The following is a 56,901-nucleotide window of genomic DNA, read 5'->3' as shown; positions in this document are numbered from 1 at the left end:
AGTGTGACCCGGCCCCCGTTCCCGCACCCTGAAGGCGCACCCCGGTGCCCGGTGTGGCGGTGGCCAGCAGATAGGCCACCATATCGTCGGGGGCGACCAGATGGGCCGCCACATTGGTTTGTGGGTCGCTCATATTGCCTCTCCGAACCGGCTGATGGATTCATTGCCTTCGCCCATGATTTCGCCAAAGGTCAGTTGGCCCGAGGCGGTTGCGATGATTTGGGCAAGCAACTCTGCGGCCAGGTCTGCCATTGTCCGACCAGCCAGCGCATCCGAGGCGTCAAAGTCGATCTGGCGGTTCAGAGTTTGCACCGTTGCCGCGTTCGCGCTCAGCTTCAGGGTCGGGGCGAGCGCGCTGCAATAGCTGTTGCCCAGCCCGGTGGTAAACAGGATCATTTGCGCCCCCGAGGCGACGAATCCGGTCAGGGATTCCGGCGAATAGCTTGGCGCGTCCATGAAATGAAGCCCGGGTGTGGCGGGGGCCTCGGCATAGGCCAGAACCGATTGGATTGGCCGCGTCCCGGCCTTGAGCACCGCACCGCTGGCCTTTTCTTCGATGGTGCTTAGCCCGGCCTTGATATTGGCGGCGTTGGGATTGGTGCCCAGCAGATCCAGCCCCGCCACCTGCGCAAGGTCCAGCCGTCGCGTCACGGCGCGTTTAAGCGCCTGACCCACCTCTGGCGTTGCCGCCCGGCGCGCCAGTTCATCCTCGGTTCCCAGCCATTCGATGCTTTCGCCCAGCACCACGCTGCCGCCTGCATCCACCAGCCAATCCGCGATATGGCCCAGCAACGGGTTGGTCGCCAGCCCTGACGACGGGTCTGACAATCCGCATTCAAGCCCCAGAAACAGGCTCGCTTATCGGGCAGTCCCGGGGCCGTTGGGCCGACAGATCCCGCAAAAGCCTTGCGGCCTCGCAGATCCCACGCTGGCTGAGCAAATGCGCGTCGTGGCCAGTGTCGTCAAAGCCGAGCGCCGCAAAAGGGCGCCCCGTGGGTTTCAGCGCCGCGATCATCTGATCCAGGCGTGTGCGGTCTGCTCCGATCAACAACACTGCGCCGCAATTGGGGTGCGTCGCCAGCCCGGACAACGCAGCCAGGTGAAACGCGGCGTCCCGTCCGACCATACCCATGCCATACATCGTTCCGGCAAAAACCGCGCCCGGAACAGCCGCTGCCACCCGACGCGCGGCGGCGTCGGTCAGGCCGGTGGTGTTCAGAACAAGCAGATGGTTGCGAACCCCCGGCCGCCCATGGGGCCGGGGATAGCCCAGAAAGGTTTGGGGAGAGGTTGTCGTGGACATGATCAGAAGAACACCTGTTCTGTGGCATCCGCCAGGCTCTCGGCCAATGCATTCGCCGATTGGCCTTTGGGCATCGGATCGCCCCACCAGGAATGGCAATGGCCATCAATGCGTTGCTGCACCGTCAAACGGCGGGTCAGTCCTGTCAGCGGTGACACCCCTAGGGTAGAACCCGACAAGGTCTTGAAATTACGTTGCAATATGTGACCCTCCCAGCCGCATAAGACGACGCTGTTATTGGGAGCCTTGCTAAGCTCTCAGAAAAGATTTGACAGAGAAGCCCCCCAAGTCAATTATCTTTTTGCAGCCACAAAGGGGGCCTCTGCCTATGTCCGCGCCCAATATTCCTTTCGTTTTGTCCGATCACCATGCCCGGAGAAAAGCGTGGCAGGCCGCCTTTGATGATCGCCGGCCCCTGTCTTTGCCGATCAGCGATGGTTACTCTCTGGTGCCTGTTTCGAACGAAACCACCAACCTGGGAGGCAGGCGGGAACAGGCCTCGGTTGAAAAGGCACTCTGCTTGCGCGTAGTAAAGAGCTGGGACGTCGGGACTATTGCGCAAATCATGGATCGGCGGGCACCAAGAAAGCGAATTTTGATGGATTGGGCCCGCGCGACAAGACCAACAAACAGCCACGTCTGGAATTGCGACCCCGACGAAAACATTTTGCAGGAAATCATTTTGGAGACTGAACGTGCGCAGTGAAGTCAACGCCCCGACCGAAGAACCATCAACCCAGACGGCGCCGGTCCAGCGCTCGGGCGCCTATGAGCGGTTCCTGAAGTGCCTGATGCAGGGCACATTCCGCCCCGGGCGGTTGGTCACGCAGCGCGAGATATGCGACGCCACCGGATCGACCATTACCGCAGTGCGCGAGGCATTGAAACGGCTGGAAGCCGAAGGAATCGTCGAACTGATTGCCAAGAAGGGCGTGGTTCTGCATGAAATAGATGCTGACGAGGTGCGTGAGATCTATCAGTTGCGTCGATTGGTCGAGATCCCGGCAGTCCGCGCATACGCGCTTAACCATGATCCAGCGGAGGTTGAGGCGCTGCGCCGCAAGACATTGGATATCATGGCAGCCTCGACCGAAACGGTCGAACAACGCCAGGCCCTCGTGCGCCGTCGGACCACATTGGATTGGGACATGCACCAGGCCTTTCTGCACGCATTGGGCAGCTCTCTGATCGACGAGGTGTTCAGGAATCTCAAGACCAAACAAATGCTGGTGCGTCTGCAACTGCCTCCGAGATACCTCAGCCTCGGAGAAGCCTTTGCCGAACATCTGGAAATCCTGAATGCGATCCGGGATAAAAACCCGGAAGCGGCGTCGCAACTTCTCGAAGAGCATCTCAATACCGCGCAACAAAGATTTCTTGACGCGATCGAATATTAAGGGCCGCTTTGTGGCAGGGCGGGCGAAACCGCCAAGCCTGGAAACCGGATCAGCCAACCAGTCATCGCGACCTATGTCATATGTGGACGCAGCGGCGGCAGGGGCCTTTTGAACCCTGTTCAGCCCATTTCGTAACTCCAGCGCGCCCTATGCTGCCAAGCCGGCCGTTGTCTGACCCGATCGGGCTGAAATCATTGCCTCTGCGCAAGATGTCTTTCATACTTCAACAAATACACCGAAGGACCGTGACTTGAAATCAGCTCCAAAAGGCCGGAAAACCAACCGATCGCGCAGAGCTACCTCTTATGACGTTGCCAAGGCGGCGGGGGTTGCACAATCCACCGTATCGCGATGCTTTCAGCGTGATAATGCAATATCGTCGGAAACGCGCGAACGGGTTCTGAAAATTGCGGCCGATCTTGGCTATAGCACGAATGCCCTGGCGCGCTCTCTTATCACGCAACGCTCCAATATGATTGGTGTGATCGTTACGAAGTTTACCGTCCGCAATAACCCGGAACTGGTTTACGAGCTGGGGAATGCCCTTCAGGCGGCAGGAAATCAGTTGCTTTTGATGGTGATCGATCACGACGCTGCAATCGGGCCAACGCTCCAGACTGCGCTGGAATATCCGCTGGATGGGTTGATCTGCTGCGCCATGATGCCCGCGCAGGATATGGGGCGGTTTCATCAGCGCGGCGTGCCTGTCGTCTTTTTCAACCGCGAGGTAACCTTCGAGGGTGCCGACAGTATAGCAACCGATCATGCAGACGCGGGGCGCAAGATTGCCAGTGGCCTGTTCGCGGCTGGCCATCGCAGGTTGATTTGCATTCAGGGGCCCAAGACCGCCACGGTCAGCCGTTTGCGTGTCGAAGCATTTGTAAGCCGGTGCGCCGAACTCGGGGTGTCGCATGTTCCGCGCTGCTGGACCGACTTTTCCTATAATGGCGGGCGCGCGGCGTTTGTGACGCTGATGGAAACCGAGGGCGTGCCTGACGCGGTTTTCTGTGCGAATGATCAGCTTGCACTTGGGGCAATGGATGCCTGCCGCTTTGATCTGGGCCTTTCAGTTCCAAAAGACATCTCGATCATCGGTTTTGATGATGTCGCAGAAGCGGCGCGGCCCAGCTATGAACTGACCACCATACATCAACCGATCGTGGAAATGGCGCTGCAAGCGCTCCGTTTGCTGGCCGAGCGAATGGATGACCCCCAGCTTGCGACGCGAACCATCCGAATTCCGGGCCAATTCATCTTGCGAAAATCGGCCCGGATCGACATGACCGAACGTGATTAGAGACGCGCGCCGCTTTTCTCGTCAAACAGATGAACGAAATCGAGATCAAGATCGAAGCCGACGGTCTCTTTGTGTTTGAACCGAAGGTGCCGGTCCGCCCGGGCACATACGCGCGCCGGTCCAAAATCGGCCGTCACCAGAACAGCATCCCCCGTCATTTCAGAGTTATAGACGCGCCCACGGATCATTGCCGCATCGGCAGGTTTCACCGTGATATCTTCTGGCCGTATTCCCAATACAACATTTTCACGGGTTTCCGTTGTCCGTGATGTCAGGGATACCGACACTTCAGGCGCCTCGAATACGCCATCACGCAGCGACCCGTGGATCAGGTTCATCGCCGGAGAGCCGATAAAGCTGGCCACAAACAGATTGGCGGGCGTGTTATAGATTTCCTCAGGGGTGCCAAGTTGCTGAATCACGCCTTTTTGCATGATGACGATGCGATCAGCGAGTGTCAGTGCTTCAATCTGGTCGTGTGTCACATAAACGGTTGTGATGCCCATTTCCTGTTGAAGGTGTTTGATTTCAGCGCGCATCGAAACGCGCAGTTGTGCGTCCAGATTGGAAAGCGGTTCATCCATCAGGAACACCTTGGGTCGGCGAACAATCGCACGGGCCAAGGCGACGCGCTGTCGCTGACCACCTGAAAGGGCGCTTGGGCGGCGGTCAAGCAATTGGGTCAATTCGACCCTCTCGGCCACGTCCCTGATCTGTTTTTTCCGTTCCGCTTTGGCGATCCCGCGCACCTTGAGCGGATACGCGATGTTGTCGGCCACCGTCATATGCGGGTAAAGCCCGTAATTCTGAAACACCATTGCGATATCGCGGTCTTTCGGCGGTTCATAGGTGACGTCGGCCCCGTCAATCAGGATCCGGCCTTCGCTTGGTTCCAGCAGACCTGCGATCATCCGCATGGTTGTGGTTTTACCGCAGCCCGACGGACCAAGGAACACCATGAATTCACCATCAGAGATCGACAGGGATTGCGTGGCCACCCCAACGACGCGGCCCCAGGTTTTACCAATGTTTTCGAGTTCTACAGATGCCATTATTTCACTGCCCCAGCTGTCAGACCTTTAAGGAAATGCCGTTGAACCACCCTTGAGATGAGCATCATCGGCACCATGATTGTGAGGCCGATCACGGCCATGATTTCCCAGGCGTCGCCCTTGTCTGTGCGTGCGCTCATCAATGCGACGGGCAGCGTGACAGATTCGTCGCGGCTCAGGATCAATGCGAAGAAAAATTCGTTCCACGTCACGACAAAGCAGAAAATCGTCGCTGTCATGATCCCCGGCATTGCAACCGGCACGACCACATCGATCAGGGCGCGAAACCGCGAGGCCCCGTCGATCATCGCCGCTTCTTCCATATCCATCGGCAGCGCGTCGATGAAGCCTTTGATCATCCAGATGGCATAGGGAATGACAATGGACAGGTTGACCACGATCAGGGCGATGCGCGTATCCAGCAAACCAAGTGATCGGAAGAAGATAAACAACGGGATGATGATCATGACGGCGGGCACGAATTGTGTGGCCAACAAACCGACAGGCCAAACCGCCCCACCCGGATAGCGGAACCTTGAGAACGCATAGGCCGCCGCTGTCGAGGTGGGAATGGCAATCAGCAGAGTGAAAACCGTGACAATCGTGCTGTTGAGAATTCGGTCGCCCAGTTCATAAAGCGGCCCGAAAGCCGTAACAAAATTCTCAAGCGTCGGCGTGAACAGGATATTCAGCGACAAGACCTCGCTCGGGGCCTTGAAGGCCGTCGCCGAAATCCAGAGCACTGGCAAAAGCCAAAGCGCCGCGATGACGCAAATGGCAGCCAGTTTGCCCCAATAGAGCAGTTTGCGGTTGCGCCGTGTCCGAAGCTCCGCCTTGGTCGGGGTGCGGGGTATCGTCATTTTTGACCTCCGAACAGCATCCATGAATAGATCATCGCGAGAATAAGCATCGCAAACGCAAGGAAATAGGCCATGGCAGCGGCATAGCCGAAGTCATAGAATTTGAACGCTGTCTCATAGACCTGATATGGCACCGTTGCGGTTTCAGTGCCTGGCCCGCCCTTGGTCATTGTAATGACCTGTTCCAGCATCTTGATCGAAAAGATCGTCTTGAGCAGGATGGCAATCGCGAGAACACCCTTGAGCTGTGGCAGGGTGATCGTGAAGAAAATGCGCAGCGGCCCCGCGCCATCGATTTTGCCCGCCTCGATCGTTTCCTGGGGCAGTGACGCCAGCGCCCCGATGAAGGTCAGCATGAAATAGGGCGCCCAGTGCCACATATCGACAAGGACAAGCGCCGCCATGGCCGTGTTTGAGTTGGCAAGGATGGCCACATCGGCAAATTGTGGAAACAGCCACCCAATCAACGCATCGGCCGCGCCGAATTCCGGGCTGAGAAGAAACCGCCATGAAATACCGACAAGGGCCGGTGACATCGCAAAGGCAAGCACCAGAATGGAACGCACGTTCACCTCTAGCGGGCGATCCCCCTGCAACAAAAGGGCCATGGCCATTGCCGCGATAATCGTAACCACCACCGAGAAAAAGGAGAAAACGCAAGACACCCACACACTATCCCAAAAGCGCGGATCGTCGGTAAACAACCGGATATAGTTGTCGATGCCGATAAACGGCCCGAGTTTCGGGCTGATTGTCAGGTTCCAGTCATGCAGTGAATACCAGAACGATTGCACGATCGGGTAAAACAGCATGGCGATGCTGATGAGAAGGGCGGGGGCCAGAAGCCCCCACTTGAGTGCAGTATCGCGCATCGGATTACTCCGGGTTGCGATCGACGGCGCGCTGAACTTCCACAGCAGCGGCGTCAAGTTTCGCTTTTATATCACCACCATTGGCCGCAATATCCGAAATCATTGCTTCCAAAACGGACGCAACCTGTGGCCATGTTTTCAACATCGGCATGGCCCGTGCATTTTTCAGGCTTTCATAGCCCACTTCCTGCACGCCAAAGTTGGCTGCATTCACGTCCTTGTTCAGCAAACTGGACGTATGCACGACGATGATCTCATTGGTGTCGGGATCGCTCTTGTCGGTGGTGATGTCCACCTCAAGGGACGGTGCCGCCATCCACTTCAGAACTTCCCAGGCGGCTTCTTTGTTCTTGGACAGGTTGAAGATGCCAAAGGGCATGCACTGACCAATGCCCGACTTGGTGTCATTGCCAAACCCGGGAACCGCTACAAAACCGACCTGATCAGAGTTCAGTTTGGAGTTTTCGCCGGTAAAGCGGGCATAGCCCCACCACCAGGCGCTTACCATTGCCGAATTGCCTTCGGCAAAGGACGATACCTTGTCGCCTTCAACGAATTGAACCGAACCGGGGTTTGCGACACCAGCTTCCAGCAGCGGCGCCAGATAATCGCGGGTTGCCTCGACACCGGCGTCGCTGTTGAAGGCAACTTTGCCATCTGCATCAAGCAGCTCGGCCCCATGGCCGCGCATGTAGTTCATCCAGGAAAACAGGTTCTGAAATCCGTTGCCCTTGCCGTAATCCATCGCAATGCCGGCAACGCCAGTGGCATCCTGCACCTTTTTCGCGGCAACAACCAGTTCATCCATTGTCGTTGGTGGGACAACACCTGCCTTTTCGAACAGATCCTTGCGATAGAACAAGAGCTGTGCCTGTCCCCGAACGGGAAGCCCGTAAAGCGTGCCTTTGTAGGATGAACAATCCACGAATACAGGCGGATAGTCGGTCATATCAAAGCCATCAGCGGCAACAAGATCATCCAGCGGAACAAGATATGGCGTCAGCGACGGCCCCCAGGAATCCTGATAGGTCACAAGATCATAAGCGTCGTTGCCTGCAATCGCCTCGGCTGTGATCTTGTCCAGCAACTGACCGTAGGGAACGTAAGAGTGGACTACGTCGATACCGGTCAGTTCTTTCAACTGATCAAGGCGTTTGGCCTGTGCGCGGTATTGCCCGGCGTTCGGCAGCATGATGTTGACCGTTGTCCCTGCATAAGGCTTGCCCGGTTTCAGCGAAAACGCTTCTGCGGTGTCTTGTGCCCAGGCTGTGCTGGTGCCGGTCAACAGGGCCGCGGCGGCTGCCGATCCCAAAAACATACGTCTGTTGATAACCATGTTGTCTCTCCCTCTGTTAAGCTTGAATTGGGTTTTCACCCAATGATCTGTCGTTTTCATGTGGCCGCATTCGAATGCTTACGCAAATGCAATCCGATTGGTATTTGTTTGATGGCTAGGCCTTTTCCCGCCTGAGGGGCTTTTCATCCCGGCTCTTCTCACCTGCCGTCACCTTGGTGATCCAACTGCCCAGAATGCCCGATAAGTCCTTCGGCTGATCAAATGCAATCATATGTCCGGCGTTTTCGATAACGGCCCGGGTCGCGTTCTCGAACCGCCCGACGATAACCTCGTGTCGCGACGGCGGGCAGAGTTTGTCATTGGCACCTGACACCAACAGGACAGGCACCGTGATTTGCGCGGCCCTCGGGGTGCTGTCACGCCGCGAAATCGCCAGATCGTTCTGGGTGCGATACAGATCAGGCCCCACAGTTTCTGCCATTGCGGTGTAAGTGGCCAGATCCGCATCGTTCCGAGTGTTGAAGCGCGGCCAAAGATCCGCACGCGCATGGGTGGCTATTCCTTTGGCTGCTCCGCGTGCCTCATCAGAACGCCGTGCTGCGGCCCCTTGTTCTGTTTCCGCCCCCAATCCGGCACAGACAAGGGCAAGGCCCGCGACGCGCTCGGGGTGCTGGGCGATGATTTCAAGTGCAATTAGGCCCCCCAGGGAAAACCCGGCCAGGATGAATTTGTCAGGCAGACTTGCCTCAAGCTGTTTCACATAGGCCGTCATATTGGCGCAATCTGTGGGTTTGCCGTTAACCTGCCCCGCGATGATGACGGTTGCGCCAGCATCCATTTCACCCAAAATCGGGGTCCATATACGCCGGTCACACAAGGTGCCACCAATCGCAACAAGAGGCAGGTCTTTGCTCAAAGCTCTTCCCCGGCAAGTTGGCGCGCCTGCATGATCTGTGTCAGGACGGCAATCTCATCGTAGATGCGCCATTCGCGTAAAATCTTGCCGTCGCGCAGTTCGAAATGGGTGATCCCCATAATGCGGACAGGTGTGCGTGTTGGGGCGCCGTACAGCGGCACGCCCGAATAGGTCGCGTGCATGGTCCAGACTGCCGCGACCCGCAGGCCAAGATCGGCACTTTCGTTCACCACCAGATCGCGCAATTCGATCCGCCCATCCGGGAAGGCGGCCAGCAAATCAATGACTTGCTGTTGATATCCCTGAATGCCCTGCGCCCGGCGCATCCGAACCGAATGGCAAACCACCTTGTCATTGCAATAGGTGCTGACCTTGTTGAACAGGCGGCGGTTCCACACATCCTCGAACATGTTTTCGATCATGTCGCATTCGGCGCGAAAACGGTCAGGGCGTTTGCCGGAAACACCTTCGATCGCGGGCTCATTATAAGTGCCGCCAAAGGCCTGGGAATTCAGAACATCCAACCTTTCGCCGGTGACGGGCGACGCCTTTGCCAGATCCCACGCGATCTTCTCAGGCTCCAGCCCCAGCGATTGCAGCACTGCATATTCATCGCGCACCAACCATTCCTCGACCACCTTGCCGTTCTGCACGGTGCAATGTGCGATGGTGCGCGATACCCAGTCTTTGCCCGTTGGCGGACCATAGGTCCAATATCCGGTATGGGTGCCGGTTTTGAAAACACGGTGCGAAGAAATAAAGCCCGTGCTGCCCCGTTCTTCCCAAACCACATCCTCGCCGCTGCCACCGCCGCCATTTGGAAACGCGCTCATCTTCTGGACAGAGTTCATCATAACATGGTCAAAATCATAGGTTTCGCCATAGGCGGTGTGAACCTTGATCGTCTGGTCATAATGTTCGCCCAAACGGCCCAACCCCATGTCGATCCAGATTTCATCAGTCCAGGACAGGATGTAATCGCGCGGATCGCGGTACGGTGCATAGGTTTGCGGATCGATGTTTGAAAGCTGGTCGGGGAGTGTCATTGTAGTCCTGTGATCATGATGTGGTGACGTGGGGCGGCGCCCCTGGTTCACTTTCCGCAACGCTATCCGCAATGCTGCAATTGCCAAAGGCGGAACTCGGTGTAGTAATGACATTACTTGACTTCATTAACGGAAATTCAGCGATGCACAGCAGGGTTGATCTGAATACGTTGGAAACTGCTGTTGTGGCAATTTCCGAGGGCAGCATGAGCCTGGCGGCGGCGCGATTGAGCTTGACTCAATCCGCAGTGTCGCAGGCGCTCAAGCGGGCCGAGGCATGGTTCGGCGTTGATCTGATCTATCGCGATACCCGTCCGTTCATTCCGACAAAAGCGGGGCAAATCTTGTTGGAGCAAATGCCGCAGATCCAGAACAGCGTGGATCAGATGATCGAAAGCGTGCGTGCCGCCGCCGCAGCCCCCGAGCGGTTCAACCTGCGCCTTGGGATGATTGACACATTCGCGTCTACTGTCGGGCCGCTGTTGTTGCGTGAATTGATTGACGGCGCCCTGGCGTTGCAGCTTTCGGCGCTGTCCGGGCTTGCGCCGGCACAATCCGATGCGATGAAACAGCACGCGATCGACGCTGCAATCACCTCGGAGGATTTGACAGGGTCAGGGGATATCGACGAATTTCCCCTGTTCCGCGAACCTTTCGTTCTTGTCTGTGCGGCGCATAAGGCCCCGGAACTTCGAAATCTCCCGCTTGGGGATGTATTGAAATCGAACCGGTTGATTCACTACAGCGCGCGATCTCATATGGGGCGCCAGGTGGACCGGCATCTGCGGCGGGTCGGGCTGGAACAGGCGCGCGTTTTGGCATTCGACAGTTCTGATTCTCTGCTCGCCATGGTGACGCGTGATGTCGGCGTTGCCATCTCTACGCCCCTGTGCATGTTGCAGGGCGGCGTGCATCAGCCGGGATTGTCCGTCCTGCCGTTGTCGGGGCCGGGGTTTTCACGCAAGGTGTCGCTTTTCGTGCGCCGGGGGGAATTGACGACGTTGGGGCCGAAGATTGCCAGCATTTCACGCAATCTGATCCGCACCGAAATTCTGCCCCAGTTCATCAGTCAGATCCCATGGCTTGCAAGCCAGACAGACGAGATGATTCTGGAATGACGGGGAATCACGCCTGGGCGAAAGCCTGCGCGATACGGTCTGGCCCATCCTTGCGTGCAAGGCAAAGTCCGAGAAGGATTCGCGCTTTTTCCGCCGAAAGAAGCCCGGCCGAAATTATCCCGCGGCGGCGATTATCGGCGCCATCCACCACACGTCCGGCCAGTCCTTTTGTTGCCTGAACCACCGTCACCCCTTGCCGGACCGCTGCCGTCAGCGCCTCGGCCTCGGCGGGTGTGGACATGCCGGGGCCAAAGCCCGCGCTGATAATTCCCCCTGCTTTGGCGTTAACAAAACTGCGGATCGCAACCCCGTCCGCTCCGATGTGGGAATGACAGATATCGACACGCGGCATGTTTTGCAGATGCGCCACCTCAAAGTGAAAAATCTCTGACAGGTCAGACAGGGGCCGGTCAATTCTGACATCGGCGCCACTGACGTGACCGATTGGCCCGAATCCATCGGAGCGGAATGCGTTCACCAGCGCCGTATCGGTTTTGCGAACATCGCGGGGCGCATGGATTTCGTCATTCAAAACCACCCAAACGCCGCCCGTTTTCACAGATTGGGCAACCCTGAACGCCGCCGCCAGATTGGCGTTGGCGTCCGACGACACCCCATTACAGGGCCGCATTGCCCCGGTCAGCACCACAGGGATCGGCAAGCGCAACAGCAGCGACAAACACCATGCGGTTTCTTCCAGGCTTGCCGTTCCATGGCCGATCACAATTCCGCCGATTGTCGGATCATCCGCAAGGGCGGTGCATGTTTGGACCAGATCGACCCAATCATTCAGGGTCATTGCGGTGCTGTCGATTCTGCGGAATTCCACGGTGCGGATGTTCGCGATGACGCCATCCAGACCGGATTGGGCGATCAGTTCTGCCGCATCGAGCCATTGCCCGGTCGCTGCATAATCCAGCACATCAAAGCGATCACTCCCAAGGGACGCGATCGTCCCGCCCGTTCCGATAAAAGCTGTTTCACGCACGATGGTTCTCTTTTCTGACGTCAACGGTCACGATGCTGTGCCGGTCTTTTCGGCCAACTGCAAATCAAACGGGTTTACCAGCAACAGTATGACCCATGCTTCTGATAGTTGTAAATCTGGCTAATTGTTGGCGATTTACCCTGCCGCTGATGAAAATTTTGCGCAACCATTCTGACAACCCGCAACCTCTTTTCGTGTTGGATCGTATCGCAAATGCCAAATATTCGAACTGAAACGGACAGTCTCGGCGAACGTGAACTGCCCGCCACTTGCCTTTATGGCGTTTCAACACTTCGCGCGATCGAGAATTTCACGATTTCTTCGCGCGTGATTGGTGATGAGCCGGAATTCATCCGCGCGTTGGCGCAAATCAAATCGGCGGCGGCAAACGCCAATCGGGATCTGGGCGTATATGATCGCCGGATCGCAGTCGCCGTCATTGCAGCCGCAGATGAGGTCATTGCAGGTCGTCACGCCGATGCCTTTCCCGTTGATATGATGGAGGGGTCGGGTGGCACCTCGATCAACATGAATATCAACGAGGTGCTGGCAAACCGTGCCCTTGACCTGTTGGGAAATGCGCGGGGGCAGTACGATATCGTCAGCCCGAACGATCATGTGAATTCGGGGCAATCGACCAATGACGTTGTGCCCTCTGCCGTCAAGCTGGCGGTGCATCAAAAGGCGGTAACTTTGCTGGACGCGTTGGGCGAACTGGCAGCGCACCTACAGGAAAAGGCCGAAGAATTCGACGATGTGCTGAAGATCGGGCGCACCTGTATGCAAGCGGCGCAGCCGATGCGGCTTGGGCAGGCGTTTGGCGGCTATGCCGCGGCGATCCGCCGGTTGCGGGGCAAGCTGGCCGATGATTGTGACGATCTGTTGGTCTTGCCACTGGGCGGCACCGCAATCGGCACCGGTCTTGGGGCGGCACCCGGTTATCGTCCGGCGCTTTATACGCATTTGCAGCGGATCACGGGCAAACCCGTCACGCCCCCCGATGACATGTTCGACGCAATGCAGAACGCCGATGCGTTCGCGCGTGTTTCCTCTGAAATCCGCATCGCAGCCGAGGTGATCGGCAAGATCGCGGCAGATCTCATTCTGTTGTCGTCGGGGGCCAATAGCGCGGTGGGTGAAATCCAACTGCCCGCTGTGCAGCCCGGATCATCAATCATGCCGGGCAAGATCAACCCGGTCATTCCGATGCTGATGCAGCAGGTCGCCTTTGCCGTTGTCGGCAATGACACGGGTGTGTCGCTGGCGGCGCTGAATGGCCAGCTTGAGATCAACCATTTCGAACCGATCATCGCATCGCGGATGTTCGATTCCATTGATCTTTTGGCAAAATCTACACGGATTTTCACCAAAAGCTGTGTTTCAGGGATCAAGGCCAATCGTGAACATTCCTTGCGGAATCTGATGGATTCCTCTGCCATGGCCACGGTTTTTGTCCCTCAGCTTGGCTATGCCAAAACCTCGGAACTGGTGAAGCTGTCGATCAAGGAACAGCGTCCCTTTGTGCAGCTCGTGATCGAACGCGGATTGCTCAGCAAAGATCAGGTTCTTTCCACGCTTCAGGATTCGACAATCCGCAAGGACAGCGTTGCATGAGCCGCTATTCCGCCCTGTCGATCCTGCGCCATGGCCTGACGGGGAATAAACGCTGGTCGCACGCCTGGCGTGACCCGACCCCAAAGCCTAAATATGATATTGTGATCATCGGTGGCGGCGGGCATGGCCTGGCCACCGCCTATTATCTGGCCAAGGAACACGGGCTGCGCAACATTGCCGTTGTCGAAAAAGGTTGGCTGGGCGGGGGCAATACCGGACGCAACACCACCATTGTCCGTTCCAACTATATGATGCCCGGCAATACGATGTTTTACGAACGCTCCATGCGTTTGTGGGAAAACCTTAGCCGCGATCTGAATTTCAACGTCATGTTTTCCCAGCGTGGGCAATATAACCTGTGTCACTCGCCGGCGCAGATGGATGCCGCCCGCAGGCGCGGCAATATTCTGATGGCGAACGGAATTGAAGCCTCGTTGTTTGACCGTGCCGAGGTGCGGCGCCGCTTGCCCTATCTCGACTGGTCGGACAGGGCGCGTTTTCCCATTCAGGGTGCGATCTATCAGCAGCGTTCCGGCACCGCGCGGCATGATGCGGTGGCATGGGGCTATGCCCGGGGGGCCAGCGATCTGGGTGTCGATATCATTCAGCAATGCGAAGTGACGGGGTATCTCTGGGACGGCAACGTCATCAAGGGTGTCAAAACCACGCGCGGGCCGATCAAGGCAGGCAAGGTTGCCCTTGCCGTTGCGGGCCACACCGGGCATCTGGCCGCAAAGGCGGGGTTGCGCCTGCCGATCGAAACCCACGCCTTGCAGGCCTTTGTGACCGAACCTCTCAAGCCGTTGGTGGACACGGTCATTTCCTTCGGCGCGGCGCATTTCTATATCAGTCAGTCGGACAAGGGCGGCCTTGTGCTGGGTGGCGATCTGGACGGGTACAACTCCTATGCCCAGCGAGGCGGATTGCCCTTGGTGGAACACACCCTTCAGTCGGCCAAGGCGCTGATGCCTTGCCTGTCGCGTCTGCGCCTTTTGCGCCATTGGGCTGGCGTGATGGATATGTCGATGGATGGTTCTCCGATCATCGACAGGACGCCGATTGACGGGCTCTGGCTCAACGGGGGCTGGTGTTATGGTGGGTTCAAGGCCACGCCGGCTTCGGGCTTTTGTTATGCCTGGACCCTGGCCAAGGGCGAACCCCACCCCGACACCGCAGAGTTCCGGCTGGATCGCTTCGCGCGGGGATACCAGATCGACGAAAAAGGCGTGGGCCCCACCCCCAACGCGCATTGAGGTAGAACATGCTCCGACTTTCCTGCCCCGTCTGCGGGCTTCGCGATGAAACCGAATTCACCTATGGCGGGGATGCCACGCTCAGGCGCCCGGCGCCAGAGAATACCGATATGACAGCATGGCATGATTACGTGTTTGTCCGCGACAACCCCCGTGGTGCGCATCGCGAATACTGGCATCATGTGCAGGGGTGTCGGCAATGGCTGGTGGTAGAGCGGGACACGCTGACGCACCACATCAGCGGCGCGGTTCTGGCACGCGAGGCAGACCTATGACCGCAAGAAGACTGGCATCTGGCGGCCGCATCGACCGCAGCAAAGCAATGACATTGAGCTTTGAGGGCAGGGCGATTGCCGCCTTTGAGGGCGACACGTTTGCCTCTGCTCTTTTGGCGGCGGATCAGATGCTGATCGGGCGCAGCTTCAAATACCACCGCCCGCGCGGGATCATGTCGGCAGGGGTTGAAGAAACCAACGCATTGGTCGAACTCGGGGTGGGGCCGCGACGCGACCCCAACACCCCCGTTACAACTGTCGAAGCCGCGCCAAACCTGACCGCCACGGCACAGAATGCCTGGCCGACGCTGCGTTGGGATATTGGTGCGCTCAACGGTGCCATGTCACGGTTTCTCGGCGCCGGGTTCTATTACAAAACCTTTATTGGACCATTCAAAGGCACAGGGTTCTGGATGCTGTGCGAACGCTTTATCCGCCGCGCGGCAGGTATGGGGCGGGCGACAACAGACCCTGACCCCGACCAATATGAAAAGATCAACGCCTATTGTGACCGGCTGATCGTGGGCGCCGGGCCTGCGGGGCTTGCGGCGGCCCTGGCGGCGGGAAAGGCGGGGGACAATGTTATCCTTGTCGAGCAGGATTTTGCGGTGGGTGGGGGGCTTTTGTCCGATCCGGCCACCGGTAAATCCGCTGATTGGCTGCGTGAAACCGAAGCCCACCTGACAAGGCTTCCCAACGTCCGCATCCTGCGCCGCACCACGGCTTTCGGGGCCTATGATGGCAATGTCTGGGGTCTGGTGGAACGCTTGCCGCCATCGTCGGCCCCGGCCTTGCCACGCCAACGTAACTGGCTGGTCCGCGCCAAGGCCGCAGTGCTGGCCACGGGCGCGATAGAGCGGCCCCTTGTCTTTGCCGGAAATGACCGGCCCGGCGTGATGATGGCGGGGGCGGTTCGGCAATATCTGAACCGCTATGCCGTGATCTGCGGCCAACAGATCGTGATCTGTACCAACAATGACAGCGCCCACAGCACCGCCCGTGATCTGGCCCGGGCGGGGGCATCGGTTTTACTGTGCGATATGCGCCAGAATCTGCCTGACGACATATCGCGCCCGACGGTCGAGGCGGGTGTGACGCTGCGGGTCGGCTATGGCGTGATGTGTGCAAAAGGCGCGGCCCGCGTAAAGGCGGCGCTGATTGCCAGGGTTGATGATGACGGCAAGGCCGTTGAACCCGCGCAAGCATACCCCTGTGATCTGCTTGCCATATCGGGTGGTTGGACACCTACGCTGCATCTATGGAGCCAGCGCCATGGCAAGCCCGTGTTTCGCCCGGAACTGGATGCCTTTGTCCCCGACGCCACACGCGACGCGGATATTCTTTGCATCGGCGCGATCACGGGTGCGGCAGCAACCGCCGAATGTATTGCCCAGGGCAGCGATGCGCTTGCCGGTCAGGCGCCCGTGCCCGCGCTGGAAGCGCACCCCACGCCATGGCCGCGCGATCTGTTGCCGGTTCACGTGCTGACCCACCAGAACGGCAGCACCAGTGGCAAGGCCTTTATCGACTTTCAGCACGACGTAAAGCTGGCCGATATAGATCAGGCGCATACCGAAGGGTATGTCTCGGTCGAGCATTTGAAACGCTATACCACATCGGGGATGGCCGCCGATCAGGGCAAGACCTCGAACCTGAATGCGATGGCGCGGATGGCCATGCTGCGCGGCCTTGATGTGCCAAGCGTTGGCACCACCACGTTTCGCCCCCTATACCCCTGTGGCAATCGGTGCGGTGGTGGGGCATGACCACGGCCCGCATTTCGCACCAACCCGGCGCTCGCCGATCCATCACTGGCATCTCGAAAACGGCGCCAGACTGACCGAGGCCGGGGCATGGATGCGCCCGTGGTACTATCCGCAGCACGGCGAAGACCTGCGCGCCGCCTATATCCGTGAGGCGGGACATGTCCGTGAAAAGGTCGGAATTGTCGATGTCTCAACCCTTGGCAAGATCGCCGTGCAGGGGCCGGATGCTGCCGAGTTTCTCAACCGTACCTATGCCAACGGGTTCAAAACCCTGTCTCCGGGGCGTCTTCGCTATGGTGTCATGTTGCGCGATGATGGGCTGGTGCTGGATGACGGGGCGGTCGCCTGTCTTGGGGCCGGTGATTACTTTGTCTCGACCACCACCGCCAATGCGGCAAAGGTTCTGGCCCGGGCAGAGTTGATGTTGCAAACCGATTGGCGCGATCTGCGCTGTCATGTCACCACCGTAACCGATCAATGGGCCGCCATCGCCGTTGCAGGCCCTTTGGCGCGTATCGTTTTGCAAACCGTATGTCAGGGCGCGGATGTGTCACGCGACGCTTTGCCCAATAATCACTTCACCCATGGGACCATTGATTCCATACCCTGCCGTCTGCACCGGATGAGCTATTCCGGCGAGCTTGCCTATGAAATCTACATACCGGCCCGTCATGGCCGCGCCATCTGGGAAACCCTGATCGCCAAGGGCGCGGCCCATGGTCTGATCCCTTACGGCACCGAAGCGATGGGCACCCTGCGCATCGAAAAAGGCCATGTCGCGGGGGCAGAGATCGAGGGGCGCACGACAATCAATGATCTTGGATTGGAGGGGTTCGCCTCGACCAAGAAACCATTCATCGGCTCGGTGCTGCGCCAAAGACCGGTGCTGAAGGATCCGGCCCGCCCTGGTCTTGTCGGGTTGCGTATGCAAAAGGGGGCCGCCGCAAAAGCCGGCGCCCTGCTGTTTGCCCAAACCGCCGAGGCAAGGGGCCATGGCGAAGGTTGGGTGTCATCGACCACCTATTCCCCCGCGCTTGGTTGCAATATCGCGCTGGCTTTTCTGTCCCGCGGGGCGACGCGCACGGGCGAAACATTGCGCGTGGTCAGCCCCATCGACGGGTTGGATGATCTGGCCGAAGTCTGCTCTGCCCATTTCTTTGACCCCACAGGAGAGCGCCAGAATGCTTGACAGTGCCTATACCGCGCAGGGTGTGACCAGCCATGGAGAGTTTGTCAAAATTTCACAGGATCCGATTGTCGCGCTGTGGCAGATCGCGGGATGGGAAGGATTTGAACAGGCGGTCGCAACGCCCATTGCAGAGCTTGGACTGACGTTGCCCCCCGACACCAAGACCGTTGGAACAGCAAAACATGCCCGCCTTTGGCGCGTGGCCCCCGACCGCGTTTTGATTCAGACCGAAGGCGCGGCCCCGACACACCACCCCGATCTTGCCACGCTGGATATGTCTGACTCCCGTATTCGGCTGACGATCTGCGGCGCGGGTGCGATGGGCCTGTTGACGCGCGTGCTGCCTGTTGACCTTTCGCTTGCGGCGTTTCCGGTTTCTTCGTTTGCCCAAACCGGCCTGCATCATGTCGGTGTTTTGGTAGAGCGTTTGGCCGAAGACAGTTTTGTTCTGATGATCCCGCGCAGTTGGGCAGAATCCGTTTACGAGGTTCTGATGCTGCATCTGTTGGCGAAAGCGGGGCCGGAGCAATGAAATCCGGCCCACAAGGACGATCAGTATCCGCTGCTTTTCTTGCCGGGCCGGGCCGTTTCCCCGCGTGCGAGCCGCAACCTGCTCGCGCGCGGCCTTGCCCAGAAGGTTGGCATCATTTCCGGGGGTGACAAAATTGAACCCCTGCGCGGCCCGCATCGCGGCCGCCTCTCCCGAGGAACAGAACACCCCGACACCCTTGCCCGCTGTGCGGCAGGCATCAACGATCCGGGCGATCGCATCCTTCACGACCTGCGCTTCGGATTCCGCCTGAGGGGCAACGCCAAGCGCAAGGCAAAGATCATTTGGACCAACATAGATCCCGTCCAGCCCTTCGGTGGCAACAATTGCATCCAGGTTTTCAAGCCCTTCGGCGGTTTCAATCATCGCCATCGCGATCATTTCGTCGTTGGCATGGTCAAAGTAATCGGACCCACCATAGGTGATCCCGCGCGCCGGACCGAAAGACCGGTTGCCAAACGGCGGATAGCGGCAGGCCCGCGCGAATTGGCTGGCGTCCTGGGCTGTGGAAACCATCGGGCATATGACGCCATAGGCCCCCGCATCCAACAACTGCATGACCAGCGCCGGGTCGTTCTTCGAAACCCGTGCAAAGGGCATCGCGGGCGTGCCGGAGATCGCCTGAAACATCCCCATCGCCGTATCAAACCCCATCATGCCGTGTTGCAGATCGACCGTTACCGCGTCAAAGCCCTGCATCCCCATGATTTCAGCGGAATAGCTGTTTGGGATGGCCAGCCAGCCATTCACCGCTACACCGCCGTCTTTCCATATTTTTCTGATCTGGTTCTGTCGCATCTAGCATTCTTTCCTAAGGTTACGCGTCGGGGCAATGACCAGAGAATGGACAGGTTTCGAAGCCGAAACCAAGAAATACCACCTTGTGCCAAAGAGCCGCGCAACGTATAGCGCATTCGAATGCGCAAGGGAAGAAGCGCCGATTACATCCTTCTCATTTTGCCCACGAGATTGGCAGCGGGTTTCACGCTGGTCCCGCCAACCACCAGCACAAAACAGGAAAACCAATATGACGCCGCAGGAACAGCTCGCCGGAATGAACCCGGAAACATATGCGCCTTACCGCGATCCGCGCGAGTACATTCAAAGCTGGACCGACAAGATCTGGATCGCGCGGGGTCTGGGGCATATTTTCGACCATTATGCCCCCGATGTGAAAGTTCACACCTGCTATGGCGAAACGTATGGCATGGAAAATGTCATCAGCAACTCGCTCCAGAAAATGATTGCTTTCCCGAACCGGGGCGGTGGCCATGATGATGTTGTCTGGGAACGCCGCGGCGACAACGGATTCATCTCGTCACACCGCGTTTTCAACAACGCCACACATTCCGGCCCGTGGACCTACGGGCCTGCAACCGGCAAGGATTGGGCCAATCGCGGGGTTGCGCATTGTGTGATCCAGGACGGCCTTGTGACCGAGGAATGGGTGATCCGCGACGAGTTTGCCGTGCTTCAGGATCTGGGAATGGATCCTTACGAGGTCGCCGCCGATCTTGCAAAACGCTCTCCGGTATTGGGCGAACAGATCAAAACCGAAAGTGAACCGCCTGCCTTTGCCGGTCGTTACCCGGACCCGATCAAAACCGGTATTTCCGGCGATCGCCCCGACCATGCCCGCACAGAATGCGAAGCCGTGATGCGCCTGTTTGACGAGGTGTGGGAAAAGAAATTCTTTGATCTGATCCCCGAGCTGTGCAGCGATACCATCGTTTGCCAAACGGTGCGCATGCGCCGCGCGCTTGGTCTGTCAAACTATCAACTTGAAACCATGAGCCTTCTGGCCATGATCCCCGATGCCAAAGTGGAAGTGCGCGACATTTGCGTACATGATTCCGCCGATCTTGGTCTTCGCGTGGCCACGATCTGGGCGTTGCGCGGTACATATTCCGGCGCGCCGTTCTATGGTCCGACCAACCGCGCGCCCCTGACCATTCTCGGGTCCAGCCACTTTGAATTCCGCAACGGCAAGATCATCCGCGAGTGGCGCATCTTTGACGAAATCGCCGTCATTGCTCAGATCATCGCCCATCAGGCCAAACTCGACGCGGCAATTTCTGCCGAATAATCCCCAAGACAGGAGAATGAAATGACCGACCCAACCACCCTTTCCCCCAAAGAGGCCGCCGCCCGCGTCGTTCGCCGCGCAGGGATGGTGCCGGAACGTGTTGCCTTTATCGACTGCAAGATGCCCGGCTCGCATCTCAAGGAAAATTATTCGCTCATCGGCCCGGGCGTAACCCAGTCAAAAGAGCAGAAAGTCGCGCTGAGCGAACCTCACGGGTTCAGCCTCGGTGTCGCGGCAATGCCCGCAGGGATCACCAATAATCTGCATATCCATTACACTGCCGAGGTCTTCATGATCTATAAAGGCACATGGAAATTCCGCTGGGGTGCCAACGGTGACGAAGGCGAAGTGATTGGTCATGCGGGCGATGTTGTCAGCATTCCCACATGGATTTTCCGCGGCTTTACCAACGTCGGCGACACCGAAGGCTGGATTTTCACCGCCCTTGGCGCGGATGAAACCGGCGGCATCATTTGGCACCCGACAATTTTGGAAAATGCGGCCAAGCACGGGCTTTACCTGACCCGCGAAAACATGATGGTCGACACCGCCGAAGGCGCGACAAAGCCAGCGGACAGAGACCTGATGGAGCCGATGACAGACGCGCAAATCAAATCCCTGCGCAAGTACACGGTTGAAGAAATGACCAATCAGGTCGTTTTCGCCAAGGATCGCATTTTCTCTGGCAAGGCCCTGCTGGACAGCGCCATTCCCGGTCACGGCGGCGAACTTGCCCCGATCCTTGGCAATGGTCTGACCCAGGACCGCGATCATGCGCCGGGCATCATGAACCCGCATGGCATGTCACTGGAGTGGGGCCGTATCCCCGAAGGGGGGCAGATCGGGCCGTTCAGCATTGACGAAAAGCAGGCAATGATCGTGTTCAACGGCAGCGTCGATGTTTGTCAGGATCCGTCAAAACCCGATGACGTGCAGACCGTGGGCGAGCAGGATCTTTATTCCTTTCCGGGGAACACCTGGCGCACATTGCGCGCGACGCCGGGCCATTCCGCCGAATTCGTGCTGATGACCGCCGGGGACAACAAGAAGCGGATCAGATGGTCGGATGAGATTGTCAAACAAGCGACAGATCTTGACCTTGCGATCGATCACAACGGTTATGTCGCCGATCTCAACCTGCTGCCCTATGAGACGCGCAACAAACTGCGCGCCTGAACATCCAGCGGCGGGCCTGCCAAAGGCCCGCCCATGCAAACGGAGATGAACATGCTTCTTGGTGCTATTGGCGATGATTTTACCGGTTCGGGCGATCTGGCGAACACCTTGGCGCAACGCGGAATGCGTACCGTGCAATATTGTGGTGTTCCAAAACAGCCCGCTGAATCTGCGATCGAGGCCGGTATCGTGTCTTTGAAATCGCGCACCATCCCGCCCGCTGATGCGGTCGCACAATCGCTGGCCGCGCTTGATTGGCTGCTGGAACAGGGCTGTCAGCAGATCATTTTCAAGTATTGCTCGACCTTTGACAGCACGCCCCAGGGCAATATCGGCCCGGTCATCACGGCGCTGGCCGGACGGGTGAACGCGGACCGTGTTATCGTCTGCCCGGCGTTTCCCGCCACGGGGCGCACATTGTATCAGGGGCACCTTTTTGTCGGCGATCGGCTGCTCAGTGAAAGCGGCATGAAGGATCATCCGCTTACGCCGATGACGGACCCGGATATCCGTCGGTGGCTTTCGCTTCAAACCGAACTGCCCGTCGGCCATGTGGCCCATGCAACGGTCCGCCAAGGCGCCGGGGCCATTCGCACCGCATTGAGCCATGAACATGAAAACACAAGGCGGCTAATTGTGGTCGATGCCACGACAGAGGCCGATCTTTTGGCCATCGGCGCAGCGGCAAAAGGCTTGCGGTTGGTAAGTGGTGGTTCCGGCATCGCGATGGGGCTTCCCGCAAATTTTCTGCCGCCGGAACGGATGGCGGCGCCTGACATGAGGTGGCATGGGGAATCTGGCCGCGCCCTTGTGATTTCCGGCTCTTGCTCGGTCATGACGCAACAACAGGTCGCACAGCACAAGGAAACAGGCCCGGCATTCGCCCTTGATGCGGATGAGATAATCTCGGGCAAAACAACTGCCGCTATGGTCCTGCGCTGGGTCGAGGCGCAAGATGGGTTGCCATTGGTCTATTCCACCGCCGACCCGGCAACGATGCGCGCAGTTCAGGCCAAACACGGACGTGAAAAATCCGCCACTGCCATTGAGGGGCTTTTCGCCGATCTTGCCAGACTGGCGGTATCCGCCGGTTTCACCCGGATTATCACCGCAGGTGGTGAAACCTCTGGCGCAGTGGTCGAGGCATTACGCCCTGACGCGCTTGAAATCGGTCCCGAAATTGCGTCTGGCGTCCCGGCATTGCGCGCCGGAAATATTGTTCTCGCCCTTAAATCCGGCAACTTCGGCGAACCGGATTTCTTTGCCAGGGCCGCCCGCATCCTGGAGGGAAAATGACCAGTGAATCCACCCTGCGAGAGCAGATCTGCGAAATCGCAGCCTCGCTTTTCGCCCGCGGGCTGACGCCGGGATCAAGCGGCAACATCTCTGCACGACTAGACGATGGCGGGCTGCTGGTCACGCCTACCGGATCGACCATGCGCGCGTTGGACCCGGCCCGGTTGTCGCGGTTTGACGCCGCAGGGCGATTGGTGTCGGGCGACACCCCAACCAAGGAAATGCCGCTGCACACTGCCTTTTATGAAACCCGGAGCAATGCCGGAGCGGTGGTGCATCTGCATTCGGCCCATTCGGTCGCCGTGTCGATGTTGCCGGAAACCGACCCCGAGAATGTGCTCAAACCCCTGACCGCCTATTCGGTCATGCGCTTGGGCAAAGTGGCACTTTTGCCCTATTTCCGCCCCGGCGATCCGGCCATGGGCACCGCTTTGCGCGGTCTTGCAGGCAAACGCAGCGCCGTGCTTTTGGCCAACCACGGGCCGATCGTCGCGGGCAAGGATCTGGAGGCCGCAACCCACGCGATCGAGGAATTGGAGGAAACCGCGCGGCTGACACTGCTGACCCGCGGCATGGCTCCAGTCATGCTGTCAGATGTGCAAATACGCGAACTCGTCGATTTCTTCGATATTTCCTGGGATTGATTTCTTGCAGTCTCGTTCCGCGAATCGGATTCAGGAAGGTATCTTGAAAAGCCAGTGTGATTTCTCCTCTTGAGTATAGGGCAAGCCCGCGTCGGGGCAGGCGAAACACGCCCCCTTCGTCCCATGGGCTGCCGACCCCGAACGCGGCCAGTCTTCGCCGAAATAAGAACCTGAAAGCCGCCGAAGCCCTGTTGGCGTATGGCCAGGCCGGCCCCCGGCGCGCCTTATTCGCGGCATGTGGTTGGCGCCGGCCCGGTTGAGCCACGCTCGATCAACACATTGGGAACGAGAAGGCGCATGGGGGTCAGGATGGTGGTCGGGTGGCGCAACCGGTTGTCCAGCCGGCGTACTGCGGCGCGGCCATATTCCTGCGCCGGGATCCGTACGGTTGTCAGGGCCGGGTTCACCTGCATTGCCGGGCTGAAATCGCCAAACCCCACGACCGAAACATCCGTGGGAATACGCCAGCCCCGGGACAGGATGTCGGTGCAGGCGGTGATTGCCAACCCGTCATGACCGCAAAAGAACGCGGTTGGACAACCGCCATCGGCGAGGATGCGATCAAGCCCCTGGGAAAAGGTTGTGCCATGGCCCCAGATCACGTCATGGCAGGTCAGGTCGGGAATCGCACTTGCCACCTCCTGCAACCCCAGCAGACGTTCGCGCCGGCCACGCAGGTCGATATCGCCGTGCGCAAAGATAATTTCGCGATGCCCAAGGCCATAAAGATAATGGGCAACAGCCACGCCAGCCTCGCGGTCGGTGCCGCCGACCAGATCGACCTGTTCCAGAGGTTCGGCCCAGCCGGATCGAACGACGGGTTTTCGGCTTGCCATGATTTGCCTGAGCGCGGCCTTGTTCTGGATGTTGACCGAGAAAATGGCGGCGCAACCGTCTATGAACTCTGCCAGATCCCCGTCGCTTGCGGCCCAATGGGCCCGGATCGTATAGCCAAGGCGGGCCGCTTCGCTTTGTAGACCGTTCTGTATGAGGACGTTCATTTCGCCGTTTGCATGGTCCTGGGCATCAAAGACCGCGCCGATTGTGGTGGCGCCGCTGCCTCTGCTGCGCGACGGGCGGCTGTACCCAAGGCTTTCGGCAACCTTGATCACCCGCTTCCGTGTTGCCTCGCTCACGCCCTCCTTGCCCGACAATGCGCGCGAGACGGCGAATTTCGACAACCCGGTTTTCTCAGCGATGATTCGCAGGGTGACTTTACTCATGGTGCCCTCACTGGCTTTGCCGCGGCGCGGCAGATTTCAGCCAAGCCTCTGGAAATAAAAATTTTGAAATGTTTGCTGATGCAGAAATAACTTTTTCAACATAACACTTTACCTAACGGTATGCCTTAAACAATGCTACAAGGGAACAAAAACTTGGCATCGTTCTGGGAGGAACAGCATGAACAGGATCGGCAGACGCAGTTTCATCATGTCGACGACGGCCCTTGCAGGGGTGGCGTTGAGCGGTATTTCGGCCTTCGCACAGGATGGGGATCTTCCCCCATTGGAAGCGCGATTGCCCGAAAATCCGTTGGTTATCACGCCCACAGACCGGCCAGGTCAACAGGGCGGCACGTGGAAGCATGCTCTTGTCGGCGGTGGTTCGCTGTCGATGGTTGTCCGATATCAGGGGTACGAGCCTCTTGTAAGGTTCACACCTGATTGGTCAGGGCTGGAACCTAACGTTGCAGAAAGTTATGAGGTGAATGAGGATTCAACCGTCTATACATTTCACCTGCGCAAGGGGCACAAATGGTCGGACGGTCAACCCTATACCACCGAAGATATCCGGTTTTGGTATGAGGATATCTTTCAGGATCCCGACGCGCCGACAACCAAGGGCCAAAGTTACTGGCAGGCGGGCGGCGAGGTTGGAAAACTTGAGATCGTCGATGAAACGACCTTTCGGGTGGTGTTTGCTACACCAAACGGGTTCTTTGCCCACGGGATTGCCTGGGCCAACCAGGATGTGATGACCAAGGCTCCGGCGCATTATCTCAAACAATTCCACCTTAAATATAACCCTGACGCCAACAAGTTGGCAAAAGAGCGCGGATTTGAAAGCTGGATTGCCCTTTTTGCCCGCGAACATGGGCTGGAAGAGGATAATATCCACTATCAGAACTCGTCGCGCCCCACCCTGAATGCATGGAAATTCTCGGTTGCCCCCGGCGAAGATACCGAACGCGCCATCGCCGTGCGCAACGCCTATTATCACAAGGTGGATACCGCCGGCACGCAACTGCCTTATTTCGATCAGGTGGTGTATCAGATGGTCGCCGACCCCGAGGTTCTGTTGTTGAAAACGCTTCAGGGCGAAATCGACATGATGGACCAATATATCGCCACCCCCGCGAACAAACCGGTGCTGTACGATGGTCAGGACAAGGGAAATTATCACTTCTATACGCTGAAGGAAACGGCGGCGAACGTCATGGTGTTTCAACTGAACCTGAACCACACGGATCCCGTCAAGAACGAGCTTTATAATACCCGCGAGTTCCGCCAGGCCCTGTCGGTCGCCATCAACAGGCAGGATTTGATCGATGCGGTTTTCGTGGGGCAGGGCGCGCCCGCACAGCCCTCGATCATGGAAAGTGATCCGCTGTATAACGAACGGCTTGCCAAGCAGCACACCGAATACGATCCGGCGCTGGCCAATGAATTGCTCGATTCCCTCGTGCCCGAGCGCGACAGTGACGGTTTCCGGCTCGATGGGTCGGGGCGGCGTCTGTCGATCCTGTTCGAGATTGATCAGGTGCGCTCGACGTTCATTGATATGTTCGAGCTTGCAATTCCGATGTTTCAGGCGGTGGGGATCGACGCCCAAATCCGCACGATGGACCGGTCCCTTTGGGAAACGCGGGTTCGCAACGGGCGTGATTTTGATGCCACCGCCCACCAGTTCGGTGCCAACGGCGGCATCGCGGCCATGCTCGATCCGCGGTACTTCGTACCCTACAACAGCAACTCGATCTATGCGCCGGGCTGGGCGCTGTACTTTACTGCACCCGACAATCCCGACGCGATCGAACCGCCGCAAGAGATCAAGGATCAGCAGCAACGTTATCGCGATCTTCTGGGAACCGGCGATCAGGCTGGCCAACAGGCCAAGATGAAGGAAATTCTGGAAGCGGCGGCGGATCAGTTCCTGGTCTTTGGCGTGTCCTTGCCGCCTGACGGATATGGGGTGGTCAAGAATGACATGGTGAACACCATGCCGGTCATGCCCAACAGCTTTGGCTGGCCGACGCCGGGGCCATCGCGGCCGGAACAGTTCTTCAAGTCCTGATTCCACCAGCCGGGTGCGCGGCTGCGGTTTTCCTCCGGGGGCCGCGCACCCCATCTTTTATGTGTGAGTAAGACCATGCCTGTTCCGACGAACGATTCCGCGCGCCTGCTGCGCACCCCCGAGTGGTATCGCGGGGCCACCCGCTGGACCCAGCTGACCCTGGCCGAGGATGATCCGGTCAAGTTCGATGCAGCCGAGTGGATTGACGTGTTTCGCCGCACGGGATCGAACGCGGCCTGCATCAGTGCGGGCGGTTATGTTGCCTATTATCCCACCAATGTGCCGTTTCATTATCGGAGCGCCTGGCTGGGCGACACCGATCCTTTCGGGGCGCTGGTTGATGGGGCGCGCGCCCTTGATATGCACGTGATGGCGCGCGTCGATCCCCATGCAATTCACAAAGACGCGGCACAGGCGCACCCCGAATGGGTGGCGGTGGATGCGGCGGGCAATCCGCGCCGCCACTGGGCCTTTCCCGATGTCTGGGTCACCTGCGCCTATGGCGATTACAACACCGAATACATGCCCGATATCGTCCGCGAGATTGTGCGCGACTATGATATCGACGCCGTTTTCGCGAACCGTTGGCAGGGCCATGGCATCTGTTATTGCGAAGGCTGCGCGCGGCGGTTTCGCGATGCGTCGGGGCAGGATCTGCCCCGTTCAAGTGATCCCGCCGATGGGGCATGGCGCGCCTGGGTGGCCTGGCGGCGCGACCGTCTGACAAACATGGTGGTGGACTGGGATCGTGCAGTGCAGGCGATCCGCCCCAATGCCAGTTTCATTCCCAATATGGGCGGCGCGTCGTTGATGGAATTCGACCTTGCGACGATCGAGGCGCATTGTCCGTTTCTTGTGGTTGATCATCAGGGGCGCCACGGGGTTGAACCTGTGTGGATGGCGGGGCGCAACGCCAAGCGTATCCGCGCCACTTTTCGTGACCGGCCCGTGGTTCTGATCACCTCGGTTGGCCCCGAGGAACCGGTGCATCGCTGGAAGGATTCCGTCACCACCGGCCCTGAAATGACCACCTGGATCGCAGACGGCGCGGCCCATGGCATGTTGTCATGGTTCACCAAGTTCAACGGTGTGATCCCCGATCCCCGATGGATCGGCCCCGTGGCCGAAGGGTTCGACCTGCACGCCCGGCTTGAACCGGCGCTGAATGTCACCGAACCGGCCTGTGAAATCGCCATTCTGGACGCCACAACCACCCTGCGTCTGCATGATTGGGCCAACCGGGACGCCGCCGAGGCCGATGAAAAGGGGTTCTGTCATGCCCTGATCGAGGCGGGGCTGGCATTTGAATTCGTGTCGGACCACGCAATGACCGATGCCATGCTCGATCGGTTCCGTGTGCTGATCCTGCCCAATGCGCGATGCCTGTCAGATGCCCAATGCGCCACGATTTCAGCATGGGTTGACCGGGGCGGCAGCCTGATTGCAGCGGGCGAAAGCGCGCTGGCGACCGAAGACGGTAGGCCGCGCGCTGACTGTGGCCTGTCCGATGTGTTGGGCACCCGCGTGACGGGTCTGGCGCGCGGGCCGCTGAAAAACACCTATGTCGAACTGGCGGGCGATCATCCGGTGAACGCCGGGTTTGACGGGGCGAAACGGATTATCGGCGGGTTGCGTCTGGTGGCTGTCACTGCCGGGGCAGGAACCGATACCCCGTTTCTCTTTGTCCCGGACTTTCCCGATCTTCCCATGGAAGAGGTTTATCCCCGCGACCGGGCAACCGCCCCCGCGGTGGTCACACGCGACACCGGGGCAGGGGGGCGCGCGGTTCATATCCCGTGGAATATCGGTGCCACCTTCTGGGAGGTGCAGGCACAAGACCATCAGCGTCTGATTGAAAACGCGGTTCGCTGGGCGTTGGGCACCCCGTCGATGGTCGAAGTCGCCGGGCAGGGTGTGCTGGATATCGGTGTGCGCAGCGGCCCTGAGGGATGTCTTGTCACCCTCGTAAACCTGACCAATCCGATGATGTGGAAGGCGCCGATCCGCGAAATCTTTTCCGTTGGCGCACAGGGGGTGTCGATTGCGGTACCCGACACCGTCACAGGATTGCACGCGCATCTGCCCATCGCGGGAACTGACGTTCCGGTCACCCTGCGTGACGGACGGGCGATTGTCACTGTGCCAAAGATCGACATTCTGGAAGCCGTTCATCTGACCTGGGAGAAAGCCACCTGATGTGGGGCTATGTGTTCAAGCGGATATTGCTGATGGTTCCGACCATGTTCGGCATTTCGGTGATTTCATTCGTCATCATTCAACTGCCGCCGGGCGATTATCTGACCTCGCTTTTGGCCTCGATGGCTGACAGCGGGCAAACGGTGGACCCGGCTGAAATTGCCCGGATGCGGGCCAACTATGGCCTCGATGATCCGGCCTATGTGCAATATTTCAAATGGATATCAGGCATCGTGCTGCGTGGCGACTTTGGCTATTCGTTTGAATGGGGCCGCCCGGTAAGCGAGCTGATCTGGGATCGCATGGGGGCCACCCTTTCGGTGTCGGTTGCGGCGCTGCTGTTTGTCTGGGGCGTGTCGCTGCCCATTGGTATCTATTCCGCCGTGCGCCGCCATTCGATCGGCGATCACGTGGCGACATTCTTTGGCTTTCTCGGCCTCGCGATCCCCAATTTCATCTTGGCGCTGACGTTGATGTACATCAGCTATAAATACTTCAACCAAAGCGTCGGAGGGTTATTCTCGCCCGAATATGTCGGCGCTGAATGGTCATTGGGCCGGGTCTGGGATCTGCTTAAACATCTCTGGATTCCGGTGATCGTGATTGGCACCGCCGGAACGGCGGCCCTGATCCGCATTCTGCGGGCCAATCTGACCGATGAGTTGTCAAAACCCTATGTGGTGACGGCACGGGCCAAGGGATTGTCGGAATATCATGTGATCATGCGCTATCCGGTGCGGATTGCTCTCAATCCTTTTGTATCGGCCATTGGGTGGGTGCTGCCGCAGCTGATTTCAGGGGTCACGATCACCGCGATCGTGCTGAACCTTCCCACCGCAGGGCCGCTTTTGCTGCGCGCTCTTATCAGTCAGGACATGTATCTGGCCGGCAGTTTCATCCTGCTTATGGGGATGCTGACGTTGGTCGGGATGTTGGTGTCCGATCTGCTCCTTGCCCTGCTTGACCCGCGAATAAGGTTCACCTGATGAAAAATGTGCAACATATCGTTGAGGAAACGGGCCCTTCAATCAGCCCGCTGCGCCCCGGAGACGACCCGGGCAAGATTGCGGTATCGGGCCAATGGACCCTGATCCGGCAGAAATTCTTTGCCAACAAGGTAGCGGTTTTTGCGGGCATCGTGGTTTTGCTGTTTTATTTCGTCGGGGTCTTTGCCGAGTTTCTGGCCCCCACGTCGCCTACGCAGGCTCAGCCGCGCACGACCTATGCGCCACCACAGGACATCGCATTTTTCGTGACCGAGCCCGATGGCGCGCGCACATGGCAGCCCCACGTCAAGGGATACGCCATGAGCGTGGACCCTGCCTCCCTTCGCCGGTCTTTTGTAATTGACGAAACTTCGATCATTCCCATTGGCCTGTTCGTCAAGGGCGCGCCTTATCGGCTGTGGGGGCTGTTTGAGATGGACAGGCACCTGATCGGGCCGCTTGATCCGTCAAAGCCGATGAATCTTTTGGGCACCGACAGCCTTGGCCGCGATCTGTTGACCCGGCTGATCTATGGAACGCGGGTTTCCATGTCGATTGGCCTGATCGGGGTGTTTTCAAGCCTGATTATCGGTGTGGTTCTTGGCGCCTTGTCGGGGTATTTCGGTGGCTGGACCGATATTGCAATCCAGCGTCTGATCGAGGTGATCAGCGCCATGCCGACAATCCCGCTGTGGTTGGGCCTTGCCGCCGCGGTGCCCATCGGATGGTCGCCGCTTACGGTCTATTTCATGGTGACGCTCATCGTTTCCCTGCTGGCCTGGACAGGGCTGGCGCGCGAGGTCCGGGGGCGGTTTCTGGCCCTGCGCGACGAAGATTTCGTTACCGCTGCCATTCTTGACGGATCGGGCCGGGCGCGGGTGATTTTCCGGCACATCCTGCCCTCGCTCACCTCGCATATCCTTGCTGTGGTCACACTGGCAATTCCGACGATGATCGTGGCGGAAACCGCGCTGTCGTTCCTTGGGATCGGGCTGAAATCGCCGGTCGTCAGCTGGGGTGTTCTGTTGCAGGACGCCCAGAACATCCGCACCATTGCGACGGCGCCCTGGTTGCTGATCTGGCCCGCCGGCGCGGTGGTTCTGACGGTTCTTTCCTTCAACTTTCTTGGCGATGGGATGCGTGACGCCGCAGACCCATATTCGACATGAGCGCGCATATGATCCATGCAGACCAATCTATGGCCGATCCGGTTTTGACCGTAAGCAACCTGAGCGTGGATTTTCACCTGCGTACCCATATTCTGCATGCTGTCCGCGACGTGGGGTTCAACCTTTATCGCGGCAAGACCATGTGTCTGGTGGGCGAAAGCGGGTCGGGCAAATCGGTGACGGCGCGGGCGCTGTTGCGGCTGATTGATCCGCAGGCCCGCGTGGCGGGTGGCGAAATCACGCTGCATGGGCCACACGGGGTGTTGCGCCTTGATACTCTGGCCGCAAACAGCCGCGAAATCCGGGCGGTGCGCGGCGGGCGTATCGGCCTGATCTTTCAAGAGCCGATGTCGTCTTTGTCCCCCGTCCGCACCATTGGCGCGCAGATTGTCGAGGCGCTGCTGTTGCATCGGAAGATGACCAAGGCCGAGGCGAAGGCGGAAACCGTCAACCTGCTGGCACAGGTGGAAATCGCCCAACCCGAGCAGATGGCCGACCGGTATACCTTTGAGTTTTCGGGTGGAATGCGGCAACGGGCGATGATTGCAATGGCTCTTGCCTGTGATCCCGATATCCTGATCGCGGATGAACCGACGACCGCGCTGGATGTGACCACACAGGCCGAAATCATGGACCTGATCGCGCGCTTGCAGCAGGACCGTGGGATGGCGATGCTGATGATCACCCACGATCTGGGACTTGTGGCCGAAGTGGCCGACGATGTGGCGGTCATGCGATGGGGCAAGATCGTCGAACAGGGCACGGTGGATGAGATTTTCCACGGCGCGCAGCACCCCTACACCAAGGCATTGCTGGCCGCGACCCGGCGCCTTGATACGGCTGCAAAACGCCAGGCCCCTGACAGCGCGGGGGAACCTATGCTGTCGGTGCGGGGGCTTGGAAAAGGCTTTGGCGCAAAGAACTGGCGTGGCAAACAAACCTTTGCGATCAAGGCGGTGGATGACGTCAGTCTTGATCTGTGGCCCGGTGAGAACCTCGGGATCGTTGGCGAAAGCGGTTCGGGCAAGACGACGCTGGGGCGCATGCTGTTGCGGATTATCGAACCATCCGAAGGCCAGATCCTGTGGAACGGCCCAAGCGGCCCCGAGGATGTGACACAGATGTCGCGGGCCGAACTCGCGCGCTATCGCTCGGTGGTGCGGCTGGTGTTTCAGGATCCGTTTGCCTCGCTCAATCCGCGCATGACAGTGAAACAGGTGATTGCCGACCCGCTGATCGTGGCCGAAGGTATGAAGGGCGCGGCACTCGACGCCCGGGTCGCCGAGCTTCTTGATCTTGTGGGTTTGGATCGTTCGGCGATGGAGCGCTATCCACACGCGTTTTCCGGTGGTCAGCGGCAGCGCATCAGTATCGCGCGGGCTCTGGCGCTGAACCCCCGCGTGATTATCGCAGACGAGGCGACCTCGGCCCTTGATGTGTCGATCCGGGCGCAGGTTCTGGACCTGCTGCTGGATCTGCAAAAGCAGCTTGATCTGAGTTTTGTGTTCATCGCCCATGACATTTCCGTTGTGCGGTATTTCTGCGACCGGGTCGCGGTGATGCACCGGGGCAGAATTGTTGAAACCGGCCCCGCCGAACAGATCTGCACCGCGCCCAATGATCCGTATACCCAAGCGCTGATTTCTGCCGTGCCCAACCCCGATCCCCGTGATCGGCGAATGCTGCACCGCACCCGCTTTGGGGCGTGACACCTTTCCGATTTCCGACACGAGGATATGATGCCAAAATTCTGCGCCAATCTGTCGATGCTTTACACCGAGCATCCGTTTCTGGATCGCTTCGCGGCTGCTGCTGCGGACGGGTTTAGCGGGGTGGAATACCTCGGCCCCTATGACCATCCCGAGGCGGATATTGCCGCCGCGCTCACTGATGCCGGTCTGACCCAGGTTCTGTTCAATGTTCCCTCGGGCGACTGGGCGGCGGGTGAGCGGGGCATGCTGTGTCTGCCGGACCGGGTGGATGAATTTCGGGCCGGTGTCGATACGGCGTTGCAATATGCCAAGGCACTGAACTGCAATCAGATCAACTGTCTGACCGGTATTGCGCCCGAGGGGGCAGACCCGGCGCAGCTTGACGCCACGATGATCGAAAATCTGGCCTATGCCGCACCGCGCATGGCCGCGGCGGGGGTGCGGTTGTTGCTTGAACCGGTGAACAGCCGCGACATCCCCGGCTTTCACTGTGCCCGTGTCGATCACGCGCTGCGCATCATTGACGCAGTGGGCGATCCGAACCTTTGGCTGCAATACGATTTTTATCATGCGCAGATTATGCAGGGTGATCTGATCCCGACGTTTGAACGGCATCAGCGCCGGATCGCCCATGTCCAGATCGCCGATCACCCTGGCCGACACGAACCGGGAACCGGCGAAATCCACCATCCCTTTCTGTTCCGGTGCCTTGATCGCCTTGGCTATGACGGCTGGGTGGGCTGTGAATACAAACCCCGCGCCGACACGTCTGCAGGGCTTGGCTGGATGACAAATATCGGAGACATCACATGAAAATCGGGTTTATCGGATTGGGCGTCATGGGGCGGCCCATGGCAGGGCACCTGATTGCCGCCGGGCATGAGGTGTATCTGCACCGGGTCAAACCGGCATCACAGGATCTGGTTCAGGCGGGCGGCATTGCCATGAACAGTGCGGCCGAGGTCGCGGCCGCTGCCGAGGTCGTGATTTTGATGTTGCCCGACACACCGGATGTCGAACAGGTGCTGTTCGGTGAAACCGGTGTGGGCTCTGCCTTGCAAAAGGGCGCGCTGGTGATCGACATGAGTTCGGTTTCCCCTGTCGCGACCAAGGAGTTCGCACGGCGGATTACTGATCTGGGCGGCGATTGGGTGGATGCGCCAGTGTCGGGCGGCGAAGCGGGGGCCAAAAACGCGGCTCTGACCATCATGGCTGGCGGCAGCGAAACCGCCTTTGCCCGCGCCGCGCCGATCCTTGAGATCATGGGTCAGCGGATCACCCATATTGGCCCGGCAGGCGACGGACAGACGGCCAAGGTCTGCAACCAGATCATCGTCGGCCTTACGATCGAGGCGGTGGCTGAGGCGCTGTTCCTGGCCGAACGCGCCGGTGCAGACCCCGCCAAGGTGCGCGAGGCGCTGATGGGTGGTTTTGCCGACAGCACGATTCTGAAAGTTCACGGCGCGCGGATGATCGACGCGGCGTTTGCCCCCGGGTTTCGGCTTGAACTGCATCGCAAGGATATGGGGCTGGCCGTCGATGCGGCCCGCGCCCTTGATCTGGCCTTGCCCAACACTGCGGTGGTTCATCAGATGATGAGCGCCGCCATCGGACGGGGGGACGGCGGGCTCGATCACGCGGCCCTGATCCGAAACCTGCAAACACTCGCTATCGCTCAATAACACAAAATCAGGCCCGGTTTTCAGGCCGAAAGGATACTCCATGCCCGCAAAGCTTGCTCAAGTCCCTTATGGGGCGGTCTATTTCCGAAAATCGAACCCACCGCGCGAAGATTGGACGCGGGATTACGGTATCGCCTCGAGCGATGGCCTGAACACCTTTCGTCATTGGTTCATGTGGTCCGCAATCGAACGGGCTCCGGGCAAATACGACTGGGATGATTGCGACCGGCAGCTGGACCTTGCCGCCGAAAATGGCATGGCCACGGTCATTGCTGAATTCACCATGGCATCGCCGGACTGGCTTCAGCGCAAGCTGAACCATGCCCGCATGCGCACGGCAGACGGGCGGTTCATGGCGTCGCAGCACAGCCCTTCGGTTGCCGTCGGTGGCTTTGGCGAAGGATTGGGCGGCGCGGGGCCGCTGACGCTGAACGCGCCCGAGGTGCATGAGGCGGTGATGGGGTTTCTTTCGGAAATGACCAGCCGCTATCGCGGGCATCCGGGCCTTTTGGGCTATGATGTCAATAACGAGATGAATTATATGCCCGCCTACGATTTTTGTGATCCGACGGCGGCGGCGTTCCGGGTTTGGCTGAAGGAAAAATACGGCACGCTCGATGCGCTGGCGCAGGTCTGGCATCGCTATTCCTATGCCGAATGGGATGACATCATGCCGCCCCGCCAGATTCAGCCGTACGCGGAATGTCTCGACTGGTTGAAATTTCGCGAAGACAATTTTTACGGTCACGTGGATGACAAGATTGCAACGATCCGCGCAACCGATCCGGATGCCAGGATCATCTCACACGGGATTGCAGGTGGTGTCTCTGCCATGGCCGGGCATGGGTGCAACGATTGGCGGGCGGCGGAACAGGTTGAAATTTATGGCTATACCTGGATCGCGGCGCGCAAGGGCAATCAGCCGTGGCGCAATTTCTTTGCCGGTGATCTGATCCGGGGTGCGGCGCGGGGCAAACCGTTCTGGCACGCCGAACGTCAAGGTGGGCCGCTGTGGATGCAGCCACAGGTTCTGGGCCGCGACAAGGACGATGCGCGGGTCGCAACCCCTGAGGATTTGCGCCTGTGGTCGCTTGCCTCATTTTCGGCGGGGGCACGAGGGATGATGAACCTGCGGTATCGCCCGTTGCTGGACGGGCCGCTGTTTGGTGCTTTCGGTGCCTATGGGATGGATGGCAGCCGTACCCCCCGGTCCGAGATGCAGGCGAAAATTGGCCGCTGGGCCAATGCCCCCGAACAATCGGCCCTGATGGCCGCCACTCCGGTGCGCGGTGATATCGGCCTGTTGATGATCCCCGAGGCGCAGCGGTTCGACCTTCTTTTGTCCAGCCAGGGTGGGTTTACCACCTATCAGGATGCGATGTGGGGCGCTTATCGCGGGTTTTTCGATTTGGGGGTGCAGGTCGATTGGGTGCACGATGCGGATATTGAAAAATACGATGTGCTTTATGCGCCATATCCGATCATGATGCCCGCCGAACTGGCCCGACGGCTGGCCAAATGGGTGGCCGCCGGTGGACGTCTGATCAGCGAGGCCTGCCCGGGTTATTTTGGCGATAACGGCCATGTGGGGGTGCAGCAACCGAATAACGGGCTTGATAAGGTCTTTGGCGTCACCGAGCATGAGGTTGAATTCATGCCCGACATCGCCGACCGAATCCGCTTGTCACTTGACGGTGCGGTACTGCGCGGTGGCGGGTTCTTGCAGTCGTATCAGGCAGATGGCGCCAAGGTTCTGGGCCAATTCGACGATGGGCGCGTGGCGATCACAACCTCTGCCCATGGCGAAGGGCAGACCCTGCTGGTCGGAACCCATGTTTCAGCCGGTCATTTCCGCGATCTTGACGCCGGTGCAGAAGGTGCCGGGGCGTGGTTCCGCGCCTGTATCGAATGGGCGGGAATTATCCCTGCCGTTCAGACCGGAAATCATGCGGTGCAGGGACGTCTGCACAGTGATGGGACGCGGCGTTTTCTTTGGCTGATCAATCCCACGCCCGAGGCGCAGAAGGTCAGTGTTGTCATTGACGGAAAGCCTCTTGTTGCGGCCAACCCCGCCGCGTGGGGCGATGCCCGGACAGGAGAAGTTCCGGGCCGGGATGCCGTGATCCTGGAGCTGTAACGCCCACTTTGCCCCGGCCCGGCGCCGGGGCGTTTGGTGCTGGCCTGATAGTCGAATGCGTGTAAACGACGATGGGGCCAGGGGCCAGAGGAACCCGCGCCGCAAGGGGGATAGATGAGGTCGGCGCACCAGTGCTGATTTGGGCAAGTGATGGGCCATCTGCCGCGAGCCGACACGAGGGCGTTTTAAGGAGTTGACGGCCAATGATGTCCATAAATGCCAGGTTCGCGCCGCTTTCGCGGCGTTGCTGGGGTATTTATCCTGTTGAACCCCGATGCTGCCGTGAACGCCGTTGAATTTCGGGGTCACGTTTATCCCCGGCGGCCCCGCCAGGTTGGCGGCGCTCTTGTCGATGACGCGCCGCAACCACCTGATAACGCTGCCACATACCAGCCCCCAGAGACCGGAAATGTTGCGCCACCGCCCGCTGGTCACCGTTCTGCGGCCCGGCGGATCATCAAGGTACGGGAGCCATAGGCCTCAGCCGATCAGCGCGTCAATTTCGCCCTGCGTGATCCTGTCGGGCAGGGCGGTGGGTGCGCGCACATCTGCCCGGGCGATGACACCCTTCCTGACCAGCATCTGCTTGTGCACATGATAGAACAGATCGTGCTGCTGCGCGCCAAGGCGGTTGATCGCCATGATCTCATGATCGAACACCTCGCGCGCTGCCGCTTCGTTTCCCGCCAGCAGGTGATCCCAGACCGCGACGAATGCGGCGGGCTGGCTGCAAAACGGCATTGTGCCACGGGCGCCACGGCGGAATTCCTCGATCATGTAGCTGCCCGCCAGCCCGCCGATCACGGTCAGGGTGTCCGCGACCTGCGCGGCCATCGCGCCCACTTGGGCGACGGTCGGCATGGTTTCAACCTTGATCGCCCGCGCCGTGGGACAGCGGGCCTTGACCGCGCGGGCCATCCCGGCGGGGATCGGGCCTTGCATCACATCCTGAAGGATCAGGGGCAGGGGGGTCGCGCGGCCCACGGACTCGAAACATTCCACGCCGCTGTCCGGGCCGGTCGGCATGAAGGACGGCGGAAACAGCATCAGCGCGTCGGCGCCAAGCTCGGTCGCGCGGCGGGCATGGGCCACGGTCAGGTCGGTCCCCTGCGCCGAAACGTTCATCACCACCGGCACGCGGCCATTCACGGCCTTGACCGTCAGCGACAGGATCTCGTCCCGCTCGGTCGTGTCCATCTTGTAAGGCTCGCTGCCGATGGCGATGCCCAGGCCATGCACGCCCGCGTCGATGTTGAATTCGATCAGCGATTGCAGGCTGTCGGCGTCGATACGGTTCCTGCCGTCGAAAGGGGTGACCAGAATCGGGATGATGCCGGTGAAATCGGGGTTTTCCATGGGAACCTCGTCAGGGTGAAGCGTTGAAATCGAACATTGTTTCCAGATCAGTCTGGATCGGGCGTGTGTCGGGGTGAACCTCCATCAGCGGCGCCATGTGGGCCCACCATTGCCACATCACCGGATCGGGTTCGCCCGGCGGCGGGCCAGCGCGATCCTGCACCGCGAACAGGGTCAGACCGTGACGGTGGATGGTGAACCGCGACACGCCCGCCCTGCGCATCTGGTTCAGAATTTCGGGCCATATGGCATCGTGGCGGGCCTTGTATTCGACCTCGCAGCCCGGTTTCAGGGTCATGATCCAGGCGCGGCGCGTCATCGGATAATCACGTTGTCGTCGATGTAATCCCAGATGATGTCATACCCCATGCCCGGGCCTGTGGGCAGGGTGACCATGCCGTCACTGTCCATCGGGTCGCAGTTGGCGCGCAGATAGGGGTGGGGCGCGTCGTAGTCGACGCCGGGCGCGAGCAGACCCTTTTCATAGTATTCGCTGGTATCTTCGGATGTGGCGCCCATGGCTTGAAGATTGCCCCAGCCGGCCATGTGGATTTCGCATTTGATGCCGTAAGCCTCGCAGACCACCGCCGTTTTGCGGCATCCGGTCAGACCGCCGCGCCGCACGTCCATCCGGCTCATGTCGCTCGCGCCGCGCAAAATCCATTCGGCGCGGGTGAACACGCCCCCGGCGGCGATTTCGGGCGCCAGGATCGGGATCGACAGGCTCGCGGCACAGGCGCACATAGCTTTCCACGCGATATTCCGGCATCGGGTGTTCAAACCAGTAGAAATCCAGCTTCTCCAGTTCGCGCCCGACCTTTATGGTTTCTTCCAGCGTGTGATAGGTGCCCCAGACGTCGTACATCAGAACCATGTCAGGCCCGACCGCCTCGCGTACCAGGCGGCAAGTTTCGATATCGGCCTTGATGTTCGAGGGGCGGCCCGGCGTGGGCGTGCCGGTTTCGGGGTTCCAGAAGTAATGGGGGTGGATCTTGTAGGCGGTGTATCCCTGGGCCTGACAGTCCAGCGCGTGATCTGCATAGACCTGCGGAGCGCCGATATTGGGATAGGTCGAGGCATAGCATTTCACCCGGTCGCGCGCACCGCCCATCACCTTGTAGGCCGGTTGGCCAAAGGCGCGCCCCGCCAGATCCCACAGCGCCAGATCGACGACCGAGGCGACGACCTCGGGGATGTTGGCGACCCAAAGCCATTTCCAGATCATCTCGCGGTCGAACGGGTCTTGCCCCAGCAGCAGCGCCTTGATCCGCCCGGTCAGCAGCCCGGCCTCGACCACGTTCAGCCCGTCCTGATCGCCATGCTTGCCGCCGCCCAGGAAATAGCCCGAAAGCCCCGCGTCGGTGTCGATACAGGTGATGGTCTGCGTGACCTCGGCGTTTGGCAACAGGCGGGCGTGGCCGATGTCCCACCGGTCCGCATGGGTGCGGAAGGTGACGACGCGGACATCGGTGATCTTCATGGCTTACGCCCCGCCAAGGCGTGCGCCGGTTTTGGGATCGAAGGCGTGTAGCTTGCCCGGCTCGACCGAAAGGCTCAGGGTGTCGCCGACCCGCGCCGTCACCCGGTCGCGCGTGGTGATCAGGGCATGCCCGCCCGCGATATCGACGGTGAACTGGATTTCCGCGCCCGTCGGTTCGACAAGGGTGACAGGCGCATCAAGCGTGCCGCCGCCGATGACGAAATGTTCGGGCCGCACCCCGGCGGTAAAGATCTGCCCCTCGCGCAACCCTTCGGGGGCGTGGCCAAGGGCCTGACCGTTGGAAAGAACCGCCTTGCCCGCCTTGGCGGTGCAGGTCATGAAATTCATCGAGGGCGAGCCGATGAACCCCGCCACGAACAGGTTGGCGGGCGTGTCATACAGATCAAGCGGCGCGCCGATCTGTTCGACGTGGCCATCCTTCATCACCACGATCTTGTCGGCCATGGTCATCGCCTCGATCTGGTCGTGGGTGACATAGACGATGGTGGTGCCAAGGCGCTGGTGCAGCTCCTTGATTTCCGACCGCATCTGGACGCGCAGTTTCGCATCCAGGTTTGACAGCGGTTCATCGAACAAAAACACCTTGGGGTCGCGCACGATGGCCCGGCCCATGGCAACCCGTTGGCGCTGCCCGCCCGAAAGCTGCTTGGGATAGCGGTCAAGCATCGCCGTCAGGCTGAGGATATCGGCTGCCTTGGCAACCTTGCGTTCGATCTCGTCCTTGGGAACCTTGTTCAGCTTGAGGGAAAACGCCATGTTTTCCGACACCTTCATGTGCGGGTAAAGGGCATAGTTCTGGAACACCATGGCGATGTCGCGGTTCTTGGGCTCCAGCCCGTTGATCACCTTGTCGTTGATCGAAATGTCGCCGGCGCTGATTGTCTCCAACCCGGCAAGCGAGCGCAGAAGCGTGGATTTTCCACAGCCGGACGGGCCGACAAGAACGACGAATTCACCATCGGCCACATCAAGATCGATGCCATGCAGCACCTCGACCGGGCCATAGGATTTGCGGATATTGCGAAGTGTGACAGACCCCATGGGTTAGCTCCTGCTTTGGCTGTGACGGGCGGTTTGGCCGTCGAAAAGTGCCGAAATATGGGTGGGTGGGCAGTTTCCCGCGGTTGGCACCGCGACGCGGCCCTTGGTGATCCGGGCGCGCGGGCCGGTCAGTTCGTACAAGGGCGAGGTTTCGCCGCGATCAACGTATTCAACCACCGCGTCGGTTTGGCGTGCGGCGGCAAGGGCCAGCGCCCAGGGCTGTTCGCAGGTGTTGTGCAAGATCACCGGCACCGATTTTTCGGCTGCCATGTCGAGAATGCGCAGCACCTCGGTGATGCCCCCGGCCCAGGCCACATCGGGTTGCAGCAGATCGCACAGGTTTTCGCGCAGCAGTTCACCGCAATCCCAGCGGTTGAAACAAAAATTCCCCAGCGCAAGGCGAATGTCGCTGCCCGCTTTGGCGCGGATGCGGCGCAGCCCGTCCAGATCATAGGGCGGCAGCGGGTCTTCGATCCAGTAAACATCCAGATCGCGCGCCGCCTCGGCAAAGCGCAGGGTATAGTCGGCATCCCAGGCCATGAAGCTGTCAAGCATGACGCGCCCCTTGCCGGCCACATCGCGGAACTGGGCGATGTATGTCACGTTCCCGGCCAGCCCCTGATTGCCCGACGAGGGTTCAAACGGCATGGCGGCCTTGATGCCCCACCAATCGTCGCCGCTGTGCGCCTCGGGCTGTGGGGTGGTGCAATAGACGGCCAGATCGGGGGTTTTCGCCCCGCCCAGCAGATCGACCAGCGATTTGCCTGCGGTCTTTGCCTTCAGATCCCAGAGGGCGATGTCGATGCCCGCAATCGCCATCATCGGAAAGCCGGACCTGTCACAAGGCAGCAGCGAAAAGAACATCTGGTCCCAGACCTCGGAGATGTCCGTGACCTCGACCCCGTCCAGAAGGCGCGACAGGTGTTCGTTGACGATCATCGCCACGATCTCGCCGCCGTTGGTGGCGGACCAACCGACAAGGCCGTCGTCGCTTTCAATCCGCACGAACACCTTCTTGGTCGGCCACATCCAACTGGATCGCTTTTCACCGAACTGCGGAAACCGCGACATGGGCGAGGCAACGCGCGTGGTTTGCAGTTTTTGCGCCTGAAAGCCCATGTCGACGGCGCGGGCCTGGATGGAGGTGATCTTCATCCTTTCACCGCCCCGGCCAGAAGGCCGCGTGTGAAATAGCGTTGGCCGAAGAAGAAGACCAACATGATCGGCATGGCGACAAGGCTGGCGGCGGCGCCGACGCGGTTGAATTCGATGGTGAACAGTTCGACAAAACTGGCCAGGCCGATGGTTACCGTCTTGCTTTCGGCGGATTCCATCAGGATCGAGGCGAAGGCGAATTCGCTCCAGGCGCCGACGAAATGCCACATCGCGGCGGTGATCAGCGCAGGCGTGGCCAGCGGCAGCACGATCTTGATCATGCATTGCAGGCGCGACGCCCCGTCCATCATCGCGGATTCCTCAAGCTCGAACGGGATTTCGCGTAAGGAAGACGCGATGATCCAGGTGGCAAAGGGCAGGCCAAAGGCGGAATAAAGCAGGGTCAGGCCCAGAAGGCTGTCTTGCAGGCCAAGGTTGTTCATCAACCGGTAGGTCGGCAAAAGCAGCGCCGCGCCCTGAAACATCCGGCTGATCAGCAAACCGCCCAGGATCAGATCGCGGCCCGGAAACCTGATCCGGCTGAAGGCGTATCCGGCCAGGGTGCCGAAGATCAGCACGATGAGGGTCGAACTGACCGACACCAGAACGCTGTTTGAAATCAACCGTGGCCAGTTCAGAAGCTGGCTGGACTGCGACGTGGTGTCGAACAGGGCCGTATAAGCCTCGATCGTGGGGGCGACGGGCCAGAAGGTCAGCGGCAGTGAGGCCAGTTCGCCGGTTGTCTTGAACGAGGCGAGGATCAGCCAGAAGATTGGAAACAGCACATAGACGGCAATCACCAGGCCAAAGACGGACAGGCCGATCCAGTAAAGCGGGCGTGGCTGCGGATTCATGAATTACCTCCTGCGGCCCAGGACCGACGGTTGATGTAAAGGTAAAGGCCAACCACCGTCATCAGGAACCCCAGGTTCACCACCGACATGGCCGAGCCGACGCCCCAGTTGAAGAACTGGAAGCTTTGTTGATAGATATAGGTTGACATGATCTGGCTGGAGTTTGCCGGACCACCGCCTGTCATCACCCACGGCAGGGTGAATTCCGCCGTGATCCAGATCATCGAAATCACGGTCACGGCTGTCAGCGAGAACGCGATGTTGGGCACGATGACGAACCGGAACCGGTGCCAGCCGTTGGCGCCATCCATGCGCGCCGCCTCAAGCTGTTCGGACGGCACCGAACGGATCGCAGCACAGAGGATCAGCGCCACCAGCGGCATCTTGCGCCAGATCAGCACGATCACCAGCATCCACATCACAAGGTCGGGGTTGCCGAGAAACGAAATCGCCCCATCGGTCAGCCCCAGCCGCGAGAAATAGTCGCCGATGACGCCCACCTGGCCGTGCAGCATCCATTTCCAGGCCATCGCCGTCACCACGTCGGGCAGAACCCAGGGCAACAGGATGATGGCACGCAACCCCATGGTCATTCTCGAATCGATGGCCAGGAACAGGCCGACGGCAAGCCCTGTCATCACGCAAAGGATCGTGCCGCCGAGAATCCAGATCGCGGTGTTCTTGACCACGGTGGGAAACACCGGATCGGCGAACAGCGCCTGAAAGTTGGACAGGGTGCCGAAGCCCCGTTCCTGCCCCATGACAACACGGGTCAGGGACAGGGTGCCGACATCCCATGTCGGGCCGATGACAAAGGCCAGAACCGCCGCAACGACGGGCAGTATCATAAAATAGGCGAGCCATGTATCGCTGCGACGGTTCATATCATTATCCTTTCCGGGCCGATCAGCCGCGCAGCAGGTCGATTTGCGCCTGTGCGGCCAGGGTTGCCTCGTCGGCGGCCTCTTGCGGGGTTTTCTGCCCCAGAACCACCTGTTGAATGGCCGTTGCCAGCGCAGCTTCAACAGCCGAAACGCCGATGAATCGTGGCATCGGTTCGGCGCCGTCAAACAGCGTGCCGGCGTTGTAGGATTCAACCCAGGCGGGCCATGCCTCGGCCAGGCCCTTTTCGCTCCAGGCGCTTTTGCCGGCCGGAACCCGGGCGATCTCTGGGTTGCCGCCCCAGGTGTTCAACTGTTCGTCCTGCGACCAGAAATCCAGATATTCGATCGCGGCTTCGGGGTTCTCGCTGCGGCTGGACACCATCAGAACGGCGGTCCCGTCCATCAGTGCGGCGACGGGCGGAAAGGCGCCGCTGGGCTGATCGGGGCGCGGGAAGGGGGCGCCGGCCCAGTTCATGCCCTCCATCACACCCCATGGGGTGTTCAGCCACGACAGGCCGATCCACATGGCGGCGCGTTTCTGGCCAAAAAGCTGTGCCGTGTCACGGAAGTTGGTTTCGGTCATCGAGTTGCCCGAAGGGGTGGACCCATCCGCAATCAGATCGGCATAGAGTTGCAAGGCATCGACGACGCCCGCGTCGTTCAGCGTGACCTTGCCGGTTTCCTCGTCAAAGATCCGCCCGCCGTTGGCATAGGCGATACCTTCAAAGATGTTGATGTCGACGGGGGCGGTGGTGGCCGGAAAGGCGATGCCCGGACGATCGGCGGTGGTCAGCTTTTTGGCATATTCACGCAGCTCGCTCCAGGTTTCGGGCGGGCGGTCGTATCCGGCCTCTTTCATCGCGTCGGTGTCGATGGCGATGAAGGTGGCCATGTCGACATAGGTGGGCAGGCCATACAGCTTGCCCTCGTGCATGCCCGAGGACAGGACTTCGGGAACGATGCGGTCTTTCCACCCCTCCAGCTTGTCACCGGCGATGTCGTCCAGCGGCTGGATCATGCCGAATCCGGCAAATTCGGGGATGTCCTGGCCGAAAGCAATGATGACATCGGCCAGCTTGCGGGTCTGGAACCCGGCCAGGATCTTTTGGCGGCGGATCTGGCCGTTGAAGAACGAATAGTTCAGGTCGATGTCGGGGTTGGCGGCCAGAAACTTGTCGTTTGCGGCGGGCCATGCCTCTACCTCGGCGGGGGTACCGCCGAATTTCCAGACCGAAAGCGCGCCCGATGCGGCACGGGCCGGAATCGAGGTTGTCGCAAGCGCCAGAAGCGCTGTCGTGCCGGCAAGGAAGCCGCGGCGGCCAATATCAGTTTTCATCAGTCTTTCCTCCCATGAGATGTCCCCGACAGGCCGGGGAACAGAAATGACATACGAATGTCATATGCTGTTGCACCGGAGTTAGCGTAATGATATTCGTATGTCAACGGGTTCGAAGCAAAAGCGTCAGGGGCGCCATATGACCGATAAAAAGCGAAAGGTGACGCTCAAGGATGTATCGGCCGCCTCGGGCGTGTCGCTGATTACCGTGTCGCGGGCGTTGCGCCTTCCCGACACTGTGCAGCCCGCCACGCGGGCCAAGGTGATGAAGGCGATCGATGATATCGGCTATGTTCCCAACCTGACAGCGCGGTCGCTGGTATCGAACCGGACCGGGATGATCGGCGTTGTGGTTCCGATTCTGACCAGTTCGCTTTTTGCCGATTTTGCACAGGGCGTTGCCGGGGCGCTGCACCGGGACAATGTGCAGATGTTGCTGGGGGTCAGTGAACGCTCTGTCGATCTTGAGGCCGAGGCGGTGCGCACCTTCATCGCCCGCCAGGCGGATGCGATCATCGTTACGGGGTTCACCCATTCCCCCGCCTGCATGAAACTGCTCCAGGCGTTCGACGGTCCCGTAGTGGAGACCTGGAACACCCGGCGCACGCCCATCGATTTGACCGTGGGCTATGACAACTTTGCCGCCGCGGCCGAAATGACCCGCTATCTGATCAAGCGCGGGTATCGCGAAATCGCCCTGGTGGGCGGTGCCTTTGAAAACAACGACCAGGCGGTGGATCGCCACGCCGGTTTTCTGTCGGCCATGGCCGAGGCGGGGCGCAGTGTGCGCGACGATTTCATCGTTTCCGTGCCCAACCCGACCACGATGCAAAGCGGCGGCGCAGCGATGAACCGCCTTCTGGATGGCCCGGTCAGGCCCGACGCGGTGTTCTTTCAGGCGGAAATCCCGGCCCTTGGCGCGGTGATGGCCTGCATGTCGCGCGGGGTGTCCATGCCTGGCGATGTGGCCATTGCAGGGTTTGGCGATCTGAACCTGTCGGCCCTGTTGCCCGTTCCGCTGACCACGGTGCAGATCAAGGCGCGCGAGATCGGCGAGCGCAGCGCGCGCATGGTGCTGGACCGGCTGGCCGGAAATGAAATCTCCGACGCCATTCAGGATGTCGGTTTCGATCTGATGATAAGGGAAAGCGCATGACTGCCACACAGAAACCCATCCGCGCCGCCGTGATCGGCGCCGGGCATTTCGCCTATCGCGTCCATATTCCGGTGCTGGCCGCCCGCCCCGAGGTGGTGCTGGACAGTGTCTGCCGGCGTGGGGCCGAGCCCCTGAAGCTGATCAAGGAGGAGTTCGGCTTTGAGTTCGGGGCCGAGGATTGGCGCGATGTGCTGGCGCGCGACATCGACATCGCGGTGATCGCAACGCCCCATCACCTGCATTACGAACAGGCGATGGCCTTTCTCGACAAGGGCTGTCACGTTCTGGTGGAAAAGCCGATGTGTCTTGATCCGGTTCAGGCCTGGGAACTGGTGGAAAAGGCGCGCGCTGTCGGGCGCGAACTGGTGGTGTCCTATGGCTGGCACTACAAGCCCGGCCTGTCAGATGCCCGCGCGATGATCGAACGGATCGGGCGGATTGAACATGTGGTCTGCCACATGGGGTCATTCACGCGGTCGGTCTTTGCGGGCAGCGGCGGTGCCGGGCGGTGGGCGCATGTCAAGATTCAGCCCCAGGCCGAAACCTGGCAGAATGCCGATGCCGGGGGTGGCTATGCCTATGGGCAGCTCAGCCATGCATTGGGCCTGCTGTTCTGGCTGACTGACCTGCGGGTCGGTTCGGTGCGGGCGCAGACCCTGAACGCCGAAAATGGTGTCGATCTGCACGATGCCGCCGTTGCCCGGTTCGAAGGCGGAGCGACGGGCGTGTTTTCGGGCACCTGCGGTGTGCCGGATGGCCACGGATTTGAGGTAGATCTGCGAATCTATGGCGAGGGCGGTTCGGTGTTGCTGGATATTGAAACCGAACGCCTGATCCTGAAACTGCCCGGCGGCACCCGCGAAGAGGCCGAGGTGCCCAAGGGCGCTTGGTTTTACAGCTGCGAAGGCCCGGCGAACGCGCTGGTCGATCTGGCGCTGGGGCGGGGCAGCAACGAAAGCGGCGGCGCCATCGGGGCAAAGGCCGTCGAAACCCTGCACGCGCTGGTCGCATCGGCGCGGGCCGATGGGCAGAACATTGATATCACATCCAAGGAAACATCAGAATGAACATACCGGATTTCAACAGGCAGATCGCCATCGTCACCGGCGGCGCACAGGGCATCGGCGGCGCCGTTGCCGCGCAACTGGCGCAAAAAGGCGTGCGTGTCGCGCTCTGGGATATGGACGAGGCGTTGGCACAGACCACCGCCGACACCCTGAACAACGGATCGGTTGCCGTGAAATGCGACGTGTCCGATTGGGACAGCGTTCAGGCCGCCTATGCCAGAACCATCGACACCTTTGGGCGGGTCGATATCGTGGTCAATTCTGCCGGGATTGCCGGGGCCAATGCCCCCGTTGCCGATTACCCGGTCGCCGAATTTCAGAAAATCGTCGCCATCAACCTGACCGGCGCTTTCATGGTCAACAAGGTGGTCGTGGCCGGGATGGAGGCACAGGATTATGGTCGCATCGTCAATATTGCTTCGGTTGCGGGCAAGGAAGGCAACCCCAACGCCTCGGCCTATTCGGCCTCCAAGGCCGGGGTGATCGGGTTGACCAAATCCCTGGGCAAGGAACTGGCCGGCAAGAACATAGCGGTGAACTGTGTCACCCCCGCCGCCGCCCGCACCCGGATTTTCGACCAGATGAAGCAAGAGCATATCGACTATATGCTGAGCAAGATCCCCCGTGGCCGGTTCCTGGAGCTGGACGAGGCGGCATCGATGATCGTCTGGCTTTGCACCCCGGAAAACAGCTTTACCACCGGTGCCACCTTCGATCTGTCGGGCGGGCGGGCCACATATTGACCACCATCGGGGCAAACAATTCTGCCGGTCCGGGGGCTGATCCATGGCCCCCTACACCCCGGCGCAGATCGTCGATGCGCACCATCATCTGTGGCAGATCGGCCGTTTTCCCTACACTTGGCTGGCGCCCGGGGCGCCGCCGCGCCCCTTTGGCGATCATTCGGCGATCAAGCGCGATTATCTGCCCGGTGATTACCGTCGTGCCACCGGAAACATGGCAGTGGTGCAGACGGTTCACGTTCAGGCCGAATGTGGCGCCGCCGATCCCGTGGCCGAAACGGCATGGCTCAGCGATCTGGCGCAGACAACAGGCGCCCCTGATGCCGCGGTTTTTCATGCCGACCTTGCCAGCAGCGCCGCCCCCGGCGTTCTGGCCGCGAATGCCGGGTTTGCGATTGCCCGGGGGTGCGCGCGCCGGTGTCCTGGCATTCTTCGGGGCGGTTCTGTTTTGCCGACCGGCCGGGAGTGATGGGCGAAGACGCCTTTCTGACCTCTGCTGCCCTGTTGCCCGGTCTTGGCCTCTCGCTGGATCTGGTGGTGGTTCCCGATCAACTGCCCGAGGTTGCCACGCTTGCGGCGCGGTTCCCCACGCTTCAGATCGTCATCAACCACCTTGGCACCGCCGAACCCGAAACGCGCGACCCGTGGGAGAAGGGAATCGCCGCCATCGCCCCGCACCCGAATATTGCAATGAAGCTGTCTGGCCTGTGGACCATCGACCGCGCCTGGAACGCCGAACGCCTGACGCCCTTTGTGCGCACCGCCTGTACCCGGCTAGGCCCGGCCCGGCTGATGTACGGAAGCAACGCGCCGATCGAACCCTTGCATTGCACCATTCCCCGCCAGATCGAAATCCTGGCCACGATCCTTGACGATCTGCCGCATGGTCAGCTTGATCAGATATTCGCCGGCACCGCCCGGCGCATCTATGGTCTGTCCTGACGTTCCGATGACGGCAGGGTGCTACCTGCGGTCAGAGTCTGCTGTCGAAGACGGATGCCGCAACAGCTCTCTGTTTCCATTGATGTGCGATATCTGCGGTAAAGCAGCCGAATGTTCGCCGCGCCCCGTCGTCTATGTGGCCACCGCTGCGCGTAGCTTTGGCCTTCTGTTGCTCGGCAATATCAACGTAAAAGGAGCAGAGTGGGAAGGTTTTGAACCTCTTCCTTGCCATGGTTCGCCCTCGACGTTCGAGATCATGCCTGCGTTGTCATTATTAACATAAGACGGATTATAAAAATACCATGCATTCCAAAACCGGTCATCTTGGTGCCTGTTCACGCCGGGGTAAAGATTGCGGTGGCCGGGTCACAGGTATAGGCGGCGACATGCTCTGCCGCGCTATCGGCCAGTTCCAGCACCGATCGCAGAATCGTTGCAACTTCGTCATCCGTGGCGAGAAAGCTGAAATTCAGGCGCACAAAGCCGGGTTTTTCAATTTCGTGCCCGGCAAGGATTTCGGCGCGCATATGCTCTGACGCACTGCCGTCAATCCCCAGCACGCGATGGACATAGGGCCCCGCACAGGCACAGCCGCCGCGCGCCTGAATGCCAAAGCAATCGGACAACAGGCGGGTGACAAGCTGTTGATGCACATGGCCCCCTTTGCCATCCCGCAGGCGGAACGAAAAAATCGGCAGACGCTCACAGGTGACATTGCCAAGCAATTCGATGCCGGGGTGATTGCCCCAGGCCTGCATGCCTTTGGCGCAATTCTCACGGTTGCGCGCGGTGATATATTCCTGCGTGATCGCGGCCTTGACCAGAAAACACAGGGCGGCACGCAGATCACCGATGACATTGGGCGTTCCGGCCTCTTCGCGGGCCTCCACATTGCCGGAATAATCATGGCTTGTGGGGGAAACAAAGCGCACGGTTCCGCCGCCAGGCAGCATGGGTTTATCGGCCAAAACCGCGTCGTGGCGCACAATCAACACGCCCGAGGCCTGCGGACCCCCGACAAATTTATGGGGCGACAGGACAACCGCATCAATCAGCGCATCCTGTGCCGGGGACAGATCAATGGGCAGATAGGGCGCACCACCGGCGAAATCCCAGATCACGGTGGCGCCTGCGGATTTCAACATCCGGCTGACCGCGACGATATCGGTGACGATCCCGGTCACATTCGACGCCGCCGAAAACGCGCCGATCACCGGCCGGCCCTGAACCTCGGCCAGGGTTTCGGCCAGTTTGCTCAGGCAGGGGCCGCCACATTCGGCCTCTGGCACCTCGATCACCTCGGCGCCGCTTTCGCGCCAGGGCAGGATGTTCGAGTGATGTTCGTAAGGGCCGATCAGAACCACAGGGGATTTTCCCGTCGCCACCATATCGGCCAGCCCGAGAAGGTGAACAAGGCGATTGATCCCCGCCGTCGCGCCAGAGCCGGTAAAGATCACCGCATGATCCTGCGAGGCGTTGCATTCGGCGCGGATAATATCGCGCGCTTCGCGGCGCAGACGGGTCATGATGCCACCGACATAGGACGCCTCGGTGTGGCTGTTGGCGTAGAACGGCAACAGTTCGGTCAGCACGAAATCTTCGATCTGGCGCAAGGCGCGCCCCGAGGCGACATAATCGGCATAGATCAGCGGTTTCTTTCCCAGCGGCCCGTCAACAACGGCATCGTGCCCGATCAGACCTGCGCTCAGATCCTTCACCGGGTTCTCGGTTCTGAGCGTGGCGCGGAAGCGATCAAAAAGGTTCGGGCTGTTGGGCTGGGTCATTTTAGGCTCACTCTTGCTGTCCCCGTGATTATAACCCCCGTGAAGTCAGCAATGTTCCCTTGATTTTGCGCTATTCCCTGTAATATTGGGTCATATGATTGAAATTGATCACATCGACCGCAAAATTTTAACCGTCTTGCAAAAGAATGGCGGGTTGTCGCAACGCGAGGTGGCGCAGGATGTCGGGTTGTCGCAAAACGCCTGCTGGCGCAGAATCAAACGTCTGAACGAACTGGGCGTGATCGAAGGCACCCACGCCCGGTTGAACACCGCCCTGATCGGGTTTGACCTGACGGTGTTCATGATGATCCGCACCCGTCAACACAGCGAAGGCTGGATGCGGGAATTCCGCAAACATGTGGCCAGCATCCCGGAAATCACCGATGTTCACCGCATTGGCGGTGATTGGGATTACCTGATCAAGGTCGTGACAACCTCCATGGCGGGTTATGACAAGGTGTATCAGGCCCTGACCGCCAAGGTTGATCTGGAAACGGTCACCGGGCTGTTCGCCATGGAAACGATTTTGGAAAACCGCCCCCTGCACCTGGGTTAAGGCGCAGGGGCATCCGCGTTCAGATCGCCAAAGCTGCGCCCGGTTTCGGCAAGGTCACGCATCAGGGCTGGCACCTGCCAGTAATGGGGGTCGTCTTTGGCATAGGTTTCGATCCGTTCAATCAAGGCCGCCGCGCCGATCCTGTCGGCATAATTCAGCGGCCCGCCCAGATGGCGCGGAAACCCGTATCCAAACAAGAAAACCGCATCAACATCCACCGGGCGCAGGGCAATGCCTTCGTCCACCACGCGCGCCGCCTCGTTTATCATCGCGGTCATATAGCGGGCGACGATTTCATCATCACCAAAGGCGCGGGGCGAAACCCCCTGCGCGGCGCGTTCGGCGTTCACGATGGCCACGGCATCGGGGTTGGGCACGCGGTTTTTCGGATCGTCATAAAGGTAATACCCCCGCCCCGTCTTGCGCCCAAACCAGCCCTGTTCACAAATCCGGTCGGCAATGGCGATATACCGTTCGGCCCCAGGGCGGGTTGGCGCCTTGCGCTTGCGCGTGGCCCAGCCAATATCAAGCCCCGCCAGATCAGCCACGGCAAACGGCCCCATGGCAAAGCCGAAATCCGCAAGCGCGCCGTCAATCTGTTCAAACGATGCCCCGTCAAGCAGCATGTAGTCTGCCGCCTTGCGGTAATGGGCCAGAATGCGGTTGCCGATAAACCCGTCGCAAACCCCCGACCGCACGGCGACCTTTTTCATCCGGCGCGCCAGCTCCCATGCGGTGGCAACCACATCGGGGGCGGTTTTGTCGGCCACCACCACCTCAAGCAATCGCATGATATGGGCGGGGGAAAAGAAATGCAGGCCGATCACATCCTTGGCACGCGTGGTCATGGCGGCAATTTCGTTCACATCAAGATAGGATGTATTGGTACCCAACACTGCACCGGGTTTGCAGATCCGGTCCAGCTTGCCGAAAATGTCAGCCTTCACGGTGATGTCCTCGAACACCGCTTCGACCACCAGATCGACACTGGCAAGGCGCGCCAACTCGGTTGTGGCGCTTAGCGTCGCCAACAGCCGGTCGCGATCCTGGGCCGTGATCTTGCCGCGTTTGACCGCACCTTCCAGATTTTTTGTCACAGCGGCCTGTGCCGCCGCGGCCCGGTCGGGTGCTGTTTCGATCAGGGTCACGGGGATGTCCGCCTGTATCAGCGCCGTGGCAATCCCCACACCCATGGTGCCGCCACCAATCACCCCTGCCGTTTCAATCTGGCGGGGCGTGGCCCCGGCTTCGGGGATGCGTTTGACCGCGCGTTCGGCGTTGAAGGCATGGATCAACCCTTGCCGGTCAGGACTGTCCATCAGTTCCAGGAACAGCGTGCGTTCGCCCTTCAACCCCTCGGCAATCGGTTTGCCGACTTGGGCGATGGCCGCGACCGCCTTGATTGGCGCGGCCAATGACGGGCGTTTGTTGCGCAACCTTTCTGTTGCGGCGGCAATACCGCCTGTATCGGGGTCGATGATGATGTCGCCGGTGCGGCGCGTGGGGAAAGATCCGTCCAGCACCGCAGCGCCAGCGGCAAGGGCGGCGGCGCGCGGGGTGCCTTCACCCATGCGATCCACAATCCCCAGTTTCACCGCCTCATCCACAGACAGGGGGCGGCCCGTGCTGATAACTTCGATGGCCTTGTCCAGCGCAATCAGGCGCGGCAACCTCTGTGTGCCGCCCGCGCCGGGGATAAGCCCCAGTGTCACCTCGGGCAGGCCAAGGCGCGCACCGGGCAGGCCGACCCGCCCATGGCAGGCCAGCGCCAGTTCAAGCCCACCGCCAAAAGTGGGGCCGTGGATCACCGCGATCACCGGTTTTTCGCTCGCTTCGATCCGGTCGAATACATCGGGCAGGCGCGGCGAAACCGGGGGTTTGCCGAATTCACGAATATCCGCCCCCGCCGACAATGCCCGCCCTTCGCCATAGATGGCGATGACGCGCACCGCCGGATCGGCGTTCAGGGCCGCAATTGCCCCGGCCAACCCCTGTCGCACCGGGGCGCCAAGGGCATTCACCGGCGGATTGTTCAGTGCGATCAACCCGATACCGTCCGCAACGCTGGTGTTGACCGTCATATCCGTACCTTCCGTCATATTGCACCCATTTTGGTGAACCTGCGATTTGGCTTCTTTCAGCGGGGCGCGTTGGCCCCCTACAGGCTCCCCCTTTTCACGTTTCGTTTGCGAAGTTACAATGTTCACAAACAGGGGCGATGAATGCCGGGTCAGGTTGTGCCGCGCTGGATGATTTCGAATGCGACATTCTGTGACCTGGCCTCGCCGTCGTTGTTCAGGCGGCGGGCGATTTCCTCGGCGGCGCGCTGGCCGATTTCATAGCGTGGCACCCGGACAGTGGTAAGGGGGTGGACATGGGCCGATATATCCGCGTCGTGCAGCCCCATCAACGCCACATCCCGGGGATAGCGCAGGCCCGCCGCCGCGCCGTGCAGATGTGCGCCCACCGCCAGCGTATCGCCGTTGAAGAAAATGGCATCGGGTCGGCGGCCCGACCCCCAAAGACGGTCAAGCGCCTGCGCCCCGCCCGCCAGTGTCGGGTCTGTCCATTCCGTGCGGGCAAGCGGGCCCAGCCCGGCGGCGGTCATGGCCGATTGATATCCGATCTGACGTTCCAGCGCGCGCCCCCGGCCCTTGGGCGACACGAATGCAATGTCGCGATACCCGCGCGCGATCAGGAAGGCTGTTGCCTGCTCTGCCATCGCCTCGTTCGAAAATCCGACATAAAGATCCAGAGGGTTTTCCGGCACATCCCATATTTCGACAACGACGACCCCGGAATTCCGAAGAAGCCGGCGCGCCGCTGGGCTGTGGGCCTTGCCGGTCAGGACAAGGGCGTCGATCTGGCGGCCGATAAAGGCGCGCATCAGGTCTTCTTCGCGGGTCGTATCGTAATGGGAAATGCCCATCAGCATTTCCAGCCCGTTGCGGGACAGGCTGTCGGACAGGCCCTGAACGGTGCCCGAAAAGATCGAGATCCTCGACCGTTGGCACGATCAGACCGACAACACCGGACCGCGACGTGACCAGGCTGCGCGCCACTGCATTGACCACATAACCGACGTTTTCGGCGGCGGCATGTACCCTGTCGCGGGTCTTTTCGCGCACGCGCTGCGGTTCGTTCAACGCCCGCCATGCCGTGATGAAGGATACACCGGCCGCATCTGCGACCTCTTGTAGGCGGGGTTTCTGGGCCATGCGGTCTCTTGTGGTTCAGGGCCCCGGCACAATGGGTGCCGGGGGGCAGAGGCAAGCCCGTGCTAGAGTTTCCAGTCGGCAACGCGCCACTGGGGCAATCCGCGCACATCGCCTGCCGTGGTGTCTGTCATTACGTCAAGCGCCGGCATCTGGCCGCTTTGCTCATAGGCGGCGCGGGTCACATCCGCACCCTGCCCCAGAACCTGACGCAGGGCATCGCCGGTCAGTTCGGTTTCGAAAATCTCTTTTTCCACCGAAAGCCCCGAAAGCGTGCGGGCATCGCCTTCGGTGATCCACGACCAGCCGCGCCGATACCATGTCGTGGCCTCGACTACGGCATTGCGCGCTTCGATCGACGCGGATTGGGGCCAGTGATCCCCGATGATGTCCGTTACCTGTGTCGGCTTCATATCGGCCAGGGCCTGGGTGGCCTGCTGATTGGCCACCAGAAAGGCGGTCACGGCCTCGGGGTGTTCCGCCATGAACTGTTGGCGCACGGCCCACCAGATACGGTGGGGATAGAACGCCTCGGGGGCGAAGGGGGATTTGTCGAACCAGTTCAGGGTATGGCCCGCGCCGCTGCCCTCTGGCCCGTCGTAGTGTTTCCCGGTGGTTCCGTAATTGGTGATCAGCGTCGACAGAACGCCCCGTTCCTCGGCCCCGAAAGAGCCGGGATTCAAGCCTACCACGGCATCTATGCCGTCATGGGCCTCCCACAGTTCGGTCACGGCGGTGATGTTGCGCATGGTGATCCCGACATCGGCAGCGTCGGATGTGCCGAAATAGGCCTTGAGCATGTTGACGAATTCCAGATGCAGATCCGAACCAACGATGGTCAACACAGTCTTGCCACGCATGTCCTCCATGGAGCGGATCGGGCTGTCAGGGGGCACCTGCACCGGAAAATCCAACCCGCCCCCGGCAATGGCGATGGGCACCGCCGGGTTCGGCGTGGCCAACAGCCGGATCAGCGGGGTTGATCCCAACATGCCGTATTGCAACTGGCCCGCCGCCACGCCCTGAAGCATCCGCAACAGCGCCTGAAAATCCTGAAACTCGGGGGCAATGTCCAACCCCGCCGCCTGGGACGCCTTTTCGATCAGCCCGTGTTCCTGCATATAAACCACCAGCGGGCCGCCGTTGGTATGGGTGCCGACGCCGATGGGCATGGCGGTCTGGGCCTGTGCCCGCCCGGGCAGGCCGGTAAAGGCCGTCAACAGCCCCAGTGCCGCACTGGAGCGAATGAACTCGCGTTTTGTCATGGTCATGGTTAATCCTCCCTGTCAGTTTTCGTCAGTCTTCCAAGATTGCGCTGCGGGCCTCGTCGCGGATCTGGTCCCAGATGTCCTGAACCAGCCGCCCTTCGGCGGCCGGGTCGCGATGGCTGAACCGGGGGCGGGGCAAATCGATTGTCAGTTCCGCCCTGACCCGCCCGGGCCTGCGGCCCAGCACGACAACGCGGTCCGCCAACAGCACCGCTTCGTCGATGCCGTGGGTGATGAACACGATGGTCGGGCGGTCGGCGCGATTGCGGTCTTCGCCCCAGACCCGCAGAATTTCCTCTTGCAAAAGGGTGCGGGTCTGAAGATCGACGGCGGCCAACGGCTCGTCCATCAACCAGGTGCGCGGTTTGTTGGCCAGCATCCGCGCCAGGGCGCACCGTTGCCGCATTCCCCCCGATAATTCATGGGGCAGGCGTTCGCCAAATCCCTCAAGCCCGACGACCGAAATCAGGCGGTTCACTTCGGGTTCGTATTCGGCCTTCGATTGCCCCAACGCCCGAGGGCCAAAGGCGATATTCTGGCGTACGGACAGCCATGGAAACAGGGCATAATCCTGAAACAACACGCCCCGGTCCGGCGCCGGCCCGGTGATCGGCTGTTCGAAATGGCGCGCCTCGCCGCTGCTGGGGGCAAGGATACCGGCCATGATCGACAACAGGGTCGACTTGCCACAGCCCGAGGGGCCGACGATGGCGGTGAATTCGCCCCGGGGAATGGCCAGGTTGACGTTTTCCAGCGCCGTCACCTTTTCGCCCGTGCGCTTTGACAGAAAGGTCTTGGACAGGTTTTTGATGTCTATGGCGTTCATGCGTACTCCCATGGTGCCCGCATCCGGTGCAGACGCCGCATTGCAA

General features: G+C 60.1%; 53 protein-coding genes and 2 pseudogenes (1 of these 55 running past the window's edge). 27 read left to right on the top strand and 28 right to left on the bottom strand.

Going from position 1 to position 56,901, the window contains the following annotated elements:
• Nucleotides 1–129 precede the first annotated feature (129 nt).
• Genes AC0L7P_RS21055 through AC0L7P_RS21045 form a run of 3 tightly spaced genes read right to left on the bottom strand, consistent with a single transcriptional unit; the run spans nt 130 to nt 1,503 of the window.
• Nucleotides 130–828 carry a hypothetical protein gene (locus AC0L7P_RS21055; protein ID WP_473436073.1) on the bottom strand — a complete coding sequence of 233 codons (699 nt, stop codon included), beginning with the start codon at nt 826–828 and terminating at the stop codon, nt 130–132.
• 7 nt (nt 829–835) lie between these two features.
• Nucleotides 836–1,303 (bottom strand): UxaA family hydrolase, encoded by a 468-nt coding sequence (locus tag AC0L7P_RS21050; RefSeq protein WP_473436072.1) that lies wholly within the window; start codon nt 1,301–1,303, stop codon nt 836–838.
• A 2-nt stretch (nt 1,304–1,305) separates the two neighbouring features.
• Nucleotides 1,306–1,503 (bottom strand): hypothetical protein, encoded by a 198-nt coding sequence (locus AC0L7P_RS21045; protein WP_473436071.1) that lies wholly within the window; start codon nt 1,501–1,503, stop codon nt 1,306–1,308.
• A gap of 128 nt (nt 1,504–1,631) precedes the next feature.
• Between AC0L7P_RS21045 and AC0L7P_RS21040 the strand changes: the two genes are divergently transcribed.
• The 3 genes from AC0L7P_RS21040 (at nt 1,632) to AC0L7P_RS21030 (ending at nt 3,997) form a co-directional block, all read left to right on the top strand.
• On the top strand, nt 1,632–2,009 hold the full coding sequence (locus AC0L7P_RS21040) for a hypothetical protein (protein ID WP_473436070.1): 378 nt from the start codon (nt 1,632–1,634) through the stop codon (nt 2,007–2,009).
• The gene (locus AC0L7P_RS21035) at nt 1,999–2,700 is read left to right on the top strand and encodes a GntR family transcriptional regulator (protein WP_473436069.1); all 702 of its coding nucleotides are present in this window, start codon (nt 1,999–2,001) and stop codon (nt 2,698–2,700) included. The genes AC0L7P_RS21040 and AC0L7P_RS21035 overlap by 11 nt, the downstream gene beginning before the upstream one ends.
• A gap of 250 nt (nt 2,701–2,950) precedes the next feature.
• A complete protein-coding gene (locus AC0L7P_RS21030; RefSeq protein WP_473436068.1) occupies nt 2,951–3,997 on the top strand; it encodes a LacI family DNA-binding transcriptional regulator in 1,047 nt (348 codons plus the stop codon).
• Here AC0L7P_RS21030 and AC0L7P_RS21025 read toward each other — a convergent pair.
• The 6 genes from AC0L7P_RS21025 to AC0L7P_RS21000 form a co-directional block, all read right to left on the bottom strand.
• Nucleotides 3,994–5,049, bottom strand: coding sequence for an ABC transporter ATP-binding protein (locus tag AC0L7P_RS21025; RefSeq protein WP_473436067.1), 1,056 nt, complete (start codon nt 5,047–5,049; stop codon nt 3,994–3,996). The genes AC0L7P_RS21030 and AC0L7P_RS21025 overlap by 4 nt on opposite strands.
• Nucleotides 5,049–5,909 carry a carbohydrate ABC transporter permease gene (locus tag AC0L7P_RS21020; RefSeq protein ID WP_473436066.1) on the bottom strand — a complete coding sequence of 287 codons (861 nt, stop codon included), beginning with the start codon at nt 5,907–5,909 and terminating at the stop codon, nt 5,049–5,051. The genes AC0L7P_RS21025 and AC0L7P_RS21020 overlap by 1 nt, the downstream gene beginning before the upstream one ends.
• On the bottom strand, nt 5,906–6,781 hold the full coding sequence (locus AC0L7P_RS21015) for a carbohydrate ABC transporter permease (RefSeq protein ID WP_473436065.1): 876 nt from the start codon (nt 6,779–6,781) through the stop codon (nt 5,906–5,908). Before AC0L7P_RS21015 ends, AC0L7P_RS21020 begins: the two co-directional genes overlap by 4 nt.
• Before the next feature lie 4 nt (nt 6,782–6,785).
• The gene (locus AC0L7P_RS21010) at nt 6,786–8,117 is read right to left on the bottom strand and encodes an ABC transporter substrate-binding protein (protein ID WP_473436064.1); all 1,332 of its coding nucleotides are present in this window, start codon (nt 8,115–8,117) and stop codon (nt 6,786–6,788) included.
• A 115-nt stretch (nt 8,118–8,232) separates the two neighbouring features.
• Nucleotides 8,233–8,955, bottom strand: a complete 723-nt coding sequence (locus AC0L7P_RS21005) for an alpha/beta fold hydrolase (RefSeq protein WP_473436238.1) — start codon at nt 8,953–8,955, stop codon at nt 8,233–8,235.
• Nucleotides 8,956–8,990: 35 nt separating this feature from the next.
• Complete coding sequence (locus AC0L7P_RS21000; RefSeq protein ID WP_473436063.1) at nt 8,991–10,040, bottom strand: nuclear transport factor 2 family protein; 1,050 nt, start codon at nt 10,038–10,040, stop codon at nt 8,991–8,993.
• 71 nt (nt 10,041–10,111) lie between these two features.
• On the opposite strand from AC0L7P_RS21000, the gene AC0L7P_RS20995 reads away from it, so the two are divergent.
• Nucleotides 10,112–11,158, top strand: coding sequence for a LysR family transcriptional regulator (locus AC0L7P_RS20995; protein WP_473436062.1), 1,047 nt, complete (start codon nt 10,112–10,114; stop codon nt 11,156–11,158).
• A gap of 7 nt (nt 11,159–11,165) precedes the next feature.
• Here AC0L7P_RS20995 and AC0L7P_RS20990 read toward each other — a convergent pair whose 3' ends face one another.
• On the bottom strand, nt 11,166–12,146 hold the full coding sequence (locus tag AC0L7P_RS20990; protein WP_473436061.1) for an asparaginase: 981 nt from the start codon (nt 12,144–12,146) through the stop codon (nt 11,166–11,168).
• A 213-nt stretch (nt 12,147–12,359) separates the two neighbouring features.
• On the opposite strand from AC0L7P_RS20990, the gene AC0L7P_RS20985 reads away from it, so the two are divergent.
• From AC0L7P_RS20985 to AC0L7P_RS20965, 5 genes are read left to right on the top strand one after another with little or no spacing between them, the layout of a single operon-like run.
• A complete protein-coding gene (locus tag AC0L7P_RS20985) occupies nt 12,360–13,760 on the top strand; it encodes an aspartate ammonia-lyase (RefSeq protein ID WP_473436060.1) in 1,401 nt (466 codons plus the stop codon).
• On the top strand, nt 13,757–15,013 hold the full coding sequence (locus AC0L7P_RS20980; RefSeq protein ID WP_473436059.1) for a sarcosine oxidase subunit beta family protein: 1,257 nt from the start codon (nt 13,757–13,759) through the stop codon (nt 15,011–15,013). The genes AC0L7P_RS20985 and AC0L7P_RS20980 overlap by 4 nt, the downstream gene beginning before the upstream one ends.
• Before the next feature lie 8 nt (nt 15,014–15,021).
• A complete protein-coding gene (locus AC0L7P_RS20975) occupies nt 15,022–15,288 on the top strand; it encodes a sarcosine oxidase subunit delta (RefSeq protein ID WP_473436058.1) in 267 nt (88 codons plus the stop codon).
• A complete protein-coding gene (locus AC0L7P_RS20970) occupies nt 15,285–17,054 on the top strand; it encodes a 2Fe-2S iron-sulfur cluster-binding protein (RefSeq protein WP_473436057.1) in 1,770 nt (589 codons plus the stop codon). Before AC0L7P_RS20975 ends, AC0L7P_RS20970 begins: the two co-directional genes overlap by 4 nt.
• A complete protein-coding gene (locus tag AC0L7P_RS20965) occupies nt 16,993–18,243 on the top strand; it encodes a glycine cleavage T C-terminal barrel domain-containing protein (RefSeq protein WP_473436056.1) in 1,251 nt (416 codons plus the stop codon). Before AC0L7P_RS20970 ends, AC0L7P_RS20965 begins: the two co-directional genes overlap by 62 nt.
• A gap of 52 nt (nt 18,244–18,295) precedes the next feature.
• Here the strand turns inward: AC0L7P_RS20965 and AC0L7P_RS20960 are convergent, their stop codons facing one another.
• Nucleotides 18,296–19,591: an HpcH/HpaI aldolase family protein gene (locus AC0L7P_RS20960; protein WP_473436055.1), complete on the bottom strand. Its 1,296-nt coding sequence runs from the start codon at nt 19,589–19,591 to the stop codon at nt 18,296–18,298.
• Between the two features lie 229 nt (nt 19,592–19,820).
• On the opposite strand from AC0L7P_RS20960, the gene AC0L7P_RS20955 reads away from it, so the two are divergent.
• Genes AC0L7P_RS20955 through otnC form a run of 4 tightly spaced genes read left to right on the top strand, consistent with a single transcriptional unit; the run spans nt 19,821 to nt 23,995 of the window.
• Nucleotides 19,821–20,879 (top strand): nuclear transport factor 2 family protein, encoded by a 1,059-nt coding sequence (locus AC0L7P_RS20955; protein ID WP_473436054.1) that lies wholly within the window; start codon nt 19,821–19,823, stop codon nt 20,877–20,879.
• Between the two features lie 21 nt (nt 20,880–20,900).
• The gene (locus AC0L7P_RS20950; protein WP_473436053.1) at nt 20,901–22,055 is read left to right on the top strand and encodes a cupin domain-containing protein; all 1,155 of its coding nucleotides are present in this window, start codon (nt 20,901–20,903) and stop codon (nt 22,053–22,055) included.
• A 51-nt stretch (nt 22,056–22,106) separates the two neighbouring features.
• The gene (gene otnK / locus AC0L7P_RS20945; protein WP_473436052.1) at nt 22,107–23,351 is read left to right on the top strand and encodes a 3-oxo-tetronate kinase; all 1,245 of its coding nucleotides are present in this window, start codon (nt 22,107–22,109) and stop codon (nt 23,349–23,351) included.
• Entirely contained in the window at nt 23,348–23,995 is a 648-nt protein-coding gene (gene otnC / locus AC0L7P_RS20940; RefSeq protein WP_473436051.1) for a 3-oxo-tetronate 4-phosphate decarboxylase, read from the top strand. The genes otnK and otnC overlap by 4 nt, the downstream gene beginning before the upstream one ends.
• A 224-nt stretch (nt 23,996–24,219) precedes the next feature.
• On the opposite strand, the gene AC0L7P_RS20935 is transcribed toward otnC, so the two are convergent.
• Nucleotides 24,220–25,218 carry a LacI family DNA-binding transcriptional regulator gene (locus AC0L7P_RS20935; protein WP_473436050.1) on the bottom strand — a complete coding sequence of 333 codons (999 nt, stop codon included), beginning with the start codon at nt 25,216–25,218 and terminating at the stop codon, nt 24,220–24,222.
• A 178-nt stretch (nt 25,219–25,396) separates the two neighbouring features.
• Here AC0L7P_RS20935 and AC0L7P_RS20930 point away from each other — a divergent pair, with 178 nt between their 5' ends.
• From AC0L7P_RS20930 to AC0L7P_RS20895, 8 genes are all read left to right on the top strand, one after another.
• Nucleotides 25,397–27,289 carry an ABC transporter substrate-binding protein gene (locus AC0L7P_RS20930; RefSeq protein ID WP_473436049.1) on the top strand — a complete coding sequence of 631 codons (1,893 nt, stop codon included), beginning with the start codon at nt 25,397–25,399 and terminating at the stop codon, nt 27,287–27,289.
• A 75-nt stretch (nt 27,290–27,364) separates the two neighbouring features.
• Nucleotides 27,365–29,485, top strand: a complete 2,121-nt coding sequence (locus AC0L7P_RS20925) for a family 10 glycosylhydrolase (RefSeq protein ID WP_473436048.1) — start codon at nt 27,365–27,367, stop codon at nt 29,483–29,485.
• Nucleotides 29,485–30,471 (top strand): ABC transporter permease, encoded by a 987-nt coding sequence (locus tag AC0L7P_RS20920; RefSeq protein ID WP_473436047.1) that lies wholly within the window; start codon nt 29,485–29,487, stop codon nt 30,469–30,471. Before AC0L7P_RS20925 ends, AC0L7P_RS20920 begins: the two co-directional genes overlap by 1 nt.
• Entirely contained in the window at nt 30,471–31,640 is a 1,170-nt protein-coding gene (locus AC0L7P_RS20915; RefSeq protein ID WP_473436046.1) for an ABC transporter permease, read from the top strand. Before AC0L7P_RS20920 ends, AC0L7P_RS20915 begins: the two co-directional genes overlap by 1 nt.
• A gap of 8 nt (nt 31,641–31,648) precedes the next feature.
• On the top strand, nt 31,649–33,349 hold the full coding sequence (locus AC0L7P_RS20910; protein WP_473436045.1) for an ABC transporter ATP-binding protein: 1,701 nt from the start codon (nt 31,649–31,651) through the stop codon (nt 33,347–33,349).
• A 30-nt stretch (nt 33,350–33,379) separates the two neighbouring features.
• Nucleotides 33,380–34,165 carry a 2-oxo-tetronate isomerase gene (gene otnI, locus AC0L7P_RS20905; RefSeq protein WP_473436044.1) on the top strand — a complete coding sequence of 262 codons (786 nt, stop codon included), beginning with the start codon at nt 33,380–33,382 and terminating at the stop codon, nt 34,163–34,165.
• Nucleotides 34,162–35,034, top strand: a complete 873-nt coding sequence (locus AC0L7P_RS20900; RefSeq protein WP_473436043.1) for a 2-hydroxy-3-oxopropionate reductase — start codon at nt 34,162–34,164, stop codon at nt 35,032–35,034. The genes otnI and AC0L7P_RS20900 overlap by 4 nt, the downstream gene beginning before the upstream one ends.
• Before the next feature lie 40 nt (nt 35,035–35,074).
• Nucleotides 35,075–37,171 (top strand): beta-galactosidase, encoded by a 2,097-nt coding sequence (locus AC0L7P_RS20895; protein WP_473436042.1) that lies wholly within the window; start codon nt 35,075–35,077, stop codon nt 37,169–37,171.
• A 480-nt stretch (nt 37,172–37,651) separates the two neighbouring features.
• On the opposite strand, the gene AC0L7P_RS20890 is transcribed toward AC0L7P_RS20895, so the two are convergent.
• From AC0L7P_RS20890 to AC0L7P_RS20850, 9 genes and pseudogenes are all read right to left on the bottom strand, one after another.
• A complete protein-coding gene (locus AC0L7P_RS20890) occupies nt 37,652–38,527 on the bottom strand; it encodes a dihydrodipicolinate synthase family protein (protein WP_473436041.1) in 876 nt (291 codons plus the stop codon).
• 10 nt (nt 38,528–38,537) lie between these two features.
• A complete protein-coding gene (locus AC0L7P_RS20885; protein ID WP_473436040.1) occupies nt 38,538–38,846 on the bottom strand; it encodes an L-rhamnose mutarotase in 309 nt (102 codons plus the stop codon).
• Nucleotides 38,843–39,271: an enolase C-terminal domain-like protein gene (locus tag AC0L7P_RS20880; protein ID WP_473436039.1), complete on the bottom strand. Its 429-nt coding sequence runs from the start codon at nt 39,269–39,271 to the stop codon at nt 38,843–38,845. The genes AC0L7P_RS20885 and AC0L7P_RS20880 overlap by 4 nt, the downstream gene beginning before the upstream one ends.
• Nucleotides 39,272–39,281: 10 nt before the next feature.
• Nucleotides 39,282–40,007, bottom strand: a pseudogene (locus AC0L7P_RS20875) (enolase C-terminal domain-like protein); the annotation flags it as partial.
• Nucleotides 40,008–40,010: 3 nt separating this feature from the next.
• The gene (locus AC0L7P_RS20870) at nt 40,011–41,069 is read right to left on the bottom strand and encodes an ABC transporter ATP-binding protein (protein ID WP_473436038.1); all 1,059 of its coding nucleotides are present in this window, start codon (nt 41,067–41,069) and stop codon (nt 40,011–40,013) included.
• A gap of 3 nt (nt 41,070–41,072) precedes the next feature.
• Nucleotides 41,073–42,224, bottom strand: coding sequence for a mandelate racemase/muconate lactonizing enzyme family protein (locus AC0L7P_RS20865; protein WP_473436037.1), 1,152 nt, complete (start codon nt 42,222–42,224; stop codon nt 41,073–41,075).
• Nucleotides 42,221–43,078, bottom strand: a complete 858-nt coding sequence (locus tag AC0L7P_RS20860; protein ID WP_473436036.1) for a carbohydrate ABC transporter permease — start codon at nt 43,076–43,078, stop codon at nt 42,221–42,223. Before AC0L7P_RS20860 ends, AC0L7P_RS20865 begins: the two co-directional genes overlap by 4 nt.
• On the bottom strand, nt 43,075–43,962 hold the full coding sequence (locus AC0L7P_RS20855) for a carbohydrate ABC transporter permease (RefSeq protein WP_473436035.1): 888 nt from the start codon (nt 43,960–43,962) through the stop codon (nt 43,075–43,077). Before AC0L7P_RS20855 ends, AC0L7P_RS20860 begins: the two co-directional genes overlap by 4 nt.
• Before the next feature lie 22 nt (nt 43,963–43,984).
• Nucleotides 43,985–45,298 (bottom strand): ABC transporter substrate-binding protein, encoded by a 1,314-nt coding sequence (locus AC0L7P_RS20850; RefSeq protein WP_473436034.1) that lies wholly within the window; start codon nt 45,296–45,298, stop codon nt 43,985–43,987.
• A 139-nt stretch (nt 45,299–45,437) separates the two neighbouring features.
• Here AC0L7P_RS20850 and AC0L7P_RS20845 point away from each other — a divergent pair, with 139 nt between their 5' ends.
• From AC0L7P_RS20845 to AC0L7P_RS20825, 5 genes are read left to right on the top strand one after another with little or no spacing between them, the layout of a single operon-like run.
• Nucleotides 45,438–46,454, top strand: a complete 1,017-nt coding sequence (locus AC0L7P_RS20845) for a LacI family DNA-binding transcriptional regulator (protein WP_473436033.1) — start codon at nt 45,438–45,440, stop codon at nt 46,452–46,454.
• On the top strand, nt 46,451–47,521 hold the full coding sequence (locus tag AC0L7P_RS20840; protein WP_473436032.1) for a Gfo/Idh/MocA family protein: 1,071 nt from the start codon (nt 46,451–46,453) through the stop codon (nt 47,519–47,521). Before AC0L7P_RS20845 ends, AC0L7P_RS20840 begins: the two co-directional genes overlap by 4 nt.
• On the top strand, nt 47,518–48,264 hold the full coding sequence (locus AC0L7P_RS20835) for an SDR family NAD(P)-dependent oxidoreductase (RefSeq protein ID WP_473436031.1): 747 nt from the start codon (nt 47,518–47,520) through the stop codon (nt 48,262–48,264). The genes AC0L7P_RS20840 and AC0L7P_RS20835 overlap by 4 nt, the downstream gene beginning before the upstream one ends.
• Before the next feature lie 43 nt (nt 48,265–48,307).
• Nucleotides 48,308–48,733, top strand: a complete 426-nt coding sequence (locus tag AC0L7P_RS20830; protein ID WP_473436030.1) for an amidohydrolase family protein — start codon at nt 48,308–48,310, stop codon at nt 48,731–48,733.
• Nucleotides 48,733–49,206 carry an amidohydrolase family protein gene (locus tag AC0L7P_RS20825; RefSeq protein WP_473436029.1) on the top strand — a complete coding sequence of 158 codons (474 nt, stop codon included), beginning with the start codon at nt 48,733–48,735 and terminating at the stop codon, nt 49,204–49,206. The genes AC0L7P_RS20830 and AC0L7P_RS20825 overlap by 1 nt, the downstream gene beginning before the upstream one ends.
• A gap of 335 nt (nt 49,207–49,541) precedes the next feature.
• On the opposite strand, the gene AC0L7P_RS20820 is transcribed toward AC0L7P_RS20825, so the two are convergent.
• A complete protein-coding gene (locus AC0L7P_RS20820; protein WP_473436028.1) occupies nt 49,542–50,990 on the bottom strand; it encodes an aminotransferase class V-fold PLP-dependent enzyme in 1,449 nt (482 codons plus the stop codon).
• A 94-nt stretch (nt 50,991–51,084) separates the two neighbouring features.
• Between AC0L7P_RS20820 and AC0L7P_RS20815 the strand changes: the two genes are divergently transcribed.
• Nucleotides 51,085–51,546 carry an Lrp/AsnC family transcriptional regulator gene (locus tag AC0L7P_RS20815; RefSeq protein WP_473436027.1) on the top strand — a complete coding sequence of 154 codons (462 nt, stop codon included), beginning with the start codon at nt 51,085–51,087 and terminating at the stop codon, nt 51,544–51,546.
• Here AC0L7P_RS20815 and AC0L7P_RS20810 read toward each other — a convergent pair.
• From AC0L7P_RS20810 to AC0L7P_RS20785, 6 genes and pseudogenes are all read right to left on the bottom strand, one after another.
• Entirely contained in the window at nt 51,543–53,645 is a 2,103-nt protein-coding gene (locus AC0L7P_RS20810; protein ID WP_473436026.1) for a 3-hydroxyacyl-CoA dehydrogenase NAD-binding domain-containing protein, read from the bottom strand. The two genes, AC0L7P_RS20815 and AC0L7P_RS20810, sit on opposite strands and share 4 nt — an antisense overlap.
• Before the next feature lie 131 nt (nt 53,646–53,776).
• The gene (locus tag AC0L7P_RS20805; RefSeq protein WP_473436237.1) at nt 53,777–54,538 is read right to left on the bottom strand and encodes a substrate-binding domain-containing protein; all 762 of its coding nucleotides are present in this window, start codon (nt 54,536–54,538) and stop codon (nt 53,777–53,779) included.
• Between the two features lie 85 nt (nt 54,539–54,623).
• A pseudogene (locus AC0L7P_RS20800) lies at nt 54,624–54,764 on the bottom strand (LacI family DNA-binding transcriptional regulator); the annotation flags it as partial.
• A gap of 62 nt (nt 54,765–54,826) precedes the next feature.
• On the bottom strand, nt 54,827–56,032 hold the full coding sequence (locus AC0L7P_RS20795; RefSeq protein WP_473436025.1) for an ABC transporter substrate-binding protein: 1,206 nt from the start codon (nt 56,030–56,032) through the stop codon (nt 54,827–54,829).
• Nucleotides 56,033–56,057: 25 nt separating this feature from the next.
• Nucleotides 56,058–56,855 (bottom strand): ABC transporter ATP-binding protein, encoded by a 798-nt coding sequence (locus tag AC0L7P_RS20790; RefSeq protein ID WP_473436024.1) that lies wholly within the window; start codon nt 56,853–56,855, stop codon nt 56,058–56,060.
• Nucleotides 56,852–56,901: the final stretch of an ABC transporter permease gene (locus tag AC0L7P_RS20785; RefSeq protein ID WP_473436023.1), read on the bottom strand. 727 nt of this gene lie beyond the right edge of the window; the window shows 50 of its 777 coding nt (coding positions 728–777); the start codon falls outside the window, past its right edge; it ends in the stop codon at nt 56,852–56,854. The genes AC0L7P_RS20790 and AC0L7P_RS20785 overlap by 4 nt, the downstream gene beginning before the upstream one ends.

Source organism: Oceaniglobus sp. K40-3 (assembly GCF_055808395.1).
The sequence above is the reverse complement of the archived record's forward strand: the minus strand, read 5'-3'. Positions and strand labels throughout refer to the sequence as shown.

Excerpts from the sequence above, each read along its gene's own strand:
- AC0L7P_RS20890 (WP_473436041.1), bottom strand. The coding sequence starts at position 38,527 with ATGGAAAACCCCGATTTCACCGGCATCATCCCGATTCTGGTCACCCCT.
- AC0L7P_RS20810 (WP_473436026.1), bottom strand. The coding sequence starts at position 53,645 with ATGACGGAAGGTACGGATATGACGGTCAACACCAGCGTTGCGGACGGT.
- AC0L7P_RS21025 (WP_473436067.1), bottom strand. The coding sequence starts at position 5,049 with ATGGCATCTGTAGAACTCGAAAACATTGGTAAAACCTGGGGCCGCGTC.
- AC0L7P_RS20850 (WP_473436034.1), bottom strand. The coding sequence starts at position 45,298 with ATGAAAACTGATATTGGCCGCCGCGGCTTCCTTGCCGGCACGACAGCG.
- AC0L7P_RS21000 (WP_473436063.1), bottom strand. The coding sequence starts at position 10,040 with ATGACACTCCCCGACCAGCTTTCAAACATCGATCCGCAAACCTATGCA.
- otnI (WP_473436044.1), top strand. The coding sequence starts at position 33,380 with ATGCCAAAATTCTGCGCCAATCTGTCGATGCTTTACACCGAGCATCCG.
- AC0L7P_RS20860 (WP_473436036.1), bottom strand. The coding sequence starts at position 43,078 with ATGAATCCGCAGCCACGCCCGCTTTACTGGATCGGCCTGTCCGTCTTT.
- AC0L7P_RS20790 (WP_473436024.1), bottom strand. The coding sequence starts at position 56,855 with ATGAACGCCATAGACATCAAAAACCTGTCCAAGACCTTTCTGTCAAAG.
- AC0L7P_RS20815 (WP_473436027.1), top strand. The coding sequence starts at position 51,085 with ATGATTGAAATTGATCACATCGACCGCAAAATTTTAACCGTCTTGCAA.
- AC0L7P_RS20865 (WP_473436037.1), bottom strand. The coding sequence starts at position 42,224 with ATGAAGATCACCTCCATCCAGGCCCGCGCCGTCGACATGGGCTTTCAG.
- AC0L7P_RS20975 (WP_473436058.1), top strand. The coding sequence starts at position 15,022 with ATGCTCCGACTTTCCTGCCCCGTCTGCGGGCTTCGCGATGAAACCGAA.
- otnC (WP_473436051.1), top strand. The coding sequence starts at position 23,348 with ATGACCAGTGAATCCACCCTGCGAGAGCAGATCTGCGAAATCGCAGCC.
- AC0L7P_RS20845 (WP_473436033.1), top strand. The coding sequence starts at position 45,438 with ATGACCGATAAAAAGCGAAAGGTGACGCTCAAGGATGTATCGGCCGCC.
- AC0L7P_RS20960 (WP_473436055.1), bottom strand. The coding sequence starts at position 19,591 with ATGCGACAGAACCAGATCAGAAAAATATGGAAAGACGGCGGTGTAGCG.
- AC0L7P_RS20825 (WP_473436029.1), top strand. The coding sequence starts at position 48,733 with ATGGGCGAAGACGCCTTTCTGACCTCTGCTGCCCTGTTGCCCGGTCTT.
- AC0L7P_RS20830 (WP_473436030.1), top strand. The coding sequence starts at position 48,308 with ATGGCCCCCTACACCCCGGCGCAGATCGTCGATGCGCACCATCATCTG.
- AC0L7P_RS20995 (WP_473436062.1), top strand. The coding sequence starts at position 10,112 with ATGCTGCAATTGCCAAAGGCGGAACTCGGTGTAGTAATGACATTACTT.
- AC0L7P_RS20980 (WP_473436059.1), top strand. The coding sequence starts at position 13,757 with ATGAGCCGCTATTCCGCCCTGTCGATCCTGCGCCATGGCCTGACGGGG.
- AC0L7P_RS20880 (WP_473436039.1), bottom strand. The coding sequence starts at position 39,271 with ATGTGCGCCTGTGCCGCGAGCCTGTCGATCCCGATCCTGGCGCCCGAA.
- AC0L7P_RS21010 (WP_473436064.1), bottom strand. The coding sequence starts at position 8,117 with ATGGTTATCAACAGACGTATGTTTTTGGGATCGGCAGCCGCCGCGGCC.
- AC0L7P_RS20935 (WP_473436050.1), bottom strand. The coding sequence starts at position 25,218 with ATGAGTAAAGTCACCCTGCGAATCATCGCTGAGAAAACCGGGTTGTCG.
- AC0L7P_RS20950 (WP_473436053.1), top strand. The coding sequence starts at position 20,901 with ATGACCGACCCAACCACCCTTTCCCCCAAAGAGGCCGCCGCCCGCGTC.
- AC0L7P_RS20870 (WP_473436038.1), bottom strand. The coding sequence starts at position 41,069 with ATGGGGTCTGTCACACTTCGCAATATCCGCAAATCCTATGGCCCGGTC.
- AC0L7P_RS20835 (WP_473436031.1), top strand. The coding sequence starts at position 47,518 with ATGAACATACCGGATTTCAACAGGCAGATCGCCATCGTCACCGGCGGC.
- AC0L7P_RS20985 (WP_473436060.1), top strand. The coding sequence starts at position 12,360 with ATGCCAAATATTCGAACTGAAACGGACAGTCTCGGCGAACGTGAACTG.
- AC0L7P_RS20895 (WP_473436042.1), top strand. The coding sequence starts at position 35,075 with ATGCCCGCAAAGCTTGCTCAAGTCCCTTATGGGGCGGTCTATTTCCGA.
- AC0L7P_RS20955 (WP_473436054.1), top strand. The coding sequence starts at position 19,821 with ATGACGCCGCAGGAACAGCTCGCCGGAATGAACCCGGAAACATATGCG.
- AC0L7P_RS20900 (WP_473436043.1), top strand. The coding sequence starts at position 34,162 with ATGAAAATCGGGTTTATCGGATTGGGCGTCATGGGGCGGCCCATGGCA.
- AC0L7P_RS21015 (WP_473436065.1), bottom strand. The coding sequence starts at position 6,781 with ATGCGCGATACTGCACTCAAGTGGGGGCTTCTGGCCCCCGCCCTTCTC.
- AC0L7P_RS21040 (WP_473436070.1), top strand. The coding sequence starts at position 1,632 with ATGTCCGCGCCCAATATTCCTTTCGTTTTGTCCGATCACCATGCCCGG.
- AC0L7P_RS20840 (WP_473436032.1), top strand. The coding sequence starts at position 46,451 with ATGACTGCCACACAGAAACCCATCCGCGCCGCCGTGATCGGCGCCGGG.
- AC0L7P_RS20970 (WP_473436057.1), top strand. The coding sequence starts at position 15,285 with ATGACCGCAAGAAGACTGGCATCTGGCGGCCGCATCGACCGCAGCAAA.
- AC0L7P_RS20885 (WP_473436040.1), bottom strand. The coding sequence starts at position 38,846 with ATGACGCGCCGCGCCTGGATCATGACCCTGAAACCGGGCTGCGAGGTC.
- AC0L7P_RS20910 (WP_473436045.1), top strand. The coding sequence starts at position 31,649 with ATGATCCATGCAGACCAATCTATGGCCGATCCGGTTTTGACCGTAAGC.
- AC0L7P_RS21020 (WP_473436066.1), bottom strand. The coding sequence starts at position 5,909 with ATGACGATACCCCGCACCCCGACCAAGGCGGAGCTTCGGACACGGCGC.
- AC0L7P_RS21050 (WP_473436072.1), bottom strand. The coding sequence starts at position 1,303 with ATGTCCACGACAACCTCTCCCCAAACCTTTCTGGGCTATCCCCGGCCC.
- AC0L7P_RS20930 (WP_473436049.1), top strand. The coding sequence starts at position 25,397 with ATGAACAGGATCGGCAGACGCAGTTTCATCATGTCGACGACGGCCCTT.
- AC0L7P_RS20915 (WP_473436046.1), top strand. The coding sequence starts at position 30,471 with ATGAAAAATGTGCAACATATCGTTGAGGAAACGGGCCCTTCAATCAGC.
- AC0L7P_RS20925 (WP_473436048.1), top strand. The coding sequence starts at position 27,365 with ATGCCTGTTCCGACGAACGATTCCGCGCGCCTGCTGCGCACCCCCGAG.
- AC0L7P_RS20855 (WP_473436035.1), bottom strand. The coding sequence starts at position 43,962 with ATGAACCGTCGCAGCGATACATGGCTCGCCTATTTTATGATACTGCCC.
- AC0L7P_RS20820 (WP_473436028.1), bottom strand. The coding sequence starts at position 50,990 with ATGACCCAGCCCAACAGCCCGAACCTTTTTGATCGCTTCCGCGCCACG.
- AC0L7P_RS20795 (WP_473436025.1), bottom strand. The coding sequence starts at position 56,032 with ATGACCATGACAAAACGCGAGTTCATTCGCTCCAGTGCGGCACTGGGG.
- otnK (WP_473436052.1), top strand. The coding sequence starts at position 22,107 with ATGCTTCTTGGTGCTATTGGCGATGATTTTACCGGTTCGGGCGATCTG.
- AC0L7P_RS20920 (WP_473436047.1), top strand. The coding sequence starts at position 29,485 with ATGTGGGGCTATGTGTTCAAGCGGATATTGCTGATGGTTCCGACCATG.